This is a genomic window from Bradyrhizobium sp. 2TAF24, from assembly GCF_052115025.1.
Classification (GTDB): domain Bacteria; phylum Pseudomonadota; class Alphaproteobacteria; order Rhizobiales; family Xanthobacteraceae; genus Bradyrhizobium_A.
In genome coordinates, this window is record NZ_JBFRFW010000019.1 from 1 (window position 1) to 57,373 (window position 57,373).

At 66.6% G+C, this 57,373-nt stretch carries 49 protein-coding genes and 1 riboswitch (1 of these 50 cut by a window edge); of the genes, 29 read left to right on the forward strand and 20 right to left on the reverse strand.

Annotation, left to right across the window (positions count from 1 at the left end; translation table 11 throughout):
• The 3 genes from AB4Z37_RS25930 to AB4Z37_RS25940 all read left to right on the forward strand — a co-directional run.
• The coding region (locus tag AB4Z37_RS25930; RefSeq protein WP_441519584.1) for a filamentous haemagglutinin family protein at positions 1-471 on the forward strand (471 nt) is incomplete at its 5' end.
• A gap of 287 nt (positions 472-758) precedes the next feature.
• Positions 759-2,312 carry an acyl-CoA synthetase gene (locus AB4Z37_RS25935; protein WP_441519585.1) on the forward strand — a complete coding sequence of 518 codons (1,554 nt, stop codon included), beginning with the start codon at positions 759-761 and terminating at the stop codon, positions 2,310-2,312.
• A gap of 74 nt (positions 2,313-2,386) precedes the next feature.
• Positions 2,387-3,622: an ABC transporter substrate-binding protein gene (locus AB4Z37_RS25940; RefSeq protein ID WP_441519688.1), complete on the forward strand. Its 1,236-nt coding sequence runs from the start codon at positions 2,387-2,389 to the stop codon at positions 3,620-3,622.
• An 84-nt stretch (positions 3,623-3,706) separates the two neighbouring features.
• On the opposite strand, the gene AB4Z37_RS25945 is transcribed toward AB4Z37_RS25940, so the two are convergent.
• Positions 3,707-4,939: a cytochrome P450 gene (locus AB4Z37_RS25945; protein ID WP_441519586.1), complete on the reverse strand. Its 1,233-nt coding sequence runs from the start codon at positions 4,937-4,939 to the stop codon at positions 3,707-3,709.
• 110 nt (positions 4,940-5,049) lie between these two features.
• Positions 5,050-5,769, reverse strand: coding sequence for a uridylate kinase (locus tag AB4Z37_RS25950; RefSeq protein WP_441519587.1), 720 nt, complete (start codon positions 5,767-5,769; stop codon positions 5,050-5,052).
• 146 nt (positions 5,770-5,915) lie between these two features.
• On the opposite strand from AB4Z37_RS25950, the gene AB4Z37_RS25955 reads away from it, so the two are divergent.
• A complete protein-coding gene (locus tag AB4Z37_RS25955; RefSeq protein WP_441519588.1) occupies positions 5,916-6,716 on the forward strand; it encodes an AMP nucleosidase in 801 nt (266 codons plus the stop codon).
• Positions 6,717-6,744: 28 nt separating this feature from the next.
• Here the strand turns inward: AB4Z37_RS25955 and AB4Z37_RS25960 are convergent, their stop codons facing one another.
• Positions 6,745-7,455 carry a ChaB family protein gene (locus AB4Z37_RS25960; protein ID WP_441519589.1) on the reverse strand — a complete coding sequence of 237 codons (711 nt, stop codon included), beginning with the start codon at positions 7,453-7,455 and terminating at the stop codon, positions 6,745-6,747.
• Between AB4Z37_RS25960 and AB4Z37_RS25965 the strand changes: the two genes are divergently transcribed.
• The 6 genes from AB4Z37_RS25965 (at position 7,454) to cobJ (ending at position 14,372) form a co-directional block, all read left to right on the forward strand.
• Positions 7,454-8,383: an alpha/beta fold hydrolase gene (locus tag AB4Z37_RS25965; protein ID WP_441519590.1), complete on the forward strand. Its 930-nt coding sequence runs from the start codon at positions 7,454-7,456 to the stop codon at positions 8,381-8,383. The genes AB4Z37_RS25960 and AB4Z37_RS25965 overlap by 2 nt on opposite strands.
• A 108-nt stretch (positions 8,384-8,491) precedes the next feature.
• Positions 8,492-10,552, forward strand: coding sequence for an NAD(+) synthase (locus tag AB4Z37_RS25970; protein WP_441519591.1), 2,061 nt, complete (start codon positions 8,492-8,494; stop codon positions 10,550-10,552).
• A gap of 125 nt (positions 10,553-10,677) precedes the next feature.
• Positions 10,678-10,891, forward strand: a riboswitch (cobalamin riboswitch).
• Between the two features lie 220 nt (positions 10,892-11,111).
• Complete coding sequence (gene cobG, locus AB4Z37_RS25975) at positions 11,112-12,278, forward strand: precorrin-3B synthase (protein ID WP_441519592.1); 1,167 nt, start codon at positions 11,112-11,114, stop codon at positions 12,276-12,278.
• Complete coding sequence (locus AB4Z37_RS25980; RefSeq protein ID WP_441519593.1) at positions 12,278-12,907, forward strand: precorrin-8X methylmutase; 630 nt, start codon at positions 12,278-12,280, stop codon at positions 12,905-12,907. Before cobG ends, AB4Z37_RS25980 begins: the two co-directional genes overlap by 1 nt.
• A gap of 2 nt (positions 12,908-12,909) precedes the next feature.
• Positions 12,910-13,641, forward strand: coding sequence for a precorrin-2 C(20)-methyltransferase (locus AB4Z37_RS25985; protein ID WP_441519594.1), 732 nt, complete (start codon positions 12,910-12,912; stop codon positions 13,639-13,641).
• On the forward strand, positions 13,638-14,372 hold the full coding sequence (gene cobJ, locus AB4Z37_RS25990; RefSeq protein WP_441519595.1) for a precorrin-3B C(17)-methyltransferase: 735 nt from the start codon (positions 13,638-13,640) through the stop codon (positions 14,370-14,372). Before AB4Z37_RS25985 ends, cobJ begins: the two co-directional genes overlap by 4 nt.
• On the opposite strand, the gene AB4Z37_RS25995 is transcribed toward cobJ, so the two are convergent.
• A complete protein-coding gene (locus AB4Z37_RS25995; protein WP_441519596.1) occupies positions 14,348-15,094 on the reverse strand; it encodes a cobalt-precorrin-6A reductase in 747 nt (248 codons plus the stop codon). The two genes, cobJ and AB4Z37_RS25995, sit on opposite strands and share 25 nt — an antisense overlap.
• Here AB4Z37_RS25995 and cbiE point away from each other — a divergent pair.
• The 7 genes from cbiE to AB4Z37_RS26030 all read left to right on the forward strand — a co-directional run bounded on the left by cbiE (position 15,093) and on the right by AB4Z37_RS26030 (position 21,611).
• Entirely contained in the window at positions 15,093-16,274 is a 1,182-nt protein-coding gene (cbiE, locus tag AB4Z37_RS26000; RefSeq protein ID WP_441519689.1) for a precorrin-6y C5,15-methyltransferase (decarboxylating) subunit CbiE, read from the forward strand. The genes AB4Z37_RS25995 and cbiE overlap by 2 nt on opposite strands.
• A complete protein-coding gene (locus AB4Z37_RS26005) occupies positions 16,271-16,639 on the forward strand; it encodes a cobalamin biosynthesis protein (protein ID WP_441519597.1) in 369 nt (122 codons plus the stop codon). Before cbiE ends, AB4Z37_RS26005 begins: the two co-directional genes overlap by 4 nt.
• Positions 16,636-17,421: a precorrin-4 C(11)-methyltransferase gene (gene cobM / locus AB4Z37_RS26010; RefSeq protein ID WP_441519598.1), complete on the forward strand. Its 786-nt coding sequence runs from the start codon at positions 16,636-16,638 to the stop codon at positions 17,419-17,421. Before AB4Z37_RS26005 ends, cobM begins: the two co-directional genes overlap by 4 nt.
• Entirely contained in the window at positions 17,418-18,731 is a 1,314-nt protein-coding gene (locus AB4Z37_RS26015) for a cobyrinate a,c-diamide synthase (protein WP_441519599.1), read from the forward strand. Before cobM ends, AB4Z37_RS26015 begins: the two co-directional genes overlap by 4 nt.
• Entirely contained in the window at positions 18,728-19,459 is a 732-nt protein-coding gene (gene cobA / locus AB4Z37_RS26020; RefSeq protein ID WP_441519600.1) for a uroporphyrinogen-III C-methyltransferase, read from the forward strand. The genes AB4Z37_RS26015 and cobA overlap by 4 nt, the downstream gene beginning before the upstream one ends.
• Positions 19,460-19,559: 100 nt before the next feature.
• Positions 19,560-20,309: a precorrin-6A synthase (deacetylating) gene (cobF, locus tag AB4Z37_RS26025; protein WP_441519601.1), complete on the forward strand. Its 750-nt coding sequence runs from the start codon at positions 19,560-19,562 to the stop codon at positions 20,307-20,309.
• Positions 20,310-20,501: 192 nt separating this feature from the next.
• A complete protein-coding gene (locus AB4Z37_RS26030; protein WP_441519602.1) occupies positions 20,502-21,611 on the forward strand; it encodes an alpha/beta hydrolase family protein in 1,110 nt (369 codons plus the stop codon).
• A gap of 142 nt (positions 21,612-21,753) precedes the next feature.
• On the opposite strand, the gene AB4Z37_RS26035 is transcribed toward AB4Z37_RS26030, so the two are convergent.
• Positions 21,754-22,047, reverse strand: a complete 294-nt coding sequence (locus AB4Z37_RS26035; RefSeq protein WP_441519603.1) for a hypothetical protein — start codon at positions 22,045-22,047, stop codon at positions 21,754-21,756.
• A 300-nt stretch (positions 22,048-22,347) separates the two neighbouring features.
• On the reverse strand, positions 22,348-26,100 hold the full coding sequence (locus tag AB4Z37_RS26040) for a vitamin B12-dependent ribonucleotide reductase (RefSeq protein WP_441519604.1): 3,753 nt from the start codon (positions 26,098-26,100) through the stop codon (positions 22,348-22,350).
• 660 nt (positions 26,101-26,760) lie between these two features.
• Here AB4Z37_RS26040 and AB4Z37_RS26045 point away from each other — a divergent pair.
• Positions 26,761-27,660 (forward strand): DMT family transporter, encoded by a 900-nt coding sequence (locus AB4Z37_RS26045; protein WP_441519605.1) that lies wholly within the window; start codon positions 26,761-26,763, stop codon positions 27,658-27,660.
• A 71-nt stretch (positions 27,661-27,731) separates the two neighbouring features.
• Here AB4Z37_RS26045 and AB4Z37_RS26050 read toward each other — a convergent pair whose 3' ends face one another.
• Positions 27,732-28,235, reverse strand: coding sequence for a BA14K family protein (locus AB4Z37_RS26050; protein ID WP_441519606.1), 504 nt, complete (start codon positions 28,233-28,235; stop codon positions 27,732-27,734).
• A 458-nt stretch (positions 28,236-28,693) separates the two neighbouring features.
• Between AB4Z37_RS26050 and AB4Z37_RS26055 the strand changes: the two genes are divergently transcribed.
• Positions 28,694-29,104 (forward strand): NADH:ubiquinone oxidoreductase subunit NDUFA12, encoded by a 411-nt coding sequence (locus AB4Z37_RS26055; protein WP_441519607.1) that lies wholly within the window; start codon positions 28,694-28,696, stop codon positions 29,102-29,104.
• Between the two features lie 135 nt (positions 29,105-29,239).
• Positions 29,240-30,112, forward strand: coding sequence for an AraC family transcriptional regulator (locus AB4Z37_RS26060; RefSeq protein ID WP_441519608.1), 873 nt, complete (start codon positions 29,240-29,242; stop codon positions 30,110-30,112).
• Positions 30,113-30,136: 24 nt separating this feature from the next.
• Here AB4Z37_RS26060 and AB4Z37_RS26065 read toward each other — a convergent pair whose 3' ends face one another.
• On the reverse strand, positions 30,137-30,838 hold the full coding sequence (locus tag AB4Z37_RS26065; protein WP_441519609.1) for a DJ-1/PfpI family protein: 702 nt from the start codon (positions 30,836-30,838) through the stop codon (positions 30,137-30,139).
• Between the two features lie 123 nt (positions 30,839-30,961).
• Here AB4Z37_RS26065 and AB4Z37_RS26070 point away from each other — a divergent pair, with 123 nt between their 5' ends.
• The 3 genes from AB4Z37_RS26070 (at position 30,962) to AB4Z37_RS26080 (ending at position 34,078) form a co-directional block, all read left to right on the forward strand.
• Positions 30,962-31,900, forward strand: coding sequence for a GlxA family transcriptional regulator (locus tag AB4Z37_RS26070; RefSeq protein WP_441519610.1), 939 nt, complete (start codon positions 30,962-30,964; stop codon positions 31,898-31,900).
• A gap of 170 nt (positions 31,901-32,070) precedes the next feature.
• A complete protein-coding gene (locus AB4Z37_RS26075) occupies positions 32,071-33,075 on the forward strand; it encodes a DUF2155 domain-containing protein (RefSeq protein WP_441519611.1) in 1,005 nt (334 codons plus the stop codon).
• 169 nt (positions 33,076-33,244) lie between these two features.
• The gene (locus AB4Z37_RS26080; RefSeq protein ID WP_441519612.1) at positions 33,245-34,078 is read left to right on the forward strand and encodes an isocitrate lyase/PEP mutase family protein; all 834 of its coding nucleotides are present in this window, start codon (positions 33,245-33,247) and stop codon (positions 34,076-34,078) included.
• On the opposite strand, the gene aat is transcribed toward AB4Z37_RS26080, so the two are convergent.
• The 9 genes from aat to AB4Z37_RS26125 form a co-directional block, all read right to left on the reverse strand.
• Positions 34,075-34,749 (reverse strand): leucyl/phenylalanyl-tRNA--protein transferase, encoded by a 675-nt coding sequence (aat, locus tag AB4Z37_RS26085; protein WP_441519613.1) that lies wholly within the window; start codon positions 34,747-34,749, stop codon positions 34,075-34,077. The genes AB4Z37_RS26080 and aat overlap by 4 nt on opposite strands.
• A 52-nt stretch (positions 34,750-34,801) precedes the next feature.
• On the reverse strand, positions 34,802-35,881 hold the full coding sequence (locus tag AB4Z37_RS26090) for a sensor histidine kinase (RefSeq protein ID WP_441519614.1): 1,080 nt from the start codon (positions 35,879-35,881) through the stop codon (positions 34,802-34,804).
• Positions 35,878-36,318, reverse strand: a complete 441-nt coding sequence (locus tag AB4Z37_RS26095; protein ID WP_441519615.1) for a response regulator — start codon at positions 36,316-36,318, stop codon at positions 35,878-35,880. The genes AB4Z37_RS26090 and AB4Z37_RS26095 overlap by 4 nt, the downstream gene beginning before the upstream one ends.
• Positions 36,315-37,847: a sensor histidine kinase gene (locus AB4Z37_RS26100; RefSeq protein WP_441519616.1), complete on the reverse strand. Its 1,533-nt coding sequence runs from the start codon at positions 37,845-37,847 to the stop codon at positions 36,315-36,317. The genes AB4Z37_RS26095 and AB4Z37_RS26100 overlap by 4 nt, the downstream gene beginning before the upstream one ends.
• A 160-nt stretch (positions 37,848-38,007) precedes the next feature.
• A complete protein-coding gene (accC, locus tag AB4Z37_RS26105) occupies positions 38,008-39,360 on the reverse strand; it encodes an acetyl-CoA carboxylase biotin carboxylase subunit (RefSeq protein ID WP_441519617.1) in 1,353 nt (450 codons plus the stop codon).
• 109 nt (positions 39,361-39,469) lie between these two features.
• Positions 39,470-39,952 carry an acetyl-CoA carboxylase biotin carboxyl carrier protein gene (accB, locus tag AB4Z37_RS26110; RefSeq protein WP_441519618.1) on the reverse strand — a complete coding sequence of 161 codons (483 nt, stop codon included), beginning with the start codon at positions 39,950-39,952 and terminating at the stop codon, positions 39,470-39,472.
• 41 nt (positions 39,953-39,993) lie between these two features.
• Entirely contained in the window at positions 39,994-40,449 is a 456-nt protein-coding gene (gene aroQ, locus AB4Z37_RS26115; RefSeq protein ID WP_441519619.1) for a type II 3-dehydroquinate dehydratase, read from the reverse strand.
• Between the two features lie 280 nt (positions 40,450-40,729).
• The gene (locus AB4Z37_RS26120) at positions 40,730-41,503 is read right to left on the reverse strand and encodes a DsbA family protein (RefSeq protein WP_441519620.1); all 774 of its coding nucleotides are present in this window, start codon (positions 41,501-41,503) and stop codon (positions 40,730-40,732) included.
• A 55-nt stretch (positions 41,504-41,558) separates the two neighbouring features.
• Entirely contained in the window at positions 41,559-42,917 is a 1,359-nt protein-coding gene (locus AB4Z37_RS26125; protein WP_441519621.1) for a M48 family metalloprotease, read from the reverse strand.
• A 233-nt stretch (positions 42,918-43,150) separates the two neighbouring features.
• Between AB4Z37_RS26125 and AB4Z37_RS26130 the strand changes: the two genes are divergently transcribed.
• Positions 43,151-44,350, forward strand: coding sequence for a pyridoxal phosphate-dependent aminotransferase (locus AB4Z37_RS26130; protein ID WP_441519622.1), 1,200 nt, complete (start codon positions 43,151-43,153; stop codon positions 44,348-44,350).
• A 149-nt stretch (positions 44,351-44,499) separates the two neighbouring features.
• Complete coding sequence (locus AB4Z37_RS26135) at positions 44,500-45,825, forward strand: dicarboxylate/amino acid:cation symporter (RefSeq protein WP_441519623.1); 1,326 nt, start codon at positions 44,500-44,502, stop codon at positions 45,823-45,825.
• An 81-nt stretch (positions 45,826-45,906) separates the two neighbouring features.
• Here AB4Z37_RS26135 and AB4Z37_RS26140 read toward each other — a convergent pair whose 3' ends face one another.
• The gene (locus tag AB4Z37_RS26140; protein ID WP_441519624.1) at positions 45,907-48,423 is read right to left on the reverse strand and encodes an Rne/Rng family ribonuclease; all 2,517 of its coding nucleotides are present in this window, start codon (positions 48,421-48,423) and stop codon (positions 45,907-45,909) included.
• On the opposite strand from AB4Z37_RS26140, the gene AB4Z37_RS26145 reads away from it, so the two are divergent.
• The 4 genes from AB4Z37_RS26145 (at position 48,415) to prfB (ending at position 54,934) form a co-directional block, all read left to right on the forward strand.
• Positions 48,415-49,173: a hypothetical protein gene (locus AB4Z37_RS26145; RefSeq protein ID WP_441519625.1), complete on the forward strand. Its 759-nt coding sequence runs from the start codon at positions 48,415-48,417 to the stop codon at positions 49,171-49,173. The two genes, AB4Z37_RS26140 and AB4Z37_RS26145, sit on opposite strands and share 9 nt — an antisense overlap.
• A 628-nt stretch (positions 49,174-49,801) precedes the next feature.
• Positions 49,802-51,109 (forward strand): N-acetylmuramoyl-L-alanine amidase, encoded by a 1,308-nt coding sequence (locus tag AB4Z37_RS26150; protein ID WP_441519626.1) that lies wholly within the window; start codon positions 49,802-49,804, stop codon positions 51,107-51,109.
• Between the two features lie 126 nt (positions 51,110-51,235).
• Positions 51,236-53,725: a penicillin-binding protein 1A gene (locus AB4Z37_RS26155; protein WP_441519627.1), complete on the forward strand. Its 2,490-nt coding sequence runs from the start codon at positions 51,236-51,238 to the stop codon at positions 53,723-53,725.
• Between the two features lie 77 nt (positions 53,726-53,802).
• A protein-coding gene (gene prfB / locus AB4Z37_RS26160) for a peptide chain release factor 2 (RefSeq protein WP_441519628.1) occupies positions 53,803-54,934 on the forward strand; the annotation gives its coding sequence in 2 pieces (ribosomal slippage) (positions 53,803-53,871 and positions 53,873-54,934; 1,131 coding nt in all).
• 36 nt (positions 54,935-54,970) lie between these two features.
• Here prfB and AB4Z37_RS26165 read toward each other — a convergent pair.
• Together AB4Z37_RS26165 and AB4Z37_RS26170 are read right to left on the reverse strand one after the other, a co-directional pair.
• Positions 54,971-57,067 carry a carbamoyltransferase C-terminal domain-containing protein gene (locus tag AB4Z37_RS26165; protein ID WP_441519629.1) on the reverse strand — a complete coding sequence of 699 codons (2,097 nt, stop codon included), beginning with the start codon at positions 57,065-57,067 and terminating at the stop codon, positions 54,971-54,973.
• A 159-nt stretch (positions 57,068-57,226) separates the two neighbouring features.
• Positions 57,227-57,373: the 3' portion of a M23 family metallopeptidase gene (locus AB4Z37_RS26170; protein WP_441519630.1), read on the reverse strand. 1,215 nt of this gene lie beyond the right edge of the window; the window shows 147 of its 1,362 coding nt (coding positions 1,216-1,362); its start codon lies off the right edge, out of view; it ends in the stop codon at positions 57,227-57,229.

Genomic DNA, 57,373 nt, shown 5'->3' on the forward strand with positions numbered 1-57,373 from the left:
CCCGGCAATGTCGACCTGTTCGCGCCGCACGGCACGATCGATGCGGGAGAGGCGGGCATCCGCGTGTCGGGCAATCTCACGCTCGAGGCGCTGCATGTGCTCAACATTGCCAACATTCAGGTGCAGGGCGCATCGGTCGGCGTGCCGGTAGTGCAGGGGCCGCCGGTCGGCGCGCTGACGTCGGCCAACAACACCGCAGGCGCGACCCAGCAACAGACAGCGGCGCCGCCGCCGCCGAACACGGGGCAGGCATCGATCATCATGGTCGAGGTGCTCGGCTATGGTGGCGGTGACGGCGACGATGAGGGGGACGAGAGTAAACGCAAGCGCCGCAGTGCACTGCCCGACGCCACCGGGCCCCACTACGACCGGACCAGTGCGGTGCAGTTCGTCGGTCTTGGCCGGTTGACGCCAGACGAGCAGCAGGGCCTGACCGAAGACGAACGGCAAAAGCTCGGCGGGCAGCACTGACCGGGGCTGCCGGCGGTCCTGCGGTTCCGCTCGATCTTGCTGATGAATTTTCCGCGCGGCGGGCTTTCACGAGCCCGCCGCGCTGCTTTATGGTTTGTGCACTGCACGGCCGACCTGCAGGCCGGTGCTGGCGCGGCGTTTGGCGCCAGCCACTCGACGCAAGACAGCTTGCCAGACCCTCGTCTCAACTGCTTGAAAATAGGGATGGAAACGAGGCCGGCGGAATCGCATCCGCCGTGCTGGGGAATGCCGCGGATGGCGCCGTGCCATCGGCGGAGGAGGGTCTTATGCCGGTTCGGTATTACGACTGGATCGCCCACCATGCCCGGCGAACGCCGGACAGGATTGCAGCTGTCGATCTCGCGAGCGCGCGCCGTCACAGCTACCGCAGCTTCGACGACCGCATCGCTCGCCTCGCCGAACACCTGTGCAGGCGGTTGCATGTCGGACGCGGTGACCGCGTCGCCGTGCTCGCGCTCAACTCCACCGACACGCTGGAGGTGCAGTTCGCCTGCGGCCGGCTCGGCGCGGTGTTTGTGCCCTTGAATAGCCGCCTGACCGTGCCCGAGCTCGCGTTCATCGTCGGCGATGCTGCGCCGACCGTACTGGTGCATGACGACGATCTCGCCGAGACCGCGCTTGCGGTTACCGCGCGATGCGAGACGCCGGGCGTGCTGAGGCTTGGCCCCGGGGGCTCCTATGAGCGCGCGATCGCAGCCGCGCCCCGGCTCGAGACATCAGCGACTGTGACGCTCGATGACATGTCGACGATCATGTACACCTCCGGCACCACGGGGCGGCCGAAGGGCGCGATCATCACCCACGGCATGACGCTGTGGAACTGCATCAATCTCGGCGGTCCCGCCTACATCACGCCGTCCTCGGTGCTGCTTACGGTGCTACCGCTGTTCCACACCGGCGGGCTCAACTGCTATACCAATCCGGTGCTGCACGCCGGCGGCACGGTGCAGATCATGCGCGCCTTCGATCCCGGACAGGCGCTGGCGCTGATCAGCGATCCGGCAGCGGGCATCAATGTGTTCTTCGGCGTGCCGGCGATCTACCAGTTCATGGCGCAGCATCCGGCCTTCGCTGGCGCCGACTTCAGCCGCCTGATCATCGGCGGTGTCGGCGGCGCGCCGATGCCGGTGCCGCTGCTGAAAATCTGGGAAGGGCGCGGCGTCGCCCTGCAGCAGGGCTATGGCATGACGGAGACCAGCCCCGCGGTGCTGGCGCTCGACCGCGAGGACGCCGCGCGCAAGGCCGGCTCGGCCGGTAAGCCGGTGCTGCACACAGAGGTGCGGGTGGTGAAGCCCGACGGCACGGATGCCGCGGTCGGCGAGCTCGGGGAGTTGTGGGTCAAGGGACCGAACATCACGCCGGGCTACTGGAACAGGCCCGAGGCCAACGCGACCTCCTTCACCGACGGCTGGCTGCACACCGGCGATGCGACGCGGGTGGATGAGGAGGGGTTCTATTATATCGTCGACCGCTGGAAGGACATGTACATCTCCGGTGGCGAAAACGTCTATCCGGCCGAGGTGGAGGATGTGCTCTATCAGCTTCCCGCCATCGCCGAGGCAGCGGTGATCGGCGTGCCGGATGCGCGCTGGGGTGAGGTCGGCGTCGCCATCGTGGCACTGAAGGCAGGCCAGGCGCTGTGCGCGGGCGACATTCATGCCCATTGCGGTGCCAATCTGGCGCGCTTCAAGTGCCCGGGCACCATCCACTTCATCGAAGCGCTGCCACGCAACGCCACCGGCAAGGTACACAAGCCGACCCTTCGTGAAAAATTTGGCGCGCCGGGCTCGCTCGACGTCGCTGGAGCCGCGGCGCCCTGAGCGGGAGAGTCCGTCCAAGGCCGCTGCCAACAACGACAGAACCAGCATTTCCCAGGAGAGGACCGTTCATGACCATGAGACTATCGCCTTCGTCCGTTGCGCGTCCGATCGCCGCCGCCTTCATCATCGGTACGCTGATGAGCAGTGGCGCGGCGCTCGCCCAGAAAGCCTATGATCCAGGTGCGACCGATACCGAAATCAAGATCGGCAATATTGAGGCCTACAGCGGTCCGGCGTCCGCCTATGGCATCATCGGCAAAGTCGAGGACGCCTATTTCAAGATGATCAACGATCAGGGCGGCATCAACGGCCGCAAGATCAATTTCATCTCCTATGACGACGGCTACAGCCCGCCGAAGACCGTGGAGCAGGCGCGCAAGCTGATCGAGAGCGACGAGGTCCTGCTGATCTTCAATGCGCTCGGCACCGGGCCCAATACCGCCATCCAGAAGTACCACAACGCCAAGAAGATACCGCAGCTGTTCGTCGCCACCGGCGCCAGCAAGTGGGACGATCCCAAGCAATTTCCCTGGACCATCGGCTTTCAGCCGAGCTACCGCTCCGAGGCACGGATCTTCGCCAAGTACATCCTCAAGGAGAAGCCGGATGCGAAGGTCGCGGTGTTCTATCAAAATGACGATTTCGGCAAGGATTATCTCGCCGGACTCAAGGACGTGTTCGGCGACAAGGCGTCGAAGCTGATCATCGCCGAGGAGAGCTACGAGATCTCCGAGCCGACCATCGACTCCCATATCGTCAAGCTAAAGGCGAGCGGTGCCGATGTCCTTGTTGATATCACCACACCGAAATTCGCGGCGCAGGCGATCAAGAAGATCGCCGAGCTCGACTGGAAGCCGATGCATCTGCTGACCGACGTCAGCATCTCGATCGGCGCGGTAATGAAGCCGGCAGGATTCGAGGCCTCGGAGGGCGTGCTGTCAGCGCACTACCTCAAGGACGCTTCCGACAGCCAGTGGGCGAGCGACCCCGGCATGAAAAAGTTCGATGCCTTCTTCGAGAAGTACATGCCGGGAGCCAACCGCGCCGACCTTAACGCCGTGTATGGTTACGCTGCCGCCCAGACCATGGTGCAGGTGCTCAAGCAGAGTGGCGACAACCTGACGCGCGCCAACGTCATGAAGCAAGCGGCGAGCCTGAAGGATTTTACGCCGGATACCCTGATCCCTGGTGTCAGGATCAACACCAGCGCCACCGATTTCGCTCCCATCGAGCAGTTGCAGATGATGCGTTTCAAGGGCGGCAAGTGGGAGCTGTTCGGCGACATCATCAGCGCCGAAACCGGCGGCTGACCGAACCGACGATCGCGCATGCCCGGGCCGGCGCCAAACCGCGCCGGCCCGGATCGTTCTGAAAGAGTGCCGTAGCTTCGCAGCCTACCAGCTTGCCGGCAGCCGTTTCAGGCCGCGCAGCACGAAGGTCGGCCGCCATTGCGGGTCATCCGCATCGTCGAGGCGAAGGCCAGGCAGCCGTCGCAACAGTGTGGCGATCGCGATCTCGGCCTCGATGCGGGCGAGCTGGGCGCCAAGGCAGAAGTGAATGCCACCGCCGAAAGACATCGGCTTGACGTTCGCCCGGGTGACGTCGAGACGATCCGGATGGTCGGGGTAGACCGCCGGGTCGCGGTTGGCCGAGCCCAGCAGGCACAGCACGTTCTCCCCCTTGGGAATTGTCCTGCCGCCGATGTCGTCGATGTCTTCCAGCGCCACGCGCCCGGTGGACTGGACGGAGGAATCGTACCGCAGGAATTCCTCGATGGCATTGGTCATGAGCGCTGGGTTGGCCTTGAGCAGCGCCAGCTGATCCGGATGACGGTGCAGGGCCAACAGCCCGTTGCCGATGAGGTTGACCGTGGTCTCGTGGCCGGCACCGAACAGCAGGATGATGTTGGCGGTGAGTTCCTCGTTGGTCAGCTTCTGGCCGTCCTCCTCCGCATGCACCAGCTGGGTGGTGAGGTCGTCGCCGGGGCTGCGGCGACGCAGCTCGAACAACTGGCGGAAGTACATCTGGGCCATTTCATTGCCGGCGTTGGCTTCCTTGAGCTCCTGCGGCGACAGCGGCACGGGATCGAGCAGGCGCCCGCCGTCGCGTGAGCTCTTGTAGAACACCTCGCGGTGATCCTCCGGGATTCCGAGCATGTCACAGATGATGGTCACCGGCAGGCGGAACGCGAAATCCTCGATCAGGTCCATATGGCCCTGCGGGATCAGGCGATCGAGTGTCTGGTCGACGATCTGCTGGATACGCGGGCGCATATCCTCGACCCGGCGTGCGGTGAACGCCTTGACGACCAGGCCGCGCAGCCGGGTGTGGTCCGGCGGGTCCTGCACCAGCATCCAGTGGCGCATGCTGCGGTAGACCGGCTCCTGCAGAATCTGCGCGCCGTTGCGCCGTGTCATGCGGTCGACGAAATCCTTGCCGAAACGCTTGTCGCGCAGGATCTGGCTGACGTCGGCATGACGGCTGGCGAGATAGATCCCGAGCGGTGTTAGCGGCAACGGGTCACCGCGGCGCAGGCGCTCATAGGTCGGGTAGGGATCACGGATGAAATCCGGCGACAGCGGATTGAACAGGGGCTGCGTTGTCGGGACCTGGAGAGGTTCGCTCACATATGCCTCGCGGTCGGGATCGCATGAGCCGATCGTTGCGAGCCTACGTCCTTCGTCGGGCCGGTGCAATCTGGTCGTCGCGGTGCGCCGTCGACGGGAGCCGGGCGGGCCTAGCCGTCGAGACCTGTCCGGACGGCGCGCGGCGATGTGGCGAGGCGACCGCCGGGCCGCAGGTGCAAGGTCGGCCGATCGACGTCGTCGTTTCCGATCACGACGTCGGCGCCGGTCATGGGCGTGCATTGCGCTGCGTAGAGGTCATAGGCCGGGCGATAGCGGCGAGCATAGAGCGTGCGGATGGCCTCGACATCACCGTTGGAGGCTGCATCACGGGCAACGCCTCTTTGTTCGGAGACGACCGCGGTCGTTTCGACGAAAACGGTCAGGTCCCAGCCGGCGCTGAGCTCGGGGCGCTGCAGAAACGTGCCGTCGACGATCAGGATGGCGTGCGGACCGGCCGTCCGTGGCAACTGCGCAATCGGCTGATCGGCGGCGAGGTCGAACGAGGCGGTGCGGTAGAGACGGTCGCCACCGGGGCCGAGCGGCGTCAGCAGCAGCGCCATCACCGCCGCGAGGTCGCGGGCGTCGTGATAGTAGCCTTCCGCCGAATGCCGGCCGCGGGCATAGCGCTCGGCCCTGGGACGGTGAAAGCCGTCGATCGAGCTGCGGATGACCTCACGGCCGAGGCCGCGCAGAGTGCCGGCAAGTTCGTCGGCCAGCGTGGTCTTGCCCGACGCGGTGCGACCGTCCACGGCAATGCGCAGCGGCCACTCCTGGTGGAAGTTGTCGATGGCGCCCGCGAGCGCGGTGAGCATGGCGGTCCGATGGGGCAAGTGGCAGGCTCGCTGACAAGACAAGCGCCGTCTATAGGCAGGCCCCGAGGCCAGTTCAAATCACACAATGTGTTGAGATGTGACACGGTCGCGCCGTGCCGCCGCCGATCTGCTATGATGGTGCCGATGACGAATGGATGACCCGCATGAAAGACAAGAAAGACATCGTCGAAAACTGGCTGCCGCGTTACACCGGCGTGCCGCTGTCGGATTTCGCGCCCTACATCCTGCTGACCAATTTCGAGCATTATGTCGCCTGGTTCGCCGCGCAGCACGGGGTGCCGGTGCGTGGGGACGACCGCCCCATGCCCAACGTCACCGCGAACGGCGTCACCCTGATCAATTTCGGCATGGGCAGCCCCAATGCGGCCACCGTGATGGATCTGCTCAGCGCGATCGCGCCGAAGGCAGTGTTGTTTCTCGGCAAGTGCGGCGGCCTCAAGCGCAAGAACGAGATCGGCGACCTGATCCTGCCGATCGCAGCGATCCGCGGCGAGGGCACTTCGAACGATTATCTGCCGGCCGAGGTTCCGGCGCTGCCGGCGTTCCAGCTGCAGCGCGCGGTGTCCTCGACCATCCGCGACCTCGGCCATGATTACTGGACGGGCACGGTCTACACCACCAACCGCCGGGTCTGGGAACACGACGATCGTTTCAAGGAGCAGTTGCGCCGCACCCGCGCCATGGCGATCGACATGGAGACCGCGACCATTTTCGCGGCCGGGTTCGCCAACCACATTCCGACCGGCGCACTGCTGCTGGTGTCGGACCAGCCGATGGTCCCGGAAGGCGTCAAAACCGCGGAATCCGATCGCAAGGTGACGGAGAGCTATGTCGAGACCCACATCCGGGTCGGGATCGAAGCCCTGCAGCACGTCCGCGCCCGCGGACAGAGCGTCAAGCACCTGCGGTTCGAGGACGATTTCGATGGTGACCACGCGCCGTGAGCGCGGCGGCACGGCAGGCTCCGGGCGTTTATTCGAACGCCCGCAGCGCTTGCAGCGGCATCCATTGATCGCGCACCTTGATGTAGGACCGTTTTACGGCCGCCCATGCGATGCGATGGGCGATCTCCTCCTGCCGCGCGTCTCCTGCATGGGAAGCGAACGCATGGTTGAAGGCCGCGCGATAGATATCCTGCGCGTGCGGCGGCAGATGGCTGCGGACAGAGGCGGGCAGTTCGGCATTCCGCTGATAGGGCATGGCGCGGCTTCCGGGACTTGATCTCGGGCGCCCCCTCAGCAAGCATAACCGCACGCGCGGTTTGTACGGATTGATGAAGGTCAAAGGGCGGGCTGCGCCCGCCGGATGCGGTGCTCCGCACGGCTGGTTCCCCGGCGCTTTGATAGATACCATCATGAAAAGGTCGTGGTGGGATGTTTCGATGCTGATCCGCAGGAGACTGCGATGGTCGGGGGATTGACCGGCCATCATCCCGGGGAGACGGCCGGGATGGCGCGCGTGGATGGCGCACATGACACAGCGACCGGGCAAGACCGACCCGCCAAAGGCCTCCGGCACGACCGCACCGGTGGCCCCCTGGCTCTGGCCGCTGACCGCGACGCAAATGGCGGTGGAGGCGTGGCTTGGGTGGTTCGAGCGCAGTGCGGCGGTGCCGGAGCCGCGCGCCGCGGAGGCTTTGCCCTGGACCACCCCGAACGAGATCGCGCTCGAGCTGATCACCATGCGGCTGCGCGACTTTTCGGCGACGGATGGCGGGCAGGCGACGCTGATCTGCGCGCCCTACGCCTTGCATAGCGCACTGATCGCCGATTTCGCCCCCGGGCACAGCCTGGTCGAGACGCTGCGTGCGGAGGGGATCGGCCGGCTGTATCTGACTGACTGGCGCTCGGCCACGCCGGACATGCGGTTTCTGACGATCGACAGCTATCTCGCCGATCTCAATGTTGCGATCGACGACATCGGCACGCCGGTCGACCTTATCGGCCTGTGCCAGGGCGGATGGCTGTCACTGGTCTATGCGGCGCGCTTTCCGGAAAAGGTGCGGCGGCTGGTTCTGGTCGGCACCCCGGTGGACGTTGCCATCGAGTCCGAGCTGACGCGCTCGGTGGCCGCGGCGCCGCCAGGCGCATTTGAGGCGCTGGTGACGGGCGGAGGAGGTCTGGTGCAGGGTGAGCAGTTGCTCCACTTGTGGAGCCGCCCGCCCGAGGTGGAAGCCGCCTTGCAGCGGAATCTGTCTCCCGACGAGCCGGGTGATCGACTGCTGCGGGAGCGGTTCGAGCGCTGGCATGCCGCGACGCTGGATCTGCCCGGGACGTTCTATCTCGAGGCTGTCACCTGGATCTTCAGGGACAATCGGCTGCCGGCAGGCCTGTGGACCGCGCTCGGCCGGGAGATTCATCTCGGCGAGGTTCGCACACCCGTCTTTCTGCTGATCGGGGCGAGCGACGAAATCGTGCCGGCCGAACAGGCGATGGCGACGGCGGCGCATGTGGGAACACCACGCGCCTTCATCGGCGCCGAAATCGTGCCATCCGGACATCTCGGCCTTTTCATCGGCCGCAGGACGCTCGCCGGCGCGTGGCGGCGGGTCGCCCGATGGCTGCGCGACGATCTTCCCCGGCAGCGCCCGCGCGACGTGGCGTCCATTTGAAGTGAAGGCCCGGATGACCGTTGTTCCGGGTGGCGTCGCCCGGCGCGCTTGCCCGCTTCAGCGCGATCGGCAATGGTGTCGGCGGACAACAGGAGTTCAAGCGCCGACATGAGCTTTCACGCGATTTACCGCCAGGGTTTTGCACGTGTGGCGGCCTGCGTTACGGTCTGCAGCCCCGCCGATCCGGCCAGCAATGCAGCCGCCATCTGTGACGCGGTGCGAACCTGTCACGCGCGCTCGGTCGCGGTCGCGGTATTTCCGGAGCTATGCCTGTCGGGCTATTCCATCGAGGACCTGCTCAAGCAGGTGCCGCTGCTGGACGCGGTCGAGCGGGCGGTCGCAGACATTGTGCGGGCATCGACGGAACTCATGACCGTTGTGGTGGTCGGCGCGCCGCTGCGGTTCGGCGCGCGAATCTACAACTGCGCCGTGGTGATACACCGCGGACGGATTCTCGGCGTGGTGCCGAAGACCTACCTGCCGACCTATCGCGAATTCTACGAGGGTCGCCATTTCGCGTCCGGTGCGGGCATGACGGGGCTCGAGATCGCGATCGCCGGTATGGTTGCGCCCTTCGGCGTCGACCTGCTGTTTGCGGCCGACGACGTCCCCGGGCTCACGGTCGGCATCGAGATCTGCGAGGACATGTGGGTGCCGGCGACGCCGGGGGCGGAATTGGCGCTGGCGGGAGCGAGCGTCCTGCTCAACCTCTCGGGCAGCCCGATCACCATCGGCCGGGCGCGGTCGCGCGCGCTGCTGTGCCAGTCGTTCTCGGCACGCTGCCTCGCCGCCTATGTCTATGCCGCCGCCGGCGCCGGCGAATCCACGACGGACCTCGCCTGGGATGGGCAGACGTCGATCTTCGAGAACGGCGTCCTGCTGGCCGAAGGCGAACGATTCGCTCAGGAAGGGCAGATCACGCTCGCCGATGTCGACCTCGACCTGCTGCGCCAGGAGCGGCTGCTGATGGGCACCTTCGACGACAACGCCCGTCAGCGCGACGGGCGTGGCCAGAGCTGGCGACGGATCGCGTTCACGCTGCAGCCGCCCATGGCGGATGTCGGCTTTCTCAGGACGATCGAGCGCTTTCCGTTCGTGCCGAGCGATGAAGCGCGGCTCGAGCAGGACTGCTATGAAGCCTACAACATCCAGGTGGCAGGCCTTGTGCAGCGGATGCGGTCGACCAGCACCAAGCGGGTGGTGATCGGGGTGTCGGGCGGACTGGATTCGACCCATGCACTGATTGTCGCCGCCAAGGCCGTCGATCTGCTCGGCCTGCCACGGACCAACGTGCTCGCCTATACGATGCCGGGCTTCGCGACCGGCGACCAGAGCAAGACATTCGCCTGGGACCTGATGCGCGCGCTCGGCGTCAGCGCCTCCGAGCTCGACATCCGGGCGACGGCGACACTGATGCTGAAAGAGATCGCGCATCCGTTCGGCCGTGGCGAACCCGTCTATGACATTACCTTTGAGAACGTGCAGGCCGGATTGCGCACAGACTATCTGTTCCGCCTGGCCAACCATCATCATGGCATCGTCATCGGCACCGGTGATCTGTCGGAGCTCGCGCTCGGCTGGTGTACCTATGGCGTCGGCGATCAGATGTCGCATTACAACGTCAACTCCGGCATTCCGAAGACGCTGATCCAGCACCTGATCCGCTGGGTCGTCGCCTCGCGACAGTTTCCGGACGAGGTCGGCAAGACGTTGACGGCGATCGTGGCGGCGGAAATCTCGCCGGAGCTCGTGCCGGTCGGGGCCGGCGAGAAGCCGCAGAGCACGGAGGCCGCGATCGGCCCCTATGCCCTGCAGGATTTCAATCTGTTCTACACACTAAGCTATGGCTTCCGCCCGTCGAAGATCGCCTTCCTGGCGCTGCGGGCCTGGCAGGAGGTCGGGGCGGGCGCGTGGCCGCCGGGCTTTCCGGCGCCGATGCGGCGGGCTTATGACCTCGGCGAAATTCGCCATTGGCTCGAGGTGTTCGTGCGGCGCTTCTTCGCCTTCAGCCAGTTCAAGCGCTCGGCGATGCCGAACGGTCCCAAGGTGTCCGCGGGGGGCGCGTTGTCGCCGCGCGGCGACTGGCGCGCGCCGTCGGACGGAAATGCCGCGGTGTGGCTCGACGATCTCGACCGCAACGTGCCGCGCGAGGTGATCAAAGCGCCCTGACGCGACGGGCCTGATGGGCGCCGTCGGTGCCGGACGAGCCGGGCGGCACGCTATATGTATCCGCCGCTATTTGCCGCCGTCCCATCATCTTGCGGGCCCGATGGCTTGACAAGTCGCGGGCTTGGGCAAATGGTACCGCCGTTGGTTCCTGTCCCAGACAGGCGAAGAGGGAATGCGATCGGGCTCGTGCCATCAGGCAGGGCCCGAAGTGCAGCCGCCCCCGCGACCGTGACCGGAGAGATGCCCACAGGCCACTGACCCGACCGGGTCGGGAAGGCGGGATCGAAGGGAAAACCCCGCTCCGCAAGCCGGGAGACCTGCCAACGCAGTGCTTGAAACCGGCGGACGGGGTGTTCCGCGACGGGGGAGCGAACCTTGCAATCATCGGTTCGCGCGCCTCATCGCCTCCCACCGAAACTTCCAAGAGGGCGATGACCATCACGCTTCATGTCTGTGTCACCTGCCATGCCGGCGAGATGCCGGGCACCGGCGGGATCGCACGTGATCGGCGCACGGTCCTCGGAATGTGGCGTGCCGCGACCGCCTCGCGGGCCGTCTCATGAGCGCCGTCGCGATCAAGGGCTGGTGCCCCGGCGCGCTGCGGCCGATGCAGTCCGGGGATGGGCTGGTGGTCCGGATACGGCCACGGGGCGGCCGAATCGATGCACGGCAGGCGGCGGGCGTCGCGGCGCTCGCGGAACGGTATGGCAACGGCCTGATCGACCTGACCGGCCGGGCCAACCTTCAGATCAGGGGCGTCAGCGACGCCAGCCACACGCCGCTGATCGACGGACTGGCGCGGCTTGGGCTGCTCGATTCAGATGGCGCGGCCGAGGCGCGGCGCAACATCCTGGTAACGCCATTCTGGGGGGCAGGCGATGATGTCACCGCGCTCGCGGCGGAACTCGAAGGCGCGCTTGCGGTTGGTCCCGCCGGCCTTCCGACCAAGTTCGGCTTTGCCGTTGATTGCGGTGAGGAGCGGGTGCTGACCGGCGCGTCCGCCGATATTCGGATCGAACGCGACATCGCCGGCGGGCTGATCGTGCGGGCCGATGGCGTCGAGCGAGGCTGCGCTGTGACACGGGCAGAGGCGGTGCCCGCCGCGCTGGCCCTTGCCGAGTGGTTCGTGACGTCGGCAGGCGCTGCGAACGGACGCCGGCGGATGGCCGCGCATCTCGGCGCCGGCGCGCGCCTGCCGGAAGCTTTTCGTGCGGATGTCAGGCTTTCGCGCGCCCGCGCCGTGCCGCATCCCGCCTGCTATCCGCTTGGCGTGATGATCGGCGTGGCGTTCGGGCAGCTCACCCACGCCGCGCTTGCAGATCTTGCCGGGCGGGTGCAGGGCCTGCGCTTGACGCCATGGCGCATGATCCTGGCCGAGGGACTTCAGGAGATGCCGCGCGACGACAACGTCTTCATCACGCGCGCCGACGATCCGCGGCTGCGTGTCGTCGCCTGCAGCGGCGCGCCGGCCTGTAGCGAGGCGTTGGCCGATACACGGACGCTGGTGGCTGCGCTTGCACCGTATCTTGCAGCCGATTCCCGGCTTCACGTTTCAGGGTGCGCCAAGGGCTGTGCCCAATCCGGGCCTGCATCGATCACGCTGGTCGCGACCCCCAATGGGTTCGATCTCATTCGCGACGGCTCGACGCGGGATGCGCCTGTCCGGCATGGACTGAGCAAGGCAGATCTGGTCGCAGATCCCGCGATTCTGGTGGGAGGGCGCTGATGCCGCATGTCTACGAAACCGATGGCGCGGCGATCTATCGTCAATCCTTCTCGATCATCCGGGCGGAGGCCGACCTCGCGCGCTTTTCGGCCGACGAGGAACCGGTGGTGGTGCGCATGATCCATGCCGCGGGGATGGTGGGGCTCGAGCGCCATGTGCGCTTCACGCCGGGCATGGCGAGTGCCGCGCGCGCCGCCTTGCAGAACGGCGCGCCCATTCTCTGCGATGCGCGCATGGTCTCGGAAGGAATCACGCGTGCACGGCTGCCGGCCGGCAACGCCGTCATCTGCACGCTCGGTGATCCGGCAGTGCCGGGCCTTGCAAAGGCGATGCACAACACCCGCTCCGCGGCCGCGCTGGAGTTGTGGCGGCCGCATCTCGACGGCGCGATCGTCGCCATCGGCAACGCGCCGACCGCGTTGTTTCACCTTCTCAACATGCTGGATGATCGCGGTTGTCCACGACCGGCGGCGATCATCGGCTGCCCGGTCGGCTTTGTCGGTGCCGCCGAATCCAAGGCGGCGCTGATGGCCGGTCCACCCACGCCGGCCCTCACGGTGGAAGGGCGCCTGGGAGGCTCGGCGATCACCGTTGCCGCGGTCAACGCGTTGGCGAGCCGGAGCGAATAACCATGGGACGTATCATTTGCTGCGGCCTCGGGCCGGGCGATCCCGATCTGATGAGCGTGCGCGCCGACCGCGAGATCCGCGCGGCGCGACATGTCGCCTACTTCCGCAAGAAGGGGCGTCCCGGCCAGGCCCGGCGCATCGTCGAGGGCATGCTGGCTGAGGATGTCAGCGAATATCCGATGGAATATCCTGTGACCACGGAGATCGCCTTCGACAGCCCGGACTATGTGCGTCTTCTGGCCGACTTCTACGATGCGTGGGCCGAGCGCCTGGCGCGGCTCGCGGAAACGACCGACGTGGTCGTGCTGTGCGAGGGCGATCCCTATTTCTACGGCTCCTTCATGCACCTGCACGCGCGCCTGCAGGGGCGGGCCGAGGTCGAGGTGATTGCGGGCATTCCCGGGATGGCCGGCTGCTGGAACGCCGTCGGCCAGCCGATCGCCCTCGGCGACGACGTGATGACCGTGCTGATGGGGACCTTGTCGGAGGACGAGCTCACGCGGCGTGCCGGGAATTCCGATGCGCTGGTGATCATGAAGACCGGGCGCAACCTGCACAAGGTTCGCCGCGCGCTCGCGGCTGCGGGCCGTCTTGCGGAAGCGTGGCTGATCGAGCGCGGCACCATGCCGGGCCAGCGTGTGATGCGCCTGAGCGATGTCGAGGAGCGTGATTGTCCCTATTTCGCGATCGTTCTCGTCCATGGGCGAGGGCGGGCCATGGAGACGGCGGAATGACCGGCTCGCTCAGCATCGCCGGACTTGGGCCCGGTGATCAGGCGCTGATCACGCCGGAGGTCTCCGCGGCGCTCGCGGCTGCGACCGACATTCTCGGCTATGCGCCTTACGTTGCGCGCGTGCCGCCACGTGAGGGGCTCGTGCTGCATCCGTCGGACAACCGCATGGAGCTGCAGCGTGCGACCGACGCCCTGCGGCTCGCGGCCGAGGGCCGCCATGTGGTCGTGGTGTCGTCAGGCGATCCCGGCGTGTTTGCGATGGCCTCCGCCGTGTTCGAGGCACTCGAGGCCGCGCCGCACTGGCAGGGGCTTGCGATCCGGGTGCTGCCCGGCATCACCGCGATGCTGGCGGCCGCGGCCCATGCGGGCGCGCCGCTCGGTCACGATTTCTGTGCGATCAATCTCTCCGACAACCTGAAGCCGTGGTCGACGATCGAAAAGCGGCTGCAACTGGCGGCCGAGGCGGATTTTGCGATCGCGCTCTACAATCCACGCTCGGCGAGCCGCCCCGATGGCTTTGGACGCGCGCTCGCGCTCCTGAACGACGCCGGCCACGGCGACCGCCTCGTGATTTTCGCACGGGCGGTCTCTACACCCGAAGAGCGCATTGAAACGGTGCGGCTGCGTGACGCGCGGCCGGACATGGCCGACATGCGAACCCTGGTCATCGTCGGCAATGCCGCGATGCGCCGCGTCGGTCGCTGGGTCTATGCGCCGAGACACGCCCGATGACCGAGCCATCGCATGACGTCATCGACGCTTTCCGCCCGTGGCCGTTCCGGCAGCTCCGGGCGCGTCAGCATGATCACGGGAAGGTCGAGCTCACGCGCGGCATCGATCTTGGCGCGCGCCCCGGTTCCTCCCGAGTTGCGGGCGACGATCCACGCGATGGCGCGCTCACGCATCATCGTGCGCTCGTCGGCGAGCGTGAAGGGACCGCGCGACACCAGGACATCGGCATCGGGCAGCGGCAATGCCCCGGCGGGCGGATCGACGAACCGCAAGGTATAGGCATGTTGCGGCTTCGTGCCGAAGGGAGCGATGTGCTGGCGGCCGATCGCGAGAAACACACGGGCCGGCGCATCCGGCAAAGCCGCGACCGCCGCGGCGATGTCATGGACCTCGATCCAGGTGTCGCCGGGCATTTTCGCCCATGGCGCGCGTTCGAGCGCGATCAGCGGCGTAGCGGTGGCCGCGCAGGCCGCCACTGCGTTGCGGCTGATCTCGGCCGCAAAGGGATGGGTCGCGTCGATGACGTGGGTCACGCCTTCCCGACGAATGTAATCGGCAAGACCGTCGACGCCGCCAAAGCCGCCGATGCGGGTCGGCAGCGGCTGGCTTGCTGGCGCACGTGTGCGCCCGCCGTAGGAATAGACGGCGTCGATGCCTGCGCGCGCAACGGCATCCGCGAGCAAATTGGCGTCGTGCGTTCCGCCCAGAATGAGCGCGCGCATGGTTAATCCTTGGCTGACCATTGTCGGGATTGGCGAAGATGGCATCGCCGGCCTCTCGGACGCAAGCCGTAAAGCGCTCGCTGACGCCGAGATAGTGTTCGGTGGCGAGCGACATCTGCAGCTGGCCGGCGTCGCGGTGCGCGGCCGTCCCTGGCCGGTGCCGTTCGAGGTGGAGGGCGTACTGGCCTGCCGCGGCCGCGCCACTGTGGTGCTCGCGTCCGGTGATCCGTTCTGGCATGGCGTCGGCAGTGGCCTCGCCGAGCGGCTGCAGGAGGACGAATGGATCGCCCATCCCGCGCCCTCGACATTCTCGCTGGCTGCCGCACGGCTGGGCTGGCGGCTCGAAGCCGTTACCTGTCTCGGACTGCACGCCGCCCCTTTCGAACGCCTGCTGCCGCATCTGGTGCGCGGCGCGCGGATCATCTGCCTCGTGCGCGATGGCAACACTGTCGGTGACCTCGCGGCATGGCTGACGGCGCGCGGCTGGGGTGAAACGCAGGTGTGGCGTCTCCAGGCGCTGGGCGGACCGCGCGAGGCCATCACCCGGCATCGCGCGGATGCCGACATCGCCGGCCCTGCGGCCGGTCCTGTGGCCGTTGCGCTGGAGGCGTGCGGATCGGACGGACTGCCGCGCAGCTCAGGCCTGCCCGATGCGCTCTTTGCGCATGACGGCCAGATCACCAAGCAGCCGATGCGGGCGCTCGCGCTGTCGGCGCTGACGCCAAGGCCAGGCGAACGCCTGTGGGACATTGGTGCCGGGTCCGGCTCCATTTCGATCGAGTGGGCTTTGCAAGGCGGTTCGGCAATCGCGATCGAGGCGAGGGACGACCGCATCGTCAACATTCGCCGCAATGTCGCGGCGTTCGGCCTCTCGCATCGGATCACGGTAATGGAAGGAGCCGCGCCGGGTATTCTTGCTGGCCTGGAGGCGCCGCACGCCGTTTTTGTCGGCGGTGGTTTCGATGGTGCGACGTTCGATGCGGTGTGGTCTGGGATCGCGACGGGAGCGCGGATGGTCGTGCACGGGGTGACGCTCGAGACCGAGGCGCTGTTGGCGGACCTGCACCAGCGCCACGGCGGCGAACTGATGCAGGTCGGGATTGCGCATGCGGGTAAGCTCGGACGCTTCCGGTCCTGGGAGCCGGCGCGACCGGTGGTGCAATGGAGTGTGGTGAAGTGAAGGTGGCAGGCTTCGGCTTCAGGCGCGACGTGACGGCGGCTTCGCTGCGTGATGCGCTCACGGCCGCCGGTGGTCACGATGGCCTGGCTGCGGTGGCGACGCTCAGTGACAAGGCCGAGGCCACCGCGCTCAAGCAGCTGGCCGGCGAACTCAACCTGTCGATCCAGGCCGTCCCGGCTGATCGGCTGGTGGGCGTCGCCACGTTCACCCAGTCCGGTGTGATCGCGGCGCGGTTTGGCACGGGCTCCGTCGCCGAAGCCGTGGCGCTGGTGGCGGCTGGCCGGCATGCGCGCCTCGTTTCGCCCCGCGCTGTATCGCGCGACGGCATGGCCACGGCCGCGATCGCGGAAGGAGAGGGCGAATGACGGTGCATTTCATCGGTGCAGGGCCGGGCGCGGCGGATCTCCTGACATTGCGGGGGCGGGATCTCATCGCCGCCTGTCCGGTGTGTCTCTATGCCGGCTCGCTGGTTCCCGAGGGTGTGCTGGCGCATTGCCCGCAAGGCGCGCGGATCGTCAACACCGCGCCGCTGTCGCTCGACGAGATCATCTCGGAGATCGTCGCCGCGCATCGCGCCGGCCAGGACGTCGCACGGCTGCATTCCGGCGATCTCTCGATCTGGTCGGCGATGGGCGAGCAGCTGCGGCGTCTGCGCGAGCTCGGGATTCCCTATTCGGTCACACCCGGTGTGCCGGCATTCTCCGCGGCAGCCGCGGCACTCGGCGCGGAGCTGACGCTGCCGGGACTGGCGCAGTCCGTCGTGTTGACGCGGACGTCCGGCCGCGCCAGCGCCATGCCGCAAGGCGAGCAGCTGGTGGCTTTCGCTGCCACCGGTGCCGTGCTCGCCATCCATCTGTCGATCCATGTGCTCGCCAAGGTGGTGGCCGAGCTGACGCCGCATTATGGTGCGGACTGCCCGGTGGCCATCGTCTGGCGCGCGAGCTGGCCGGACCAGCGCATCATCCATGCGACCCTCGGCACGCTCGACGCGGCGGTGGGCGCCGAGCTCGAGCGCACGGCACTGATCCTGGTGGGCAGGACGCTGGGCGCGCAGGAGTTCGCCGAGAGCCGTCTCTACGCGGTCGACTACGACCGCCGCTACCGGCCGCTCGGGCCGGCGCCGCGCTTTCCGGAGACCTCCGGATGACGACCGGTCTTGTCATCTCCGCACCGGGATCAGGTGTCGGCAAAACGACGCTGACGCTGGCGCTGGCGCGCGCCTATCGTGACCGCGGGCTGAAGGTGCAGTGTTTCAAGAGCGGCCCCGACTACATCGATCCCGCCTTTCATGCGACGGCCACCGGACGCGCCTCGATCAACCTTGACAGCTGGGCGATGCCGCGGGCGTTGATCGATGCCCTCGCGGCGCGCGGCACGGATGCCGATTTCGTCCTCGCCGAGGGCGCCATGGGCCTGTTCGACGGCGCTCCGGCCGTGGGCGTCTGCGGCACCGGCGCCACCGCGGACATTGCCGAGATGATGGGCTGGCCCGTCCTGCTCGTGCTCGATCCCTCCGGCCAGGCGCAGACCGCGGCGGCCATCGCCGCGGGATTGCGCGGCTTCCGTGCCGGGGTCCGGATCGCAGGCGTCGTCCTCAACCGCGTGGCCAGCGCACGGCATGAGGATGTCGTGCGCCGCGCGCTGGAGGGCATCGGCATGGCCGTGCTCGGAGCGCTGCCACGCCGCGCCGCCATCGCGTTGCCGGAGCGCCACCTCGGCCTGGTGCAAGCGGGAGAGCAGCCGGAGGTCGACAGCCTGATCGCCGAAGCAGCGCGCTTCGTTACCGCGCATGTCGATCTGGAGGCTGTCCTGCAATCGGCGGCGGAGATCGGTTCGCCGTTGCCGCATTCATCCGGAGCCGCCACGCCGCCGCCTGGTCAGCGCATCGCGCTGGCGCGTGACGCCGCGTTCTCGTTCGTCTATCCGCACATGCTCGAGGGCTGGCGCAGCGCCGGCGCCGAAATTCTGCCGTTCTCGCCACTCGCCGACGAAGGCCCCGACGGCAGCGCCGATGTGTGCTGGCTGCCCGGGGGCTATCCGGAATTGCACGCCGGCCGTCTCGCGGCGAACCTGCGGTTTCAGCGGGCGGTGCGTGCCTTTGCCGAGACACGGCCGGTGCATGGCGAGTGCGGCGGATACATGGTGCTGGGGGCCGCCCTGACTGATGCCGATGGCGAGCGCCATGCGATGACCGGACTGCTCGGCCTCGAGACCAGCTTCGCCCAGCGCCGCCTCCACCTGGGATATCGGCTGGCCGAGCTTGCGGCACCGATGCCCGGCTATCACAGTGGAGCGCGTTTGCGCGGCCATGAATTTCATTATACCTCCATTGTCGCGCAGCCCGACGCGTCGCTGGCGGTCGTGCGGGACGCCACCGGTGCGGTCGTCGCGGAGACCGGCTCGCGGCGCGGCCATGCCACCGGTACGTTCTTTCACTTGATCGCGGAGGACAGGTGAGCGGTTTCGTTTCCTTCGTCTCGGCGGGTCCCGGCGATCCTGAGCTTCTGACGCTGAAGGCGGCCTCGTGCCTGCGCGTGGCGGACGTCGTGCTGTATGACGACCTTGCCTCGGGCGCGATCCTCGACCATGCCCGGCCCGGCGCCATTCTGGTGGCGGTCGGCAAGCGCGCCGGGCGACCGTCGACCAAGCAGCAGCATGTCAATCAACTGCTCGTCGACCATGCGGCCGCCGGCGCGCGGGTGGTGCGGCTTAAATCCGGAGACGCCGGCATCTTTGGCAGGCTGGAGGAAGAGATCGAGACATTGAACGCGGCCGGCATCGGCTACGAGATCGTCCCCGGCGTCACCTCGGCGTGCGCAGCGGCGGCGCGGGCTGGCATTCCGCTCACCCGGCGGCTCAGTGCGCGCCGCGTCCAGTTCGTCACCGGCGCCGACGTCACCGGCCAGTTGCCCGAGAACCTCAACTGGGCGGCGCTGGCCGACCCGGACGCCACGACCGTGGTCTATATGGGCAAACGGACATTCCCGGCGCTGGCGGCCAAGCTGATCGAACACGGCATGGCGCCGGACACCCCGGCGCTGTTCGCGGAGTCGCTCGGGCACGCCGAGGAGCGGCTCGTCCGCACGACGATCGCGGAGCTCGCCGCGTTGCTCGCGCAAATCGGCAATGCGCCGACGGCGGCGGTCATCCTCTTCGGGGCGCTGGCGACAGAGTCTGCATCATGATGCCGTCAGTCGTTCGCACAGGGGGCGACAAAGCGTCCGGCGGGGCAGGGCGAAGCGCACCGCGAGGGGCTGACCCGCGGCCGGTGCTGGGAGCCATGGTATGCTGTCGCTCTCTCTGATCGGCATCGGCTGCGGCGACCCGGAGCAGCTGACGCTCGCGGCGGTTCGCGCCATCAACGCCGCTGATCTCATCCTCATTCCCCGCAAGGGAGCCGACAAGTCCGACCTCGCCGACCTGCGGCGCACGATCTGCGCCGAGGTGCTCACCCATCAGCGGACGCGCATCGCTGAGTTCGATCTGCCTGTGCGTGACAGTGCGCGCGACGATTATCGCAAAAGGGTCGACGACTGGCACGACGCGATCGCAGCCGCCTGGTCACGGGAGATTGCAAACCGTCTGGGGGGCGAGGGGCGCGTCGCGCTGCTGATCTGGGGCGATCCGTCGCTGTACGATTCGAGCCTGCGGATCGCGCGCCGGCTCGATCCGCTGCCCGCCATCGACGTGATCCCCGGCGTAACCTCGATTCAGGCACTGTGTGCGGCGCATGCATTGCCGCTCAACGATATCGGGGAGCCGTTCCTGGTGACGACGGGGCGGCGCCTGCGCGACGGCGGCTGGCCGCCCGGCGTCGACACGGTGGTCGTGATGCTGGATGGCGGCGCCGCCTTTCAGTCGCTCGCGCCGGAAGGCTTGCAGATCTGGTGGGGTGCGTATCTCGGCATGCCCAACCAGATCATCATGTCCGGCGACCTCGCCGATGTCGGCGCGAGGATCGTGGCCGCGCGGCAGCAGGCACGCGACGCGCATGGTTGGATCATGGACTGCTACATTCTCAAGCGCCGATCGTAGTTGTCGGCGATTTGCTTCCCACGGCTGGCTGGTTCATTGCGCCAGAGAGAATTCCACCGGTCAGTTGAGCGCAACGCGACGGAGGCCGGGGGCTGATCGTTGGAGCGATCAATCCAGCCTCTCACTTTACTTTTCATACGAAAATAGCTTCACTCGTTGGCGATACTGGTCTTCCAGGTTGAAGGCAGCTGCATGCGCTTCCCAGGCCCGCCCGGTTGCATCGCCTCAATCACCGTGTCGTTGACCAGCCTGAACGATACGATGGCGTTCTGGCGCGGCGTGCTTCGTCCCCTTGGCTTTGGACGGATCGGGGAGTGGTCCGGCTGCGTGCTCTGGGCGGGCGAACAGGCGCAATTGCTGCTCCAGGAAGCGGATGAGCCATCGAAACGGCTGATCATCATGCTCCGGGCGAAAACGCGTCAGGTCGTCGACGCGATCCACGCGACGGCCGTGCGGGAGGGCTGGCCGGTTGTCGAGACGCCAGCTCCAAAATTCATAGCTCCGGGATATTACAGTTGTGTCCTGGCCGTTCCCGGTGAGCCTAGCATCAGGATCACCATTGCATGCGCCTGGGACGGTCTGCCCGAACGCGCCGATGCGGCGCTTGTGCGTATCCCCGGCGCCGATCCGGACGTGGTTCTGGGCGGTTATCTGTTCAGGCCCGAGATGCAAAGAGGTGGCGCCGTGATTGTGCTGCACGGCTACGCCAGCAATGCGGCCGAGACGGCGGGCACTGGCCGGCTGCTTGCGGCTGCCGGCTGGACGGCCCTTTGCCTGTCTCAACGTGGGTGGATCGGCTCGACCGGGCGCGAGGATCAGGGGCTCCGGCAACCAGATGATGTTCTGTGCGCGGCCGAATGGCTTCAGCGCGAAACCGGAAACGCGCGGGTCGGCGTGCTTGGCTTTTCGCAAGGCGGTCAGGTCGCCCTGCTGGCCGCGGCGCGCGATCGGCCATTCGCGTTCATTGTCGCCTATTTTCCTTGCACTGATTTGCGAACATGGCCGCAACAGGCGAAGGCGAATGGTATCGAGTACTATCTGGAGGACTTTGTTGCTCCTGAGGACATCGCGCGTTGCTCGCCAGTGTCCTCCGCGGCTCGCATCGGAGCGCCGACCCTGCTGATCCACGGTGAAGAGGACTGCATCGTTCCCATCAAGCAAAGCGAGGCCATGGTCGCCGCCAATCCGGCGATTCAGCTCTTTCGCGTTCCCGGCGGCGAACATGGACTTCGGGAGCACCATGGCGTCGTCTGGCCGACGGTCCTGGCGTTTATCGATCGCGAGCTGGAAGCCACCCGTTAACCGGGTACTTTTGCTTGCCGCCTGTCTCAGCTGCGGCCCGTGGTCGCGCCACGGGCATCGCCTTTCATGCAGGTGCTGCTACACGCCGGCATGAAGTCGCCGCGCTCTTCGGCTCAAGCGCCGATCGTCGCCGTCGCGTCGCTCAGTCACAGACCCTCCTGCGGGGGCGTCGCCACTCTTCCTCCTCGTCGTCCCAGTAGGGCGCGCCATAGGTCCAATAGCACCGTCGTTGATAGACTTCCTCTTCCGGCGGCTCGACATAGACCGGCGCCGGCGCATAGGGCGGACGCTGCGCCAGGGCGCCGCCCAGCAACATTCCGCCGATCAATCCCCCGGCAACACCGGCTGCGATCTCACCGTCATTGGCCCGCGCCATCGCGGGTGACAGGCAGGTTGCGGCAAGGATCAGCGGAAGCAGTTTTTTGGCGAGGGACATGAGCACCTCCTTCTCTCGACTCGGATGCGGCATATTGATTCGGGATGTATGGCGAATGCATGAAGACGTTTTCGCCGATCGCTGCAATGAAGGTGCCGCTGCCCTATGATTGATCGGGCAAAGACTCGGTCACGATCATTGCGGTGCGTGAGGCGAGCGGCTTTCGATGCACGCGACGCTGCTGGATGCACGCGATGTGCGTCAGCTCGAGCTAATCTCAGGCGCAATCCGAATAAGCAAAAACCCCGCCGTTTCCGGCGGGGTTTGCATTGGTGGATCTGAAGCGGGAGAGGTGCGCCCTCAGCTGCAGCCCGTGGTCGAGCCGCAGGTGTCGCACTTCATGCAGGTGCCGTTGCGCACCAGCGTGAAGTTGCCGCACTCGCTGCACATCTCGCCCTCGTAGCCCTTGGCCTTGGCCTCGGCGCGGCGCTCGGCCTTGGTCGGGACGGCCTGGGTCGCCGCGCCGGGCTTGCTCCAGGCGAGGCTTTCCAGCTTCTCGGCTGGCGACAGCTCGGTGTTGAGCTCGGCCTTCAGCGCGGTCGCGCCCTCGAACTGCGCGTTGACATCGCCGCTCCCGTGCCGGGCGGTCGCAGCCGCCGAGGCAAGTGAGGTGACGTTGCCGGTGGTGCGGACGTCGGTCTCGACCGCGCCGCCCTGCATCACCACCAGCTTGTCGGTGCGCGAGCGGGTCAGGCCCTTCGACAGGTACTTGTGGGCTGCAGCCGGCTCCGGCTTGCCTTCGTCGATGCCCTTGCCGAGCGCGTCGAAGTTCGACTCGGTCGGGTCGACATGGGCGAGGTCGAAGCGCGACATGTAGCTGACCGCGAGCTCGCGGAACACGTAGTCGAGGATCGAGGTCGCGTACTTGATGGAGTCGTTGCCCTGCACCGGGCCCGCTGGCTCGAAGCGGGTGAAAGTGAAGGCATCGACGTATTCGTCGAGCGGCACGCCGTACTGCAGACCCAGCGACACCGCGATGGCGAAGTTGTTGATGAAGGAGCGCAGCGCCGCACCTTCCTTGTGCATGTCGATGAAGATCTCGCCGAGGCGGCCGTCATCGTATTCGCCGGTGCGCAGATAGACCTTGTGACCGCCGACGACCGCCTTCTGGGTGTAGCCCTTGCGGCGATCCGGCATCTTCTCGCGCTCGCGCATCACGACGATGCGCTCGACCAGCTTCTCGACGATCTTTTCCGACACATGGGCGGCGCGCGCCGCCATCGGCTTCTCCAGCAGCGCCTCGACCGCATCGTCGTCCTCGTCGTCATCGGAGATGAGCTGCGAGTTGAGCGGCTGCGACAGCTTGGAGCCGTCGCGGTAGAGCGCGTTGGCCTTGAGCGCCAGCTTCCACGACAACAGGTACGCGGACTTGCAGTCCTCCACCGTGGCGTCGTTCGGCATGTTGATGGTCTTGCTGATCGCGCCGGAGATGAAGGGCTGCGATGCGGCCATCATGCGGATATGGCTCTCGACCGAGAGATAGCGCTTGCCGATCTTGCCGCAGGGGTTGGCGCAATCGAACACCGCGTAGTGCTCGGCTTTGAGATGCGGCGCGCCTTCCACCGTCATCGCACCGCAGACGTGGATGTTGGCGGCCTCGATCTCGCGCTTGGTGAAGCCGATCGCGGCCAGCAGGTCGAAGCCCGGCGCGGCGATCGCCTCGGCGTCGACGCCGAGCGAGCGGATGAAGTCCTCGCCGAGCGTCCACTTGTTGAAGGCGAACTTGATGTCGAACGCCGTCGGCAGTGCCTTCTCGATCTTGGCGATGGCTTCATCCGTGAAGCCCTTGGCCTTGAGCGAGGTATGGTTGACGCCGGGGGCCTGGGCGAGCGAGCCGTGGCCGACCGCGTAGACCTCGATCTCGGCGATCTCGCTCTCGCGATAGCCGAGGGCGCGCAGCGCCGCCGGCACCGCCTGGTTGATGATCTTGAAGTAGCCGCCGCCGGCGAGCTTCTTGAACTTCACCAGCGCGAAGTCGGGCTCGATGCCGGTCGTGTCGCAGTCCATGACGAGGCCGATGGTGCCGGTCGGCGCCACCACCGTGGTCTGGGCGTTGCGGTAGCCATGGGCTTCGCCGCCGGCGAGCGCGCGATCCCACGCCGCCTTGGCGTGGGCGACGAGATCGGCCTGCGGGCAGCTGGCGTGGTCGAGCGGCACCGGATTGACGGCGAGCGCTTCATAGCCGGTCGCCTCGCCATGGGCGGCACGGCGATGGTTGCGGATGACGCGCAGCATGTGCGACGCGTTCTTCTTGTAGGACGGGAAGGTGCCGAGCTCCTGCGCCATCTCGGCGGAGGTGGCGTAGGCGGTACCGGTCATGATCGCGGTCAGCGCGCCGCACAGCGCACGGCCTTCCTTGGAGTCGTAGGACAGGCCCATGGTCATCAGCAGGCCGCCGATGTTGGCGTAGCCGAGGCCGAGGGTGCGGAATTCGTAGGACAGCTCCGCGATCGCCTTCGACGGGAACTGGGCCATCATCACCGAGATCTCGAGCACGACGGTCCACAGGCGGCACAGGTGCTCGTAGGCGTCGACGTCGAAGCGGCGTGCGGCGACATCATAGAACGTCAGCAGGTTGGCCGAGGCCAGGTTGCAGGCGGTGTCGTCGAGGAACATGTACTCGGAGCAGGGATTGCTCGCGCGAATGTCGCCGGACGCCTTGCAGGTGTGCCAGTCGTTCATCGTGGTGTTGAAGTGCAGGCCGGGGTCGGCGCTCGCCCAGGCGGCGTGGCCGATCTTCTCCCAGAGGTCGCGGGCCTTCAGCGTCTTGGTGACCTTGCCGTTGGTGCGGCCGATCAGATTCCAGTCGCCGTCGGTCTCGACCGCACGCAGGAAGTCGTCCTTCAGCGACACCGAGTTGTTGGAGTTCTGGCCGGACACCGTGAGGTAGGCCTCGGAATCCCAGTCGGTGTCGTAGATGTCGAACTGGATGTCCTTGTAGCCCTGCTTGGCGAACTGAATGACGCGCTTGATGTAGTTGTCGGGCACCATGGCGCGGCGCGCGAGCTTGATCTCGCGGCGGAGCGCCGGGTTCTTCTCGGCGTCGAAGCAGTCGTCGCCCGAGCCTTCGCAATTGACGCAGGCCTTGAGGATCGCCTTGAGATGCTTCTGGTTGATCTTGGAGCCGGTGACGAGGGCCGCGACCTTCTGCTCCTCCTTCACCTTCCAGTCGATGTAGGCCTCGATGTCCGGATGATCGGCGTCGACCACCACCATCTTGGCGGCGCGGCGGGTGGTGCCACCCGACTTGATCGCGCCCGCGGCGCGGTCGCCGATCTTGAGGAAGCTCATCAGGCCCGACGAGCGGCCGCCGCCGGACAGTTTTTCGCCTTCACCGCGCAGGCGCGAGAAGTTGGAGCCGGTGCCGGAGCCGTATTTGAACAGGCGCGCCTCGCGCACCCACAGGTCCATGATGCCGCCGTCATTGACGAGGTCGTCCTCGACGCCCTGGATGAAGCAGGCGTGCGGCTGCGGATGCTCATAGGACGACTTCGACTTGGTCAGCTTGCCGGTCTTCCAGTCGACGTAATAGTGGCCCTGGCCGGGGCCGTCGATGCCATAGGCCCAGTGCAGGCCGGTGTTGAACCACTGTGGCGAGTTCGGCGCGACCATCTGCTTGGTCAGCATGTAGCGCAGCTCGTCATAGAACGCGCGGGCGTCGTCCTCGGAAGTGAAGTAGCCGCCCTTCCAGCCCCAGTAGGTCCAGCAGCCGGCGAGGCGGTCGAACACCTGCTTGGCGGAACGCTCGCTGCCGAAGCGCTCGGCCTCGGGCAGGGCGGCGAGGGCGTCGGTGTCGGGCACGGAGCGCCACAGCCACGACGGCACGGTTTCTTCCTCGACCTTCTTGAGGCGGCTGGCGACGCCGGCCTTGCGAAAGTACTTCTGCGCCAGCACGTCGGAGGCGACCTGCGACCAGGCGTCGGGGACCTCGACATTGTCGAGGCGGAACACGATTGACCCGTCGGGATTGCGAATCTCGCTCGTGGTCAGCCTGAACTGGATGTCCGCGTAGGGGGACTGCCCGTCCGTGGTGTAGCGCCGCTCGATCCGCATCTTTCGTCTTGCCCCGTCTTTGGCCGGATCCGCTTTGTGCGGTACCCGGCAAGTTCCATTGCGCAGGCGTCATCCGCCCGCAGTTCGCCGGGTGTCCCGGCTCTATTCAACGCCCCAACTGCCAACGCGTGAACCGCGTTCTTGCTCGTTCTGTCGGGGCTCGAAGCCCCTTGAATTCTGCGCGCCGGACCCGGCCTTTCAGGGACAGACAAGCCCCCGGCCCGTTGCCGCGATCGGCATGACGGAGCAGCTTGCAGAACCCTGTCAGGAGGTTACCCGGCGGGACACAAAACCACTCGCGCCGAACAGGTCGAAAGCTAGGACGACTCCGCCGCGCCCGTCAAGGAATAGTACGAAGTCTTGAATCAAATACTAAATATGGGGGAATTTGGGGAAAACCAGGGGGCGATTTCCGCGCTGGTCAGCCGCAAGTATCGGTGAGTCCAAGGGGAATCGGAAGACGAAAATTTTTCCCCAGGTGCGCCGGATCGCAACTGCTCCCGCTGTTCACAGGGCGGGGCGCGCGCGAATAAATCGCTTGCATCCGGGGGACTCGCCGGACGCACGCAAAACCACGGGATCACCCCTGCGGTAAACCGGCTGGCCGCCCCATCGGTTTGCGGTCATCCTGCGGTCCGACTCTCCAACCGCAGCTTCAGCATGACAGCCTCCCATGACAGCCGAGCGACCTCGCAGGTCGCCGCCGGCGGACTTGTCTTCCTTCTCATTACCTCGGTCGGCTGGGGCCTGAACTGGCCGATCATGAAGTACGTGCTGCGCGAATGGCCGCCGCTCTCGACGCGCGGCACGACGGGCGTGATTGGCAGCCTGCTGCTGGTGGTGATCGCACTGGTGATCGGCCAGAGCCTGCGCGTGCCGCGGGAGCAGTGGGGCCGCCTCGTGATGTTCGCGGCCTTCAATGTCAGCGCCTGGATGGCGCTGATGGGGCTGGCGCTATTGTGGCTGCCGGCGAGTGAAGCGGCGGTCATCGCTTACACCATGCCGGTGCTGGCGTCGCTCCTGGCCTGGCCGGTGCTCGGCGAGCGGTTGACCGCGCTCAAGACGCTGTCGCTGCTGCTTGGCATCGGCGGTATCGGCGCCCTGATGGGCGGCAACGGGCTTGCCGCGAGCATGGAGAAGCTTCCTGGCATCCTGCTTGCGCTCACCGGGGCCTTCCTGTTTGCGCTCGGCACGGTGCTCGGCAAGCGCTTCCCTTTGAAGCTGCCGGTGATCACGTCGGCGGCCTGGCAAATCATGATCGGGTGCCTGCCGGTCGCAGTGATCGGCCTAGCGCTCGAACACCCCAGGGTGAGCGCGCTGTCGTCGACGGGCTGGCTGCTGATGAGCTACCTGATCGTGGTGCAGTTCTGTGTCGCCTATGTCAGCTGGTTCGCAGCGCTTCGCCGGCTGCCGGCGTCGGTCGCCGCGATCGGCACGCTGCTGGTTCCGGTGATCGGCGTGGTGGCATCGGCGATCATGCTGGGCGAGCCGCTCGGGGCGGGACAGGTCACCGCGCTGCTGATGACGGTTGCCGGCGTGGTGCTGGCGACACGGAGCTGAGCGGCCGTGCGCTATACCGGCGCCTCGGGGCGGCCCGTGAGAGCCGTCCCGTCGTGATCCGGCAGTGACCTTTACGGGCAGGGATGCCTCTGGCCGTCGTAGCCGAGATAGGTGCCCGAGGCCGGATCATAGGAGCGGTAGGTCTGCTGGCAGTAGGCCACCGAATCGTCGCTGTCCGCAGGAGCCGGGCTGTAGGTCACATCCGGAGCAGGGGCGTAGGCGTAGGAATCGCCGTAATACCCGTCGCCATAGTAGCCGCCGTAGTACGGTGCGCTGAGTGCTGCTCCGGCGGCGAGGCCTGCCGCAAAGCCGACACCCGGGCCGATCCAGCGGCGGCTGCCCCAGCGGTGGCCCCAATTTCCGCCGCCCCAATGACCGCCACCGTTCCAGGCATGTACGGCTGGAGCTGCCGCGAAACCGCGTCCGGCGAAGCCTGGTCCGCCGCGGAATCCGCCGCCATGAAACGCCATGCCGCCGCCGCGAAAACCGCCCGGGCGCGCATCGGCGGAGGTCGTCATCAATGCCGGGGCCATCGCAAGCATCAGCGCAGCGCCAGCCATTTTCAGGTTGATCATTGTCGTTCTCCAACAGGTCCCGGCCAGCAACGTGTGGCGTCCGTGAGCCGTTCCGTCACAAGCCTGCTGGCTGACCTGCATGACGAGCATCGGTGGAAGCGGCTGTATGCGGCCTGAATGGAATGCGCCGAAAACGTGCTGGAAGGCTTTGGAATCGTGGCAGGCCGCCATGATGTGCGAGGTGGCGGGGGCTATCGCATGCCGAACCGGCGGGGGCTCCCGCGGCCGGCGGAGTGCGCTGCGATCTCGCCTCGTCCACTGATCGATGCGGCGTGAATTTTCTCATCCGCTGAATTGGTTGCTGGTGCCGGTTGCGGGGATGGTTGAAGCGCACGGCGAAGAGATCCGGAGCCGGGCCGGGCGCTGTCCCGCGGCAGCGCATCAAGTCCCCGTCGGCGCTGGACAATCCAGTCTCCGGGTGCCATCAAGGGGCACCACTCCGCTCCGGATTCCGTGCGATGAAGCAGTTTTTCCTGAAGATCTTTACTTGGTGGAACAGCCAGACCTTCGGCACCCAGCTCTGGACCTGGCGGTTCGGCGAGCTGGTTGGCCAGGATGAGGAAGGCAACCGCTACTATCGTACCCGTGGCGGCAAGATTGATCCGTCGCTTGGTTTCGAGCGCCGCTGGGTGATCTACAACGGCTACGCCGAGGCGACCCGCGTGCCGCCGGGCTGGCATGGCTGGCTGCACCACACCGTGGACGTTCCGCCGCCGCAGCAGGCCTATTCGCCGCGCGAATGGCAGAAGCCGCATCGTGCCAACCCGACCGGGACGCCGAATGCCTACCGCCCGCCAGGCTCGACGCTCACCGCGGGCCGTCGCCCGAAGGCGACCGGCGACTATCAGGCCTGGACGCCGGGTCAGTAACATCCGGTGCGGAGGGGCTTCCTCCGCTGTAGCGAAGCCCCGTGCCATATGCGGGCGCGGGAGGACAACTCCGCAGGATTTGTCAAAAGCAGACGTGCTTCATCCAGCCTCGTTCAGATCACGAGGTAACAAGCCATGACCGTCGCTCTCGCCCGCACCAAGGACCGCATCGACTACGCGGACCGGCTCAATCGCGTCACCGCCTATATCTACGATCATCTCGACGACGATATCGATCTCGATCGGCTCGCCGAGGTCGCCTGCCTGTCGCCATCCCACTGGCACCGCATCTATCATGCCCTGCATGGCGAGACGCTCGCGACGACGGTGCGGCGGCTGCGGCTGCATCGCGCCGCCGGATTTCTCGCTCACAGCAGCATGACGCTCGAGAGCATTGCGCTGAAGTCAGGCTATTCCAGCGTGCAGGCCTTCAGCCGCGCCTTCAGCGCGGACTATGACATGCCACCGGCCCAGTACCGCAACACGGGTGCCCATGCCGCCTTCCGCGCAGCGCGGGCACAGAGCGCCAGCGTCGCCTACGACGTCGAGATTCGCCATGTGGCGGCGCTGCCTGCGGTCGCGGTCGACCACGTCGGGTCGTACATGCAGATCGGCAAGGCATTCGATCCGCTGTTCGGCTGGTGTGCGATGCGCGGACTGCTCGGCCCGTCGACACGGACATTCGGCATCTACTACGACGACCCGACCTGGTGTGAAGAGAACGAACTGCGCTCGCGCGCCTGTATCACGTCTCCGGCGACCGTGGCGGTCGAGCCCCCCGTGTTGCAGGCCGAAGTGCCGGGCGGCACCTGCGCGGTGCTGCGCTATCGCGGCCCCTATGCCACGATGCGCGACGCCTATCTGTGGCTGTACGGCCAGTGGTTGACCGAGGCGGGTGAGGAGCCGGCGGACGGCCCGGTGTTCGAGGAATATCTCAACAATCCCCGTGACACCGCGCCGAACGACCTCCTGACCGACATCTATCTGCCGCTCGCGGGCTACGCCTGACCGCGTTCGGGCGCTCCTGATCCCTCAGGCCGGTGCGCGCGGCGCAAGGCGTGCCGCCGCCTGTTCGACCGCCGAGCGGCGCCGCGCGCGCGAAGGTGCGATCAGCGTTTCCAGGCGTTCGCGGATTTCGGGTGGCGCGGTATCCGGCGAGCCCGACTGGAATGGCGGCGCCGGATTGTATTCCAGCGACAGCTGGATCATCTCCGCCGCCGGCCGTCCGGCGAGCTCGGCCGCGAGCGTCAGAGCGAAATCGATGCCGGCGGTGACACCACCGCCGGTGACGCGGTTGCGGTCTGTGCAGACGCGTGTCGCGACTGGCGTCGCGCCAAACGCGGCAAGCAGCGGCAGCGCCGACCAGTGGCAGGTGGCGCGATAGCCATCGAGCAGCCCGGCGGCACCGAGGACCAGCGATCCCGTGCACACCGAGGTGATGTAGCGCGCGCCGGCTGCCTGGTGCCGCAGGAAGTCCAGCGTCTCGACATCGTTGACCATGTCGTCGGCGCCTGCGCCGCCGGGGACGCAGATCACGTCGAGCTGCGGGCACGCTGCGAAGGTCGTGGTCGGCAGCAGCGCGAGCACCGCGTCGCTTGGCACCGGCTCGATGCGCTTCCAGACGAGATGCACCTGTGCGCCGGGCACACGTGAGAACACCTGCAGCGGGCCGGTGAGATCGAGCTGGGTGAGCTTGGGGAAGACGAGCAGTCCGATGTGAAGAGGGGCGGTCACGGCGTGAGCTCCGCTGGTGGGGGTGACGGGCGTCACTTCAGCATTGTTGGCTGCCGTCATAAATGGCATAATTCCCTCGATTTCCGTCATCGGCCTGACGGCCGCTCCTTCCGGGGTTCGCGCATGATCGGCATTCTGGTCTTCCCAGGCTTTCAGTTGCTCGACGCAGCCGGGCCGATTTCCGTCTTCGAGATCGCCGGACGGTTTTCGGGGCGCGGCACGACCATCCAGCCACTCGCGGTCACGGCCGGCGCGGTGCGCAGTTCGTCCGGCGTCGAGGTGCTGGCGCGCGGCTTTCGGGGCCTCCGCGGCCTGGATACGCTGGTGATCGCGGGCGGCGAGGGCGTGCGTGACGCCATCCGGTCTGCCGAGACCCTTGCGTTCGTGCGGGCCGCCGCGCGCAAGGTGCGGCGTGTCGCCAGCGTCTGCTCGGGAGCCTATGTGCTCGCCGAGGCCGGCGTGCTCGATGGCCGCCGCGCCACCACCCATTGGGGCCGGACGCCGCATTTCCTGTCGGCCTATCCGAAGGTGCGGCTGGAGCCGGACCGGATCTTCGTCAAGGATGACCATGTCTGGACGTCTGCGGGCATCAGCGCGGGCATCGACCTCGCGCTCGCGATGGTGGCAGAGGATCACGGCGACGAGATCGCGCGGCAGACCGCGCGTCAGCTCGTGATCTATCACCGGCGCAGCGGCGGGCAGTCGCAGTTCTCAGCCCTGAACGAGCTGCACGCGCCGAGCGGCCGCTTCAAGCCGCTGCTCGCCTGGGCACGCGAGCATCTCGACGAGGCGTTGACGGTCGAGCGCCTTGCGGAACAGGCTCATATGAGTGCCCGCCATTTCACCCGTGCGTTCATTGCCGAGACCGGCACGACGCCATCAAAGGCGGTCGAGCGGCTGCGCGTCGAGGCGGCCAAGGCACGGGTCGAGGCGGTCGGCGAGCCGATCGAGGAGGTCGCGCGGACCACCGGGTTCCGTGATCCCGAGCGGATGCGCCGGGCCTTCATCCGGGCATTCGGCCAGCCGCCCCAGGCGCTGCGGCGCGCGGCGCGGTCGGCATGAGCGACGGCGCGGCGCGGGGAGATCTCCGGCATCCCGCCGTAACCGTCTGCCACGGCCGGCTTTTCCGCCCTTTCCCCGCCGTATTCGCCGTGTTAACCGGAGGCCGAGCGAGCGGCGACAGATAACGATAGATTGTCGTCAAACCCGAGTCGCCGATGAAGCCGCGCGAGATGTTCCGAACCCCTGTCCTGGCTGCCCTTGCAACGCTCATCGTTGCCCCGGTGCTGTCGCTCGCGCCCCCCGCGCAGGCACAGATCGGCAATATCTTTTCCAATCCGCCACCGCGGCCGCCCGCTGGCGTGCCCGGCGGCAACATGAACGCGCCGGACACAGACGAAGAGGACGTGCCCGACCTGCCGACCCAAGGGCGCATCCTGCCGATTCCCAGCCGCCCGCAGCCCGGCATCGCCGCGCCGCCGCCGGGCTCGGTGCAGTCGCAGCCGCTGCCGCCTCCGCCGGGAACCACCGTGGTGCCGCAGACCCAGCCGGGTGTTGCCAATGCCCCGCAGCCGCCGGCTGCTGCGCCCGGTGCCCCGGGAGGCAATGTCGCCAACGCGCCCGCCGCGCCGAATGCGCCGGCCGGGCCGCGTCCGCCTCGCGGCGGCGGCACCGCCGCCACGCCACCGGCGCCGGCGTCGCTGCAGCCCGGCGACGAGATCGTCACCGAGCCGCCGGCGCAGAAGATCGTCAACAAGAAGGCGGTGTTCTCCGGCCTCGACAAGATCACCGGGCGCATCATCAATTTCGACGTCGATATCGGCGAGACCGTGCAGTTCGGCGCGCTGCGCGTGAAGCCCGACGCCTGCTACACCCGGCCGGCGACGGAAGCGACCAACACCGACGCCTTTGTCGAGGTCGAGGAGATCACCCTGCAGGGTGAGGTGAAGAAGATCTTTTCCGGCTGGATGTTCGCCGCATCCCCGGGCCTGCACGGTGTCGAACACCCGATCTACGACATCTGGCTGACCGACTGTAAGGCACCAGACCAGACGGTCGCGACCCAGGTCGAGACGCCCGCACCGCCGCCGAAGCCCGCACCGCCGCCGGCCCAGCGGCGACAGCAGACCTCGCGCCAGCCGCTGCCGCCTCCCGGCACCGGCCAGCTCGTCGCACCGCCGCGTGATCCGCCGCCACAGCAGCAGCCTTCGGGCTTCTTCCCACCGTTCCGGCAGTAGGGCCGGGGCGGCGGCGCCGGTCGCCCTCGGCGCAAGTTTTACCAAGACTTCCAGCGCGCTCTGTCGCACAAATGCGGCTGCCATGTGCCAGCATGGTCGCGTCGCACCGCCGTGCCGGTGAGCATGTCGCGCGCGCGGAAGTCCTGATCCCCTGCCGAGAGGTTGTCCGATGACGGTGTCCGTTGCGCACAAGCGCGCCGATTTTCGCAAGCTCCACGAGAGCGGCTGTTTCGTCCTGCCCAATCCCTGGGACGCCGGCAGCGCCCGTCTGCTGGAGACGCTCGGCTTCAAGGCGCTGGCGTCGACGAGCGCCGGCTATGCCTGGTCGAACGGGCGGCCGGACTATGGCCTGACCTGCGACGAGATCGTCGCGCACCTGGCCGTGCTGTGTGCCGCGACCGATCTGCCGGTCAATGCCGACTACGAGAACGGCTTCGCCGACGCGCCGCAGGACGTCGCCGTCAACGTGCGCCGCGCCTTGCAAGCCGGCGTCGCCGGGCTATCGATCGAGAACCGCACCAGCAATGATGCCAAGCCACTGTACGACGATGCGCTTGCCGTGGAACGGATTCGCGCCGCCCGCACCGAGATCGATGCCGATGGCAGCGGCGCCGTGCTGGTCGCGCGCTGCGAGGGCTTTCTCGTCGGGGAAGCCAGTCTCGACGCCACCATCGCGCGTCTTGTCGCGTTCGCTGAAGCTGGCGCGGACTGCCTCTATGCGCCGGGCCTGAAGACCAAGGAGCAGGTCGTGGCTGTGGTGAAGGCCGTTGCGCCGAAGCCGGTCAACGTACTGGTCGGGGCGGCGCCGGGATTCAGCGTCGCCGAACTCGCCGAGATCGGTGTGCGGCGGGTCAGCGTTGGCGGCGCGCTGGCGCGCAGCGCCTGGGGCGGTTTCATGCGGGCAGCGAGGGAAATCGCCGAGCATGGCACTTTTGGCGCATTCGCCGACGGCTATCCGGGCGCCGAGCTGCAGAAGACGTTCGCGCGGCCGCCGCGCGCTTAGGCGCGGGCCATCACGGCGAGCGCATCGCTGCCGGTGACAGAGCCGTCGGACGGCACAGCATCGAAATCGGCGACACCGTCGAGGGCGTCGTCGAGCAGCGTGCGATAGCGCGCACGGGAGACCTCGACCGCACCGAGGCTGCGCAGGTGCTCGGTCACGAACTGCGTGTCGAGCAGCTCGTAGCCGCCGGCCAGCAGTCGCGCGACGAGATGGACGAGCGCCACCTTGGAGGCGTCGCGGGCGTGGTGGAACATGCTTTCGCCGAAGAAAGCGCGGCCGAGGCTGACGCCATAGAGGCCGCCGGCGAGGTCACCATTGTCCCAGACCTCGATACTGTGGCAGTGCCCCATGTCGTGCAGCGCGGTGTAGAGATCGCGGATCCGGCGGTTGATCCAGGTTTCCTCGCGGCCGTCCTGCGGCGCGGCGCAGCCCGCGATCACCTGGCGGAACGCGTGGTTGGCGGTGACACGGAAGCGGTCGCCGCGCACGGTGCGGGCGAGGCGGGACGACACCTTGAGGCCGCGCAGGGGAATGATGCCGCGGTGCTCGGGCTCGACCCAGAAGATGGTCGGGTCGTCGGCACGCTCGGCCATCGGGAAGATGCCGCAGGCATAAGCCCGCAGCAGCACCTCGGGGGTGATCTCGGAGGCGGTGGAGTCGCGCGACGTCATGCCGTCTTATAGCAGGATGGCCGGCGCGGCGCGACGATCCGAACGCGGAGCCCTACTTGCCGGCGGTAGCGTTCAGCCCGGCGCGGGGAAAACGCAGCACGATGCGGGTGCCGTGATGGGACGGGTCGGATGCAACGGTTGCCCCCAGCTTGCCGGCCATCGCACTGACGATGCGCTGTCCCATGCCGGTCGAGCGCGGGTCCTGGCGGACCTGCTGCAGGCCGACGCCTTCGTCGCTGATCGCCAGCGTCAACTGGTCGCCGTCGGCGTGCAGCTCGACATGGATCGGGCCGGCGCCGTCGGGATAGGCATATTTGACGGCGTTCATCACCAGCTCGTTGACCACGATGCCGATCGCGACCGCACGGTCCGGATCAATCTCGATCGCCTCCGACGCCAGCGTCAGGCGTGACATCCGGTTGCCTTCCGCCGAGCGGCGTAAATCCTCCAGCARCGCCTCGAGGTACTGGTTGAGCATCACGCTCTTCAGGTCGTGCGAGGTGTAGAGACGTCGGTGCACCTGGGCGACCGCGGCAACCCGGCCCATGGCATTGGTCAGCGCCGCCTTGATGTCGTCCTCGGCGCTGTTGGCGGCCTGCAGGTGCAGCAGCGAGGCGATGATCTGCAGGCTGTTGCCGACGCGGTGGTTGACCTCGCGCAGCAGCATTTCACGCTCGGCGGCAAGCGCCGCGTAGCGGTCACGCGCGATGCGGATTTCCTCTTCGGCGGCGAGCTGGGCGCGCAGGATCTGCGCGCGTTCGAGCGCGCCTTTTACCGAGGCGTGGAGCAGGGTGATGAAATCGCCGTGGGTGTCCTTGACCAGGTAGTCGCCGGCACCGGCCTTCAGCGCAGCGACTGCGATGCTGGAATCCTGCGACGCCGTGACGAAGACCACCGGCGGGGCGTCTGCGATCGCCTGGATCTGCTCCAGTGTTTCCAGGCCGTCGAGGCCGGGCATGTACTGGTCCAGCGCCACCACGTCGATTCCGCCCGCGCGGATGCGCGCAATGCCGTCAGTGCCGCTGGCGGCGTGCTCGACGGCAAAGCCCTGCCGCTTGAGGCCGCGCTCGACCAGTCGCGCCAGTGCGGCGTCGTCGTCGATATAGAGCAGCGTCGGGAGTGTGCTGGTCATGCCGTCGCTTGCGGAACCTGGATCACCGAGAAGAACAGCCCCAATTGCCGAATGGCGTTGGCGAAATTCTCGTAGTTGACCGGCTTGGTGATGTAGACGTTGCAGCCGAGCTCATAGCAGCGCTTGATTTCATGGGCATCGTCGGTGGTGGTCAGGATCACCACCGGCGCGGTCTTGAGGTGATGGCTTTCCTTGACCCGCTTGAGGATATCGATGCCGGTCATGTCGGGCAGGTTGAGATCGAGCAGGATCAGCAGGGCCTGGCCGTTATGGGCGAGCCCCTGGTTGTCGCCGCCGAACAGGTAGTGCAGCGCGTCGGTGCCGTTGACGAACGGCAGGATCTCGTTGTTGACGCCGGAACGGCGGATGTTGCGTTCGATCAGCCGGGCATGACCTTCGTCATCCTCGATCATGATGATTTTGACGGGCAAGCTCACAAGCGCTGTCCTTCCTTGATGATCTGGTTGATCGGCAGCGTGACGATGAAGGTGCTGCCCCTGCCGAGTGCGGACTCGACATTCATCGAGCCTCCCATCCGCCGCACCAGCGCGCGCGCATGCGCAAGACCGATGCCCTGGCCCGGCCGGTCCTGAATGCCGGCCCGGCGGAATAGCTCGAAGATGCGCTGATGGTCCTTCGGATCGATCCCGCGTCCGTTGTCGGCGACTTCGAAGATCGCAAAGTTGAGCTTGCGGCGACCACGCACGACGACATGGCCGGGCATCCCCGGCCGCAGATACTTCAGCGCATTGTCGATCAGGTTGGAGAAGATCTGCTCCATCGCCAGGCGGTCGCTGACGATGTCAGGCAGGGCTTCCACGGCGATCTCCGCGTTCGCTTCCTGCGCCTGGTGGGCGACGGTGGCGCTGATGCCGTTCAGCAGCTCGCGCATGTTGATCGGTTCCGGGTGGAATGCGCGTCGGCCCTCACGGGTCAGATTGAGGATCGCGGTGATGAGGCGGTCCATCTTGGCGATTGACGACTTGATGAAGGCGAGTGCTTCGGAAAAATCCTCAGCGAGCTTGCTGTCCTCGCCATCGAGCTTGGGCGTCGCGGATTCACCGGCGCCGACGAGTGCCACGGGCTGCGGCGCCGCCGCCGCTGCAAGGCGAGCGATCCGGTTGAAGATGTCGGTACGCAGCTCCTCCAACTCGCTGGTGAACCCCATGATGTTGACCAGCGGCGAGCGCAGGTCATGGCTGACGATGTAGGCGAAACGCTGGATTTCCTCGTTGGCCTCGCGCAGGTCGGCGGTCCGCTCGTCGACCATTGCCTCGAGGTTGCTGTTGGTGTCACGCAATTGCTGGCTGGCGACGTCGCGCTCGCGCGATGTCCGGCGCACCAGGAAAATCGACAGGGCGCCGAGCAGCACGATACACGCGGCGCCCGAAATGGTGACGATGGCGAAGAGCGCGCGGTTGCGGTCGGCCGCGGCGACACGCTGCGCCAGCAATCGATCCTCTTCACCGAGCATTGCCGTGCTGGCGTCACGGATGCGATTGACGGTCTCCGACGGCAGGCTGTTGCGAACCGTCTCCGCGGCGGTGGCCACTTCGCCGCGCTTGATCAGATCGACATAGGCCTTCAGTTCCCGCAGCCGCGTTACCGCGGCATCGCTGAATGCCGCGGCGTTGCGCACCTGGGTCGGGTTGTCCGCCGTGAGGCTGCCGAGCGCATCGATTGCCGGCAGGACCTCGGCGGCGGCGCGTTCATATTCGGCAAGGAACTGGGGATTTTGCGTCAGCAGCAGCCCGCGTGCGGCGCTTTCGGCCCGTCGAATGTCGAGCAGCACGCGGGAGACCTGGTTCTCGGCCTCGATGGTGTGGACCACCCAGGCGCTCTCGGTGCGGGCTGCGTTGACAAGATAGAGCGCCATCGCGCCAATAGTGATCAGGATCGCAAAACCTGCCGACAGCAGGGCGATCTGCCAGAATGTTCTGCGTTGTCGCTGGGCACTATCCTCCACGTGCGTGCGCCTCCCTGGCGGGGAGGAGGTGGAGGCCCCCAATCAAGTCGAACTGCAAGCCGAGGTCCTGTTGGAACGATCTTCCTGCAGTCAACGCATTCCCTCGCTTGCGGTTCCAGGACAGTAGCCGGATCGTCCGCGCGAGGGCCTGCATCGGGAGTTACTCGGGGGCTGCCCCCCTGGCCAGGTACTGCTCCAGCCAGTGGATGTGGTAGTCGCCGTCGATGATTTCCGGCTCGCGGACCAGCGCCCGGAACAGTGGCAGCGTGGTTTCGACGCCGTCCACCACCATCTCGTCCAGCGCCCGGCGCAGCCGCATCAGGCACTCGGCCCGGGTCTTGCCGTGCACGATCAGCTTGCCGACCATGGAGTCGTAATAGGGCGGGATCACATAGCCCTGGTAGGCCGCCGAATCGATCCGCACCCCGAGGCCGCCCGGCGGGTGGTACTGCAGGATCTTGCCGGGCGAAGGCCGGAAGGTCACAGGGTTTTCCGCATTGATGCGGCACTCGATGGCATGGCCGCTGATGGTGATGTCCTTCTGCGTCATCGGCAGCTCGCTGCCGGCGGCGACACGAATCTGCTCCAGCACGAGATCGATGCCGGTGATCATCTCGGTCACCGGATGCTCGACCTGGATGCGGGTGTTCATCTCGATGAAGTAGAACTCGCCGTCCTCGTAGAGGAATTCGATGGTGCCGACGCCGAGATAGTTCATCTCGCGCATCGCCTTGGCGCAGATCTCGCCGATCCGCTCGCGTGCCGCCGGGTCGATCACCGGCGAGGGGCCTTCCTCCCAGACCTTCTGGTGGCGGCGCTGCAGCGAACAGTCGCGCTCACCGAGATGGACGGCGCCGCCGCGGCCGTCGCCGAGAATCTGGATTTCGATATGGCGCGGCTTGGTCAGGTACTTCTCGAGATAGACGGAGGCGTCGCCGAACGCCGACTTGGCCTCGTTGCGCGCGGTCGACAGCGCCAGCGCGAGGTCGTCGGCAGTGTGCGCGACCTTCATGCCACGGCCACCGCCGCCGGCGGCCGCCTTGACCAGCACCGGGAAGCCGATCTTCTCGGCGATCGCCATGGCGTCGTCGTCCGGTCCGACGGCGCCGTCGGAGCCGGGCACCACCGGGATGCCGAGCTTGATCGCGGTCTTCTTGGCCTCGATCTTGTCGCCCATCAGGCGGATGTGCTCGGCCTTGGGGCCGATGAAATGGAGGTTGTGATCGGCAAGAATGTCGGCGAAGCGTGCATTCTCCGACAGGAAGCCGTAGCCCGGATGCACGGCGTCCGCGCCGGTGATCTCGCAGGCCGCGAGCAGCGCCGGAATGTTGAGATAGCTGTCCTTCGACGGCGGCGGGCCGATGCACACGCTCTCGTCGGCGAGGCGCACATGCATGGCGTTGGCGTCGGCGGTGGAGTGGACCGCGACCGTCGCGATGCCGAGCTCCTTGCAGGCGCGCAGCACGCGCAAGGCAATCTCGCCGCGATTGGCAATCAGAATTTTGTCGAACATCCGTGGGTCCCGGTTGTCACGTCCGAAGCTCTAGGTGGTCGCGTGGACCGGCGTTTCGCCGTGCCGGCGGCCACGCACGTCATTGCGCCGTGGCCATCCGGCATCGAACTCATTCGATGATGACCAGCGGCTCGCCGAATTCCACCGGCTGGCCGTCCTCGATCAGGATCTGGGTGACCGTGCCACCGCGCGGCGCCGGGATCTGGTTCATGGTCTTCATCGCTTCGATGATCAGCAGCGTGTCGCCGGCCTTGACCTTGCTGCCGACGTCAATGAACGGCTTGGCGCCGGGTTCGGAAGCGATATAGGCCGTGCCGACCATCGGCGAGGGCACCACGCCCGGATGCTTGGAAACATCGCTGGCCGGGCCAGCGGCCGCGGCCACCGGCGCCACCACCACGGGCTGCACGGCGGGCTGCATCACGGCTGCAGCCGTGATGTTGCGCGCGACGCGCACCCGCAGGCCGGCGCGCTCGATTTCGATCTCGGTCAGGTTGGTCTGGTCGAGCAGGGTGGCGAGGTCGCGGATCAGCTCGCGCTCGTCATTCAGCTTGACGCTGGCTTGCTCGTTGGGTTTGTCCTGAGTGGCCATGGGATGGTTCCGAAACTTTCTCGATGTCTGACGTGGGACGTTCAGGCCTTGGCCTTGGCGCCGATCCTGGTGGCAAGGCCCATGATGGCGAGGCGATAGCCGTCGATGCCGAAACCGGCGAGGCTCGCGAACACTGCACGGGCGATGAAGGACTGATGGCGGAAGCTCTCGCGCGCGAACACATTGGTGATGTGGACCTCGACCGCGGGCAGGTTCACGCCGGTGAGGGCGTCGTGCAGTGCGATCGATGTGTGGGTGTAGCCGCCCGCATTGATGACGATGCCTGCCGCCTTCTGGGCGCCGGCCTCATGGATGAAATCGATCAGCTCGCCTTCATGGTTGGACTGGCGGCAGTCGACCGCAAGACCAAAGTGATCCGCGGTGTCGCGGCAGAGCGCCTCGACATCGGCGAGCGTCGCGTGGCCGTACTTCTCCGGCTCGCGGGTTCCCAGCAAGCTGAGGTTCGGACCATTGAGGACGAAAATGGTGTTGGACATCCAGAGCTCAAAGCAAAACAAAGGCAAAGCGCCGCTGCGGTCGGCACACGGGCCGCCCCTGGCGCGCGTTATAGGTAACCTGACCGGCGAGGGGAAGCCTCAGAACGCCGTCATCCCGACCTAAATGGTTCATCCCGCTGGTAAAAGCTCTGCGGGAACAGTCAGATATCAAAAGTTAACCAATCTTAAGAAGCTGTGGTGAGTGATTGAAAACGCTCACAAAACGCCAAGCCGAACGGGTGGGCGGGCGGGCCGCAGTGCAGTCCGCCCGCGGCACGGCTCAGCAGCTTGCCTTGCCGCAGCGTGCCTCCCCGATCTTCTTGCTGAGACCATCGAGGCCGATCGCCCCCACGACCACCTGGTTGCCGATCACATAGCTCGGGGTTCCGTTCAGCCCCATGTCCTCGGCGAGCTTGAAATTCTCCTCCAGCGTGGCGCGGACCTCGGGGCTCGCCATGTCCTTCTCCAGGCGTGCCATGTCGAGGCCGGCGTCCTTGGCGGCGGCAAGCGCCCGGGCCTTGTCGGCCTGCCCCCGTCCGCCGAGCAGCTTCTGGTGAAAGTCGAGATACTTCTTGCCCGTGGGATCCTGCATGCGCACGGCGACGGCGACCTGGGCGGCCTCGACCGAACCCGGGCCGAGCACGGGGAATTCCTTCAGCACCACCTTCAGTTTGGAGTCTGATTTCATCAGGCTCAGCATATCGTTCATGGCGTGCTTGCAGTAGCCGCAGTTGTAATCGAAAAACTCGACGAAGGTGACGTCGCCGTCGCGGTTGCCGACCATCACGCCGCGCGGCGAATTGAAGATGGTCTCGGCATTCTTCTTCACCGCCACCTGGTGCTTTTCGGCCTCCGCCGCCGCCTGGCGCTTGCTCAGCTCGGCAGACACCTCCTCGAGGATTTCCGGATGGGAGAGCAGATAGCTCTTGATGATGCCCTCGATCTCGCCACGCTGGGCGTCGGAGAAGCTCTGCGCATGCACGGTCGCGGGTATGATGCACAGCGCCAGGGCCGCGGCGGCGAGCGGGTTGACGAGGTTGCGAAGCGAGAGCATCTGGGATCCTTTGGCTGAAGTGCGGCCGTCGAAGGCGCGCGCGGGATAATACGGGTTAGTTCTTCTGTCCGGGAATTGGTTTTGCCGACACGATGTCGTCGGCCTTGACCCAGCCCGGCGTTCCCACCGCGAAGCGGGTCTTGGCGCGGGTGGCGAGTTCACGTGCGGTCTTGTTGTCACCACGCAGGAACGCGGCCTGCGCGGATGCGAGGTCGGCCTCTGCATAATTGCCCTTGCGGCCATACGCCATCGCCAGTTGGGTGTAGCCGATCGGAGCTTCCGGTTCACGGGTGAGGGCGGACCGCAGAATCGCAATCGCCTCGTCAGCATAGGCCTTATTATCCGATGCGATCAGGGCCTGCCCAAGTAACATCTCGATGAGCGGGGCATTGCTCGACAGCTGCAGGGCCTTGCGCAACGGCACGATCGCCTCCGCCGGGCGGCCGCCCTCGAGCAGCGCCTGGCCTCGGAGTTCGTGAAAATACGGATTGTTCGGCTGTTCGCGGATCAGGTCGTCGATCATCGCCAGAGCCATGCGCAGGTCGCTGTGCCGGTAGGTGGAGATGGCGCGGGCGTAGCGCGCCGCCAGGGTGGTGTTGGAGGACGGATATTTGCGCGCCACCGTGTCCGGCCGGTCCATGAAACCGGAGATCTTGGCGCGCATCAGGTCGTGCCGCAGTTGCAGGGCCGGATCGTCTTTCTTCTCCCAGTACGGACTCGAGCGGGCGAGCTGCTCGAGCGCGGCGACGCGCTCGGCCGGCATCGGGTGCGACATCAGGTAGGGGTCGGTGCCCTGGGACGAGAACAGCGTCTGGTCGGCAAACCGCTTGAAGGTGTCGTACATGCCCTTGGCCGACTGGCCGGTGGCGGTGAGGAATTTGACGCCGGCGCGGTCGGCGTTTTCCTCCTGCTGGCGCTGGTAGGACAGCAGATTGCGCCGGATCGCCTCCTGCGGGGCGCTGATCGCCGCGGCGCCAATCTGGGACGCGCCACTGGAGTTGCTCTTGGCACCGGCGACCATGGCACCGACGCCGAGCAGCATGGCGATGATCATCTGGGTCTGGGCCTGGGCGAGCTGCTCGCGCAGCTTGGCGAGATGGCCGCCGGCGAGATGGCCGGTCTCGTGCGCCAGCACGCCGATGATCTGGTTCGGCGTCTGCGCGTCGAGCAGGGCGCCGTAGTTGACGAAGATGCGGCGGCCGTCGGCGACGAAGGCGTTGAACGAGCGGTCGTTGATGATGACGACCTGAATGTTCTGCTTTTCGAGGCCGGCGGTGCGCAGGATCGGCCGGGTATAGTCGCGCAGCAACTGCTCGATCTCGGCGTCCCGCAGCGTCGGCGGTCCCTTGGCATCCTGGGCCGCGGCCGGCAGTGTCGTCATGCAGGCAAGTGCGGCCGCGGTGATGGCCGCCATCAGGCGAGCCGCGAGCGATCGGCTGCGGCGCGGCGGTTGCGGAGGTCGATCCTGCAGGTTTAACAATGGAGCCACCGCGCTGAAGGTGATATGGCCTGTTGCGACAAGGTCGGGATTCCCCCGGGGATTCCGCCTTACCAAACCGCCGAATACGGCAACAGAGCGGCATCCGGATGACGTTCGATAAACGCCATGTCAGGGCCGGACAGGCCGTTGTGGGATAGCAGATTTCCATGTTGGACGTGAAGTTGAAGGACAGGGCGATGGGCCTGCTGCGGCCCGCGGCCCGCAGCGATGTTCCCCCGTTCATGGTGATGGACGTCATGGCGGCTGCGGCCAGGATCGAGGCGTCGGGTGGCCATGTGATCCACATGGAAGTCGGCCAGCCGGCAGCCGGCGCCCCCTCGGTTGCCATTGCTGCGGCCCATACGGCGCTTGACCAGGGCCGCATCGACTACACCTCGGCCCTGGGGATGCCGTCGCTGCGCGCCCGCATCGCCCGGCATTATCGCGAGACCTATGGCTGTGACGTCGACCCCGAGCAGGTCGTCGTGACCACCGGCTCGTCCGGCGCGTTCATTCTGGCGTTCCTGGCGATGTTCGAGCCGGGGGACCGGGTCGCCGTCACGGTTCCCGGCTATCCGCCCTACCGTCACATCCTGACGGCGCTGGGCTGTGAGCCGGTGCTGATCGAGACCACCAGCGAGACCCGCCATGCCCTGACCGGCGAGATGCTGCTCGCCGCCCATCGCAAGACCCCGCTCAAGGGCGTGCTGGTCGGCAGCCCGGCCAATCCGACCGGAACGATGATGAGCCGCGAGGCGCTCACCGACCTGATCGCGGCTGCCGAGAGCGCCGGCATCCGCTTCATCTCCGACGAAATCTATCACGGGCTGGACTATGCCTTTCCGGCGGTGACCGCCGCGCAGCTGTCGCCGCGGGCGCTGGTGATCAACTCATTCTCGAAATACTTTTGCATGACCGGCTGGCGGGTCGGCTGGATGGTGGTGCCCGAGCCGCTGGTGCGGCCGATCGAGCGGCTGCAGCAGAACCTTGCGATCTCGGTGCCGACGCTGTCGCAGGTCGCGGCGGAAGCCGCCTTCGAGGGCCGTGCAGAGATGGACGCGGTCAAGCACAGCTACCAGGACAATCGGCAGATCCTGATCGAGGGACTGCCACAGGCCGGCCTCGACCGGTTTCTGCCGGCTGACGGGGCATTCTACCTCTATGCCGACATCTCCAAGTTCTGCGCCGACAGCTTCAGCTTCGCGTCACGGATGCTGGAGGAGGCGCATGTGGCGGCGACGCCGGGCGTCGACTTCGATCCGGTCAATGGCCGCTCGTTCGTCCGCTTTTCCTATGCGCGCTCGACCGACGACATGCGCACCGCCGTCGCCCGGATCTCGCGCTGGCTGGCGCAGGCCACCTTCTGACAGCTGCGTTGTTATTGTGCGGTGCGGTTTGCTGTGATGCCGTCACCCGCGAACAGCCCGCGTGATATTCCGCCCATTGGCATTGGCAGCCCTCCCGTGGCACCGTATAGGCTGCGTCAGTTTGACCGATTGTGCAGAGGGGGATTGTCATGTCCGCGACCACCATGCCGGCGACGGCGGAGAAAGCACGTAAGCCCTGGTACAAGGTTCTCTACGTCCAGGTGCTGATCGCGATCGTGCTCGGCGTGCTGGTCGGCTGGCTCGCGCCGAACATCGCCACCAATGATTGGGTCAAGGCGCTCGGTGACGGCTTCATCAGGCTGATCAAGATGGTGATCGCGCCGATCATCTTCTGCACCGTGGTGTCCGGTATCTCCCACATCCAGGACGCCAAGAAGGTCGGCCGCGTCGGCATCAAGGCGCTGATCTATTTCGAGGTCGTCTCGAGTTTCGCACTGATCCTCGGGTTGATCATCGGCAACCTGTTCCAGGTCGGCCATGGCCTGGCCGCCAAGCCCGACGCGGCGGCGGTCGCGAGTTACGCCAAGCAGGCCGCCGAGCAGAAGTCGGTCGATTTCGTCCTCAACATCATCCCTGACAGTGTCGTCGGTGCGCTGGCCAAGGGCGACATCCTGCAGGTGCTGCTGTTCGCCATCCTGTTCGGCTTCTCGCTGATGGCGCTCGGCGAGCGCGGCCATACGGTGCGCAATCTGATCGATGACGTCGCCCATGCGGTGTTCGGCGTCATCGCGATCGTGATGAAGGCGGCGCCGTTCGGCGCGTTCGGCGCCATGGCCTATACGGTCGGCAAGTTCGGGCCGGCGGCGCTCGGCAACCTGCTCGGACTGATCGCGCTGTTCTACATGACCGCGGCGCTGTTCGTGGTGGTGGTGCTTGGGCTGATCGCGCGCGTGATCGGTTTCAACATCTTCAAGTTCATCGCCTACATCAAGGACGAGCTGTTGATCGTGCTCGGCACCAGTTCGTCGGAGAGCGCGCTGCCGCAACTGATGGAAAAGCTGGAGCGGCTGGGGTGCTCGAAGTCGGTGGTCGGCCTCGTGGTACCGACCGGCTATTCGTTCAACCTCGACGGCACCAATATTTATATGACGCTGGCGACGCTGTTCATCGCGCAGGCGCTCGGTGTCGACCTCAGCTTCGGCCAGCAGCTCACCATTCTCGTTGTTGCGATGCTGACGTCGAAGGGCGCGAGCGGCGTGACCGGTGCGGGCTTCATCACGCTGGCGGCAACGCTCTCGGTGGTCAATCCGGCGCTGGTGCCGGGCATGGCCATCGTGTTCTCGGTCGACAAGTTCATGAGCGAATGCCGCGCCCTGACCAACATCACCGGCAATGGCGTCGCCACCGTGTTCGTATCGTGGTGGGAGGGCGAGCTCGATCGCACCAAGCTCAATGCGGCGCTCGACATTCAGGTCGATCCGTCGGACGTCGAGACGGCGGTGACCACCGGCTGACGGCCGGGCAACACGCGTTCCCCGAAAAGACAACGCCCGGCCGTGAAGGCCGGGCGTTTTGTTGTGACGTCGGGGTCCGGCTCAGGCGCCGCCGCCGAAGCGGCGCGACCACCAGCCGGCGCGACGAGGTCCACTGTCGGAGGTGTCCGCCTCCTGGGTTGCTGCGGGAGCCGGCTCATGGGCCACGGGCTCACGGGGGGCGGCTTCATGGGCTTCCGGCGCGGTCGGCTCCGGTTGTGCCGTCACCAGGACTGTTTCAGCGGCCGGAGCCGGGGGCGCGGCCTCGGCCGGCTGGTCGAGGGAGAAGTTCACCTTTTCACGGATGGTCGAGCGGCGCTTGCGCTTGTCGGCGTCCTCCGACGACGGCTCGTCGGCCGCCTCCGCTCTCACCGGCTGGTATGCGGCCGGTTGGGGAGGCTGGTCTGCGATCGGGGCCTCGTGCGCCACAGCGGGAATGGCAGGGGGAGCGTCGAGATCGGCGACGGCTTCGGTCGCCTCTGAGGGAGCCGGCGGCTCGAACTCGTCGGCAATTGCCGCGACCGATCCTTCCAGAGCGCCGTCATGCGTGCCCTCGTTGCCACCGCGTCGGCGGCGTCCACCCCGGCGGCCACGCCGCCGCGGACGGCGGTCGTCGCCCTGATCGCTGCGCGTCTCGAAGCCGTCGCGCTCCTCGCGGTCTTCACGGTCCTCAGCCTCGTCGCCGTCATCCTCGGCAGCGCCGACGTCATCGCCCTCGGCAGCTTCGAACGGCTCGCCCTCTGCGGCGACCGCGCCGGTTTCGTCCTGCTCATCGCCCTGGGCAGTCTGGCTGCGCTCATTGCCACGACCGCGCCGGCGCCGGCGACGGCGACGACGACGGCCGCCACCTTCACCCTCGGCGCCATCTTCGCTGGCCTGGGTCTCGGCAGCGTCATCGCTCTCCTCGCCCTCATCGTCGGCGAAGCCTTCAAGCAGTTCCTCGTCGTCGTAGGGCTCTTCAAGCGCGGGCGGCGCAGCGGCGGCCTGGGCTACCAGCAGGGCCTTGGCCGCTTCGAGCGTGTGCACCTGCTCGCCGCGGTCGATCACGAACGACTGCTGGCCGTTGACGGTCGGATCGGCGATCACCGACAGCGTTACCTTGAAGCTGTTCTCGAGGTCGCGCAGGTGGCCGCGCTTGTGGTTGAGGACGTAAAGCGCCACTTCGGTCCGCGTCCGCACCACCAGATTGTGGGTGGCGCCCTTCATCAGCACCTCTTCGAGGCCGCGCAGCAGCTGCAGCGCGACAGAGGCGACGGAACGCACATGGCCGGTGCCGCCGCAATGCTGGCAGGGCTCGGTCGAGCTCTCCAGCACGCTGGCGCGGATGCGCTGGCGCGACATCTCCAGCAGGCCGAAATGGGAGATGCGGCCGACCTGGATGCGGGCGCGATCATGCCGCAGGCAGTCGCTCAGCTTGCGCTCGACCGAACGGTTGTTGCGCTTCTCGTCCATATCGATGAAGTCGATGACGATCAGCCCAGCGAGGTCGCGCAACCGCAGCTGCCGGGCGATCTCCTCGGCGGCCTCGAGGTTGGTCTTGAGCGCAGTATCCTCGATGTGGTGCTCGCGGGTCGAACGGCCGGAGTTGACGTCGATCGAGACCAGCGCCTCGGTCTGGTTGATGACGATGTAGCCGCCGGACCGCAACTGCACGGTCGGCGAGAACATCGCGTCGAGCTGGCTTTCCACGCCCATCCGCGAGAACAGCGGCTGACCGTCGCGATAGAGCTTCACCGCGCGGGTGTGCGTCGGCATCAGCATCTTCATGAAGTCGCGTGCTTCCTGGTAGCCGGCTTCACCGGCGACCTGAATCTCGTCGATCTCCTTGTTGTAGAGGTCGCGCAGCGAGCGCTTGATCAGCGAGCCTTCTTCGTAAACGAGGTTCGGGGCCTGCGAGCGCAGCGTCAGGTCGCGCACCGTCTCCCACATCCGGATCAGGTATTCGAAGTCGCGCTTGATCTCGGGCTTGGTGCGCGAAGCGCCGGCGGTGCGCAGGATGACGCCCATGCCTTCCGGCACGTCGAGGTCCTGGACCACTTCCTTGAGGCGCGAGCGGTCCTGGGCTGAGGTGATCTTGCGGCTGATGCCGCCGCCACGGGCGGTGTTGGGCATCAGCACCGCGTAGCGTCCCGCAAGCGACAGGTAGGTGGTGAGTGCGGCGCCCTTGTTGCCGCGCTCTTCCTTGACCACCTGCACCAGCATGACCTGGCGGCGCTTGATCACTTCCTGGATCTTGTACTGACGGCGGGGGCGGAAGGCGCGCTCCGGCACTTCCTCCAGCGCATCGTCGCCACCGACGGACTCGACCGTCTCTTCCTCGGTCGCCTCGTCGTCCTCGTCATCCTCCTCGTCGTCGCCATCCTCGGCGTCGTCGTGGGCATGCTCGTGGGCCTCGGTTGGCTCGCCGTGATGGTCGTCGTGATCGTGAGCTTCGTCCGCATGCGGCGCATCGGCGTCGGCGGTCAGCGCGACGGGGGCCTCGTCGCCATGCCCTGCCTCGATCGCCGGGGCATCATGGCTGGCGTCCGTGCCTTCGGCGGCGACGACCACTGGCGCGGCGGCCTCAGCCTGATGGATCACATCGGCATAGCCGTGGATGGGCTCCGCATCGCCATGGGCGTGCGGGGCGTCGTGGTCGTGCTCCTCGTGGTGATCATGCTCGTCATCATGATGGCCATGGTCGTCGTGACCGGAATGATCATGGTGATGGTCGTCGTGCGCGTGTGCCTCGACGTCGCCATGGGCCGCGTGGGGCTCGTCATGGACGTGCTCATGACCATCGTGCTCATGACCGTCATGCTCGAACGCTTGCGGAGCGTTGGCGAGGTCAACGGCCGTGCCTTCGACGATCTCGCTGCGGACGCGCTCGCCATGGCCACGGCGACGCGCACCGCGGTGGCGCGAACGCCTGCGGTTCGGACGGTTCTCCGACTCTTCTTCCGCCTCGCGATGGGCGCGTTCGTCGGCCTCGATCAGCGCCTGCCGGTCGGCGACGGGGATCTGGTAGTAATCGGGATGGATTTCGCTGAAGGCAAGGAAGCCATGCCGGTTGCCGCCGTATTCGATGAAGGCGGCCTGCAGCGACGGTTCGACCCGTGTGACCTTGGCGAGATAGATATTACCGCGGAGCTGCTTGCGCTGGGCCGACTCGAAATCAAACTCTTCGACTCGATTGCCGCGGACCACCACGACCCGGGTTTCTTCCGGATGGGTGGCATCGATCAACATCTTGTTGGGCATCTGAGAACTCTTGGCGGCGGAGCGCGCGTCTGTCGGCCGGCGCAGGGCGCACGGCGGGGTACCGCGACGGTCCACCTGATTCGGGGGTGAGGGGAAGGCCAAAAGGCAACCCGAGGCGCGAGGCCGATCCCGAACGCGTGGCAGGCAGGGGCGCGAACATGTCGCATCGTCCTGGCGCAGTCGCTGCGTGGGAATTCGGCACTGGAGTCTGGCGCATCAAGCGTCGGCCCGTTCTGTACAGGTGCGGCAAGGGGGCCGCAGTAATCATCGCTGGCGGGCCAACGCGGCGCGTATGCGCTCGCCGGCTGTTGCCGATCGCCGCCTTGCGGCTGCGATCACCGATTGCGTGATGCGAACCCCAAGCTCCGAGATCCCTGGGGATCAGAGCCGGGTGGCCACTCGGGCTTGAAACCGAAGGCTTCCGACGGTCGCGCGCTGCGCTGACCGGGGAGGGCTCCGGAAAAGCACGCAAGGCCCTCGAACAAACATACGCATTCGAAGGACCGGCGCTGCACCGGGAGGCTAACGCGACACAACCGGAAGTATATGCCGTCAGCACAAGATACATACGTTGAAGCCGGGGCTCTGGCAAGGGAAGCGTCGCATGCTTGCAACACTCGAGTTGAATCTATCGAGCAGCCCCAGTTCGTTCTTTAAGGGGTGATTAACCCTGCGGTTCTAATCGGATAGTAAGGTCAGCTCGGAGGCTCGGGATTCGGTGGCTAGCCGCGCAAACCAGCATGTTTGGCTTCGGGCGGGCCTTTTGTGCGCCGCAGCGTTGCTGTGCCTTGCCTCCACTGCAAGTCTGGCGGCAGGCGCTCAAGCTTCTCAGCCGACGGTTGCGTCAGCCTATCCCGTCGCCTCAGACGTGCGGATCGCCGGCGATGACAAGCAGACTCGCTTCATCCTCGACCTCGATCGCAGGATTGATGTCCGGGCATTCGCGCTCGCCGACCCCTACCGGATCATTCTGGATGTACCCCAGGTCAGCTTCCAGCTGGCGTCCGGCACCGGCCAGACGGGGCGCGGCCTGATCAAGGCGTTCCGCTACGGTCTGGTGATGCCCGGCGGCTCCAGGATCGTGTTCGATCTGACCGGGCCGGCGCGGATCGAGAAGGCTTTTGTTCTCGATGCCGCCAACGGCCAGCCGTCACGGCTGATCGTGGAACTCGCGGCCACCGACAAGGCGGGCTTCAAGCAGGCCCTGGCAGCAGACGGAACCCCGGCGTTACGCCCGGCGCTCGACGAGCGCACCGGAACCACGGGGGCCGTGGTCGCCGACGCGGCGGGAGGGGATCATGGCGCTGAGGCGCCTGATTCCCGGCCAGTCATTGTCATTGATCCCGGCCATGGCGGCATTGACAACGGCACCATGGCGCCGAGCGGCGAAGCGGAAAAGACATTGGTGCTCGATTTCGCCATGGCGCTGCGGGCGCAGATCGAGAAGACCGGCAAATACCGGGTGGTCATGACCCGCAGCGACGACACCTTCATTCCGCTGGGCGATCGTGTGAAGGTCGCGCGCAACGCCAAGGCGGCCCTGTTCGTGTCGATCCATGCCGATGCGCTGCCGCGCGGCGAGGGGGATGCCCAGGGCGCGACCATCTATACGCTCTCGGACAAAGCCTCCGACGCGGAAGCCGAACGCCTCGCGGAGTCGGAAAACAAGGCCGACGCCATCGCCGGCGTCAACCTGACAGAAGAACCGACCGACGTCGCGGACATCCTGATCGACCTCGCCCAGCGCGAGACCCGCACCTTCTCCAATCGCTTCGCCCGCCTGCTCGCCGGCGAGATGAAGAGCGTGGCGCGCATGCACAAACATCCGCTGAAGTCGGCGGGGTTCAAGGTGCTGAAGGCGCCGGACGTGCCCTCGGTGCTGGTTGAGATCGGCTACGTATCCAACAAGGACGACCTCCAACACCTGGTCTCCGACAGCTGGCGAACCCGGACGGTCGGTTCCGTGGGGCAGGCGATCGAGGCATTCTTCGGCAAGCGGGTGGTATCCTCCGGCTCCGAGCATTGAAAGATCGGCCTTTACGGGTGAAGAGCCCTAGTTTGGCCACAGCCACGGCAGTATAAAAATTTCAACGGACGCCCCCGGAATCGGCCGGGTTTTCAGGCGGGCAGGGATTTCGGGACGGAAGATCGAATGCGATTGCTGCTGCGGTTCATGGGGTTCCTGTTTGCAGCGGGAACAATCGTGTTTCTGGTCGGCGTCGCCGCCGTGGCCGGCCTGATCTGGCATTATTCCAAGGATCTGCCGGACTATTCCCAGCTCCAGGACTATGAGCCGCCGGTGATGACCCGCGTCCACGCCGCCGACGGTGCGCTGCTTGCCGAATACTCCAAGGAGCGGCGTCTCTATTTGCCGATCCAGGCGATCCCCAAGCCGGTGATCAACGCGTTCCTGGCGGCGGAAGACAAGAATTTCTACGAGCACGGCGGCATCGACTTCTCGGGCCTGGCACGCGCCGTGGTGCTCTATGCCCAGAACCTCGGGTCCAACCGCCGGCCGCAAGGCGCCTCCACCATCACCCAGCAGGTCGCCAAGAACTTCCTGCTGACCAACGAGGTGTCGTTCACCCGCAAGATCAAGGAAGCCTTGCTGGCGATGCGCATCGAGCGCGCCTATTCCAAGGACAAGATCCTCGAGCTGTATCTCAACGAGATCTATCTCGGCATGGGCGCCTACGGCGTCGCCGCGGCTTCGCTGGTCTACTTCGACAAGTCGGTCAACGAGCTGACGGTCGCGGAAGCGGCCTACCTCGCGGCGCTGCCGAAGGCGCCGGCGGCGCTGCATCCGGTGCGCAACCGCGACCGCGCCATCGAACGCCGTAATTACGTCATCGATCGCCTGCTGGAAAACGGCTGGATCAAGCAGGCCGACGCGGACAAGGCCCGCAAGGATCAGCTGGTCGTCACCAACCGCGCCAACGCCGCTCATATTTTCGCCGGCGAGTATTTTGCCGAGGAGGTGCGCCGCGACATTCTCGACCGCTATGGCGAGAAGAAGCTGTATGAGGGCGGCTTGTCGGTCCGCACCACGCTCAATCCGACGCTGCAGGTCTCGGCACGCAAGGCGCTGACCGATGGTTTGGTGGCCTACGACGAAGCCCAGGGCTGGCGCGGGGCGGCCAACAAGATCGATGTCTCCGGCGATTGGGGTGTCAAGCTCGCCGAGGTCAAGTCGCTGAACGACATCACGCCGTGGCGCATGGCTGTGGTGCTGGAGACCAGCGACCAGTCGGCGCGAATCGGTTTCCAGCCCGGCCGCGAGCTCGGCGGCGCGGTGCTGAAGGACCGCCGGACTGGATTGATCTCCCTCGATGGCGTGCGCTGGGCGCGGCCGACCTCAGGCCCGACCCGCGGCAAGACGCCGACGGCGGTGTCGCAGGTGCTGTCGCCAGGTGACGTGATCTATGTCGATCCGCTGCTGGCCAAGGACGGCAGCAAGATCGAGGGCCAGTACCGATTGCGCCAGTTGCCGGAGGTGTCCGGCGCGCTGGTGGCGATGGATCCGTCCACCGGACGGGTGCAGGCGATGGTGGGCGGCTTCTCGTTCGACCAGAGCCAGTTCAACCGTGCGACGCAGGCCTACCGGCAGCCCGGTTCGTCGTTCAAGCCGATCGTCTATTCCTCGGCGCTCGACAACGGCTACACGCCCTCGACCGTGGTGATCGACGCGCCGATCGAGATCGACCAAGGCGCCGGCATCGGCATCTGGCGGCCTGAAAACTATTCGACCGGCAAGTACTACGGTCCGACCACGCTGCGCCAGGCGCTGACGAGGTCGCTGAACACCGTGACCGTGCGTCTTGCGCAGGACATCGGCATGCCGCTGATCGGCGAGTATGCCAAGCGCTTCGGCGTCTATGACGAACTGCCGAACTACCTGTCCTATGCGCTCGGCGCCGGCGAAACCACCGTGATGCGGATGGTCACGGCGTATTCGATGTTCGATAATGGCGGCAAGCGCATCAAGCCGACCCTGATCGATCGCATCCAGGATCGTTACGGCCGCACCATCTATCGCCACGACCAGCGCGAATGCCGCGGCTGCGAATCCGACGCCTGGAAAAACCAGGCCGAGCCGACGCTGGTCGACCGCCGCGAGCAGGTGCTCGATCCGATGACGGCGTACCAGATCACCTCGATGATGGAGAACGTGGTGCAGCATGGCACCGCGACGGTGATGAGAGAGGTCGGCAAGCCGATCGCCGGCAAGACCGGCACGACCAACGACGTGAAGGATGTCTGGTTCATCGGATTTTCGCCCGACCTCGTGGTCGGTGTCTATCTGGGGTACGACAAGCCGCGCTCGCTTGGTCGCAAGGCCACCGGCGGCGGTCTGGCGGCGCCTATCGCCCGGGATTTCCTCAAGGTGGCTCTGGCCGACAAGCCCGCGATTCCATTCCGCGTGCCGGCTGGAATCAAGCTGATCCGGGTCGATCCGAAGACGGGAGTCCGGGTCAGCCCTGGCTCGGGCGGCGCGTCGATCCTCGAAGCGTTCAAGCCGGGTACGGCGCCGCCTGACAATTATTCGGTGATTGGCGTGGCGGATGCCGATGGACGGTCAGTGGCGGTGCCGCCCGACGCGGACCGGGCCATCATGCGTCCGGGGACCGGTGGATTGTACTGACGCGGATTGCCATCGCTGGCCCGAGCCGTTAAATCGCACTGGCGCGCCGCCTTCGTGGTGCGCCCTGGATAGAGACTATGCGCCCTGAAATCGAACGGTTAGTCGAAGAGATCAAGCAGTCAGTCGGGCTGCTGAGGAGGCATCTTTGACGTCGATGCATCGACGGCCCGCCTCGCTGAGCTGAACAAGCTCGCTGAAGATCCCGACCTCTGGAACGATCCCCAGAAAGCCCAGAAGCTGATGCAGGAGCGGACCTCGCTTGAGGATCAGCTCGGCGGCATCGGCAAGGTCGAGCGTGAGCTCGACGACCAGATCGGCATGATCGAGCTCGGCGAGGCCGAGGGCGATGAGTCGGTCGTGACCGACGCCGAAGCCGCGCTGCGCGCCCTCAAGAAGGAGGTCGCGCGCCGCGAGCTCGAGGCGCTGCTGTCCGGGGAAGCCGACGCCAACGACAGCTATCTCGAAGTCCATGCCGGTGCCGGCGGCACCGAGAGCCAGGACTGGGCGAACATGCTGCTGCGCATGTACACCCGCTGGGCGGAGCAGCACGGCTACAAGGTCGAGGTGCTGGAAGAGACCGAGGGCGAAGAAGCCGGCATCAAGTCGGCGACCATCCAGATCAAAGGCCATAACGCTTATGGCTGGCTGAAGACCGAGGGCGGCGTGCATCGCCTGGTGCGGATCTCGCCGTTTGATTCCAACGCGCGGCGCCACACCTCGTTTTCGAGCGTTGCGGTGTTTCCGGTCGTCGACGACCGCATCCAGATCGACATCAAGGAAGCGGATGTCCGCGTCGACACCATGCGGTCGGGCGGCGCCGGCGGTCAGCACGTCAACAAGACGGAGTCGGCAGTTCGCCTGACGCACGTTCCGACCGGCATCGCGGTCGTCTGCCAGGCCGGCCGTTCGCAGCACAAGAACCGGGCGCAGGCCTGGGACATGCTGCGCGCGCGCCTCTACGAGATCGAGCTCAAGCGGCGCGAGGCGCAGGCGGCGGCGGACCAGGCGGCGAAGACCGATATCGGCTGGGGCCACCAGATCCGCTCCTACGTGCTGCAGCCCTACCAGATGGTGAAGGACCTGCGCACCGGCGTGCAGACATCGGACACCCAGGGCGTGCTCAACGGCGACCTCGATGAGTTCATGGCCGCGACGCTCGCCCAGAAGGCGTTCGGCACCACGCCGGGCGCGATCGAGGACGTCGACTGAGCGTCACGGCCGGCTCGCCGGTGCCGTCCGCCGGCGCTAGGTCGTGGCCGCCCGTGCCACGCGCTCGGAGAACCACGCCTCGAACCAGCGGGTGAAGCGGCCGCTGTCGCGGTCGCCGCCGTGCCAGGCGGCAAAGGCATGGCCGTCGCTGCCGATCATGATCACCGCGTCGAGACCCTTCGACTTGCGCAAGGTCTCGACCGCCTGTGCCGGGGTCTGCGCGATCGGGCCGGCGACATTGAATGACGTGTTGACCGAAACTTCGACGCCGATACGGCGGCCGAGCGCTTTCAGGTAGGCATGGGTGAGCGGATCATCGGCCTCGCGCACGATCTGCACCCGCCCGGTGCCGTCGGCATGGACGACGGCGGGAATCCGGTCATATGCGTGCGGCTTCGCCTGTGCGGTGAGCACCATGTAGTTGTAGGCGTTGTAGTCGGCGTCTGAGGCGCCGTCCTGCAGGTCGAAGAACGCCAGCGCGGCCTCGCGCGTCGCCATCGGCGCGAGCGGCCGGATCGCTTCGCGATATTTGACGCGCTCGTTCAGGCGTTCGCGCGTGGCCGGGTCGCAGGGGTTGGCGAGGATCGAGCGATGGCCGAGTGCTCGCGGCCCGGTTTCCGCCGGGCCCTGGTAGAGAGCAATGACGCCGCTGTCCGCGACCATGAAGGCCATGAGGTCGGCGATGGCGTCGCGCGCCGAGGCCGTCGCCACCGTGCCGATGCGGCGGGAGGCGATGTCTGGCGCTGCAAGCGCATCGGCGATCTCGTCGGATGAGGGAGACGGTCCACAGTAGAAGGCGTGGCTGATCGGCGCGCCGCGCGCCGCGCCGGCAAGCTGTGCGAAGCGCCAGGCCGCGCCGACGGTGACGCCGGGATCGCCCGGCGTCGGTGGCACCCACAGGTGAAGCTTCGCCTTGCGCTTCTGGTGCGTGACAAACCAGGTCTCGTCGAAATGCTCCAGCAACCGCATGTTGCCGACGGCATTGAGTGCGACGCCGCCGGTCAGCACCAGTTGATGGGCGCCGGTCGTGCGCAGCAGATGATCGACCACGTGCACCATGGCGTCCTCGAACACCATCTGCGTCGCGGCGGCCTTGTCGAGGCGGTCCTGGGTGTCGGGGCGATGATGGATGTCCTCGACCCGCAGCACAGCATCGGGATTCCAAAGGTCGTCCGGCTTCAGCGGCGGGCCCAGCACGTCGATGAGCGCCTGCTCATAGGGATTGTCGAATGGGTCGCGGTACCAGCGCCCCAGCGCACGGTTGAGTTCGACGGTGCCGTTGTCGCCGAGATGCAGCACGTCCTTCAGGCGGCCATAGTAGCGGTTGGTGGCGCGGTTCATGTCGCCCCAGGCCGCCGCGCCCATGTAGCGCCCCTCGCAGGACAGCCAGGTCCAGCCACCCTGGGTCGAGGCGATCACGCTGTAGAACGCGCCGAGGGAGTCGAACACGCTGTCGTTGCAGAACAGCTGCTCCAGCACGCCGTTGCGTGCCCGGTAAAGCGAGATCGAGCCGCGGTCACCTGTGCCGTCGAGCACGGCGATCGCCACCGGCTCCCTGCTGTCGTCGAACGGAGAGGCCGCGGACGAGAACCAGGCGTGGTTGTCGTGGTGCGGCATGCAGATCAGCGGCAGCCGTTCGCTGAGGCCGAGCTGGCGGCCAAGAAGTTTGGGCGAGCGCGTCATCTGCTCGAGCCGGCGGCCGTCGAAACCGGCCGCGCTGGTGGTGCTCAGCAGGCGAAAGCTGCCGGGGGCTTCCTCCAGCACCGAACGGATCAGCGTTCCGGCGAGTGCCGGATAGTCCCAGGAGGTCAGCCAGGCCGCGATGTCGTCGAGGTCGCGGCCGAGACCGCGCAGCGTCGCCACCATGGCGTCGATCGACAGCCGTGGATACTCCGTGGAGTGCTTGATCCCGGAGAAGCGTTCTTCCTCGTTGTTGACGATCAGGCGCGGGCCGCGCGCGGCGGTGACCTCGACGAGGGCGACGCCGGAATTGTGGGTGCCCGGCAGGCCGAGACCGGCGAGATACACGGTTTCGCCGCGGGCGAGCCGTTCACGGACGAGCTGCAGTCGCTGCCGTGCGAAGCCGGAGTCGGGCGCATGGAAGCCCGCAGCCCGCATCAGCTGCGCGCTCAACCAGCGAGCCGCATGAAAGCCGGCCTTTCCCAGAAGGGGATGCCGGGGACCGATGCGTGTCTCAACCAGAATGCGAGCTCCGCAAACGACAAATAGCGCCGCCCGCACAAAACATGTTTCGGCAGGCCGGACAAGCCGCGAGGCGGGAGGACGGAGAGCTCAGCTCGAGCCGAGCCGGACGCCGGCCCGCAGGAACTTCTGCGGGTCGACTGCATCGCCGTCGATGCGGGTCTCGTAGTGCAGGTGGGGGCCAGTCGAGCGGCCGGTCGAGCCCACGGCGCCGATGATCTGGCCGATCTTGATGAT

What these genes read in the sequence shown, in the direction of transcription:
- cobG (WP_441519592.1), top strand. Translation starts at nt 11,112, where the DNA reads ATGAGCGCCGTCGCGATCAAGGGCTGGTGCCCCGGCGCGCTGCGGCCG.
- AB4Z37_RS26060 (WP_441519608.1), top strand. Translation starts at nt 29,240, where the DNA reads ATGACCGTCGCTCTCGCCCGCACCAAGGACCGCATCGACTACGCGGAC.
- aroQ (WP_441519619.1), bottom strand. Translation starts at nt 40,449, where the DNA reads ATGTCCAACACCATTTTCGTCCTCAATGGTCCGAACCTCAGCTTGCTG.
- AB4Z37_RS26040 (WP_441519604.1), bottom strand. Translation starts at nt 26,100, where the DNA reads ATGCGGATCGAGCGGCGCTACACCACGGACGGGCAGTCCCCCTACGCG.
- AB4Z37_RS25935 (WP_441519585.1), top strand. Translation starts at nt 759, where the DNA reads ATGCCGGTTCGGTATTACGACTGGATCGCCCACCATGCCCGGCGAACG.
- AB4Z37_RS25985 (WP_441519594.1), top strand. Translation starts at nt 12,910, where the DNA reads ATGGGACGTATCATTTGCTGCGGCCTCGGGCCGGGCGATCCCGATCTG.
- AB4Z37_RS26050 (WP_441519606.1), bottom strand. Translation starts at nt 28,235, where the DNA reads ATGATCAACCTGAAAATGGCTGGCGCTGCGCTGATGCTTGCGATGGCC.
- accC (WP_441519617.1), bottom strand. Translation starts at nt 39,360, where the DNA reads ATGTTCGACAAAATTCTGATTGCCAATCGCGGCGAGATTGCCTTGCGC.
- AB4Z37_RS25960 (WP_441519589.1), bottom strand. Translation starts at nt 7,455, where the DNA reads ATGGTGATCAGCTCGAGCGCGATCTCGTTCGGGGTGGTCCAGGGCAAA.
- cobJ (WP_441519595.1), top strand. Translation starts at nt 13,638, where the DNA reads ATGACCGGCTCGCTCAGCATCGCCGGACTTGGGCCCGGTGATCAGGCG.
- aat (WP_441519613.1), bottom strand. Translation starts at nt 34,749, where the DNA reads ATGACGTCGCGCGACTCCACCGCCTCCGAGATCACCCCCGAGGTGCTG.
- cobF (WP_441519601.1), top strand. Translation starts at nt 19,560, where the DNA reads ATGCTGTCGCTCTCTCTGATCGGCATCGGCTGCGGCGACCCGGAGCAG.
- AB4Z37_RS26055 (WP_441519607.1), top strand. Translation starts at nt 28,694, where the DNA reads ATGAAGCAGTTTTTCCTGAAGATCTTTACTTGGTGGAACAGCCAGACC.
- AB4Z37_RS26075 (WP_441519611.1), top strand. Translation starts at nt 32,071, where the DNA reads ATGTTCCGAACCCCTGTCCTGGCTGCCCTTGCAACGCTCATCGTTGCC.
- AB4Z37_RS26135 (WP_441519623.1), top strand. Translation starts at nt 44,500, where the DNA reads ATGTCCGCGACCACCATGCCGGCGACGGCGGAGAAAGCACGTAAGCCC.
- AB4Z37_RS26125 (WP_441519621.1), bottom strand. Translation starts at nt 42,917, where the DNA reads ATGGCGGCCATCACCGCGGCCGCACTTGCCTGCATGACGACACTGCCG.
- AB4Z37_RS25980 (WP_441519593.1), top strand. Translation starts at nt 12,278, where the DNA reads ATGCCGCATGTCTACGAAACCGATGGCGCGGCGATCTATCGTCAATCC.
- AB4Z37_RS25970 (WP_441519591.1), top strand. Translation starts at nt 8,492, where the DNA reads ATGAGCTTTCACGCGATTTACCGCCAGGGTTTTGCACGTGTGGCGGCC.
- AB4Z37_RS25955 (WP_441519588.1), top strand. Translation starts at nt 5,916, where the DNA reads ATGAAAGACAAGAAAGACATCGTCGAAAACTGGCTGCCGCGTTACACC.
- AB4Z37_RS26130 (WP_441519622.1), top strand. Translation starts at nt 43,151, where the DNA reads ATGTTGGACGTGAAGTTGAAGGACAGGGCGATGGGCCTGCTGCGGCCC.
- cbiE (WP_441519689.1), top strand. Translation starts at nt 15,093, where the DNA reads ATGGTTAATCCTTGGCTGACCATTGTCGGGATTGGCGAAGATGGCATC.
- AB4Z37_RS26145 (WP_441519625.1), top strand. Translation starts at nt 48,415, where the DNA reads ATGGATCACATCGGCATAGCCGTGGATGGGCTCCGCATCGCCATGGGC.
- accB (WP_441519618.1), bottom strand. Translation starts at nt 39,952, where the DNA reads ATGGCCACTCAGGACAAACCCAACGAGCAAGCCAGCGTCAAGCTGAAT.
- AB4Z37_RS26155 (WP_441519627.1), top strand. Translation starts at nt 51,236, where the DNA reads ATGCGATTGCTGCTGCGGTTCATGGGGTTCCTGTTTGCAGCGGGAACA.
- AB4Z37_RS26120 (WP_441519620.1), bottom strand. Translation starts at nt 41,503, where the DNA reads ATGCTCTCGCTTCGCAACCTCGTCAACCCGCTCGCCGCCGCGGCCCTG.
- AB4Z37_RS25965 (WP_441519590.1), top strand. Translation starts at nt 7,454, where the DNA reads ATGCGGCTGCGCGACTTTTCGGCGACGGATGGCGGGCAGGCGACGCTG.
- AB4Z37_RS26015 (WP_441519599.1), top strand. Translation starts at nt 17,418, where the DNA reads ATGACGACCGGTCTTGTCATCTCCGCACCGGGATCAGGTGTCGGCAAA.
- AB4Z37_RS26070 (WP_441519610.1), top strand. Translation starts at nt 30,962, where the DNA reads ATGATCGGCATTCTGGTCTTCCCAGGCTTTCAGTTGCTCGACGCAGCC.
- AB4Z37_RS26030 (WP_441519602.1), top strand. Translation starts at nt 20,502, where the DNA reads ATGCGCTTCCCAGGCCCGCCCGGTTGCATCGCCTCAATCACCGTGTCG.
- AB4Z37_RS25995 (WP_441519596.1), bottom strand. Translation starts at nt 15,094, where the DNA reads ATGCGCGCGCTCATTCTGGGCGGAACGCACGACGCCAATTTGCTCGCG.
- AB4Z37_RS26035 (WP_441519603.1), bottom strand. Translation starts at nt 22,047, where the DNA reads ATGTCCCTCGCCAAAAAACTGCTTCCGCTGATCCTTGCCGCAACCTGC.
- cobM (WP_441519598.1), top strand. Translation starts at nt 16,636, where the DNA reads ATGACGGTGCATTTCATCGGTGCAGGGCCGGGCGCGGCGGATCTCCTG.
- AB4Z37_RS26045 (WP_441519605.1), top strand. Translation starts at nt 26,761, where the DNA reads ATGACAGCCTCCCATGACAGCCGAGCGACCTCGCAGGTCGCCGCCGGC.
- AB4Z37_RS25940 (WP_441519688.1), top strand. Translation starts at nt 2,387, where the DNA reads ATGAGACTATCGCCTTCGTCCGTTGCGCGTCCGATCGCCGCCGCCTTC.
- AB4Z37_RS26080 (WP_441519612.1), top strand. Translation starts at nt 33,245, where the DNA reads ATGACGGTGTCCGTTGCGCACAAGCGCGCCGATTTTCGCAAGCTCCAC.